The following is a 56,119-nucleotide window of genomic DNA, read 5'->3' on the forward strand; positions in this document are numbered from 1 at the left end:
CGCCTGATCGAGCCACCCCCAGAGCCGTCCAAGGACCCCAACCAAATGCTCCTGCAATGGGCGTGAAATTAAACCGGACAGCCGTGGGTCAAGCCCGGCCATGACGACGACACGGGGGAGCGAAGCGCCTTGCGCTTCGCCCCGGCGCCTCAGCCCGGCGTGAAGGAGATGACGGCCAAACAGATGGCCAGAAGCGCCGAAAGCCAGACGATGGCGACGAAGCGCTCAATCTTCTGCCGCCCTTCCCGGCTCGCCGCCGCAACCCGCGCCGCGGTGATGCGCTGCATGATATGGGCGACCGTCAGAAGCCCGACGAAGCCGAGCTTGGCGTAGAAGAAGGCGCTGACCGTCTCCTCGGCCTGGCCGTACTGGCTCCACAGCAGCGTCAGGCCGGTGATCCACACGAAGACGACGACCATGGTGGAGAAGTCGCCGAGCGTGCGGCGGGCGAGCGCCAGCGCCCTTCCCCCCTCGCCCTCGTGCCCGGCGCTGGCGCGCAGGAGGATGTAATGCGACACGGCCATGCCGGTCAGCATGGCGATCATGATGAGATGCGCCATGCGCAGGATTTCATGCATGTCCGTCTCTCTCCCCCTCCTGGCTCTTCTTTGTCGTCTCCCGCGGCGGCATCGGCGGCGTCTCCTCGTCGTCGAGAAGGATGCGCTGGGCGGCGCCCTCCAGGTCTTCGTACTGGCCGCTCTTCAAGGACCACAGAAAGGCGACAAGGCCGAGCGCTCCGAGAATGAGTGCCACGGGGATGAGATAGAGAAGGACGTTCATGCCGCCGCTTGCCGGAGCGCCGGCGCCGGCTGCGCCGGTCGCCTCGCCGGGCGGGCGCCGAGCGACAGGCGCAGCGCGTTCGCCGTCACCAGGATGGACGAGCTCGACATGGCGATGGCGGCGATCAGCGGCGTGGCGAAGCCGGCCACGGCCACCGGCACGGCGATGGCGTTGTAGCCGAGCGCGATGGCGAAATTCTCCACGATGATGCGCCGCGCCCGCCTTGCGGTCGTCACCGCCTCGGCGACCGGGGCGAGTTCGCCGGAGGAGAGCACGAAATCGGCCGCCACCTGGGTGATGTCGGAGCCGGAGGCCGGCGAGATGGAGACGGCGGCCGCCGCCAGCGCCGGCGCGTCGTTGATGCCGTCGCCGACCATCAGGGCGCTCTGCCCTTGCGCCTTCAGCCGCTCAAGCTCGGCCACCTTGTCGGCCGGGCTCATCCGTCCGCGCCATTCGGCGATGCCGAGTTCGGCGGCGACGGCCTCCACCGCCGCCTCCCGGTCGCCGGAAAGCAGCATGACGGAAAGGCCCATCGTCTTCAGGCGCTTGACGAGCTCGGCCGCGTCCGGGCGCAGCCGGTCGACGAAGCGGAAGACGAGCGGCGCCGCGCCCTCGCGGTGCAGCCAGATTTCCGAATGGGCGCCGCGCGCGGCCTGCCCGCACATTTCGCCTTCGTGCCTCTCGCCTTCATGCCTCTCGCCTTCGCCCGCCCAGCCGGCGCGGCCGAGGCGGATGCGGGCGGCGCCCGCCATGCCTTCCATGCCCGAGCCCGGCTCCTCGCGCACCTCATCAAGCGCTGCCGGGGCGATGCCGCGCGCCGCCGCCTCGCGGGCGAGCGCCCGTGCCAGCGGGTGGCGGCTTTTCTCCGCCAGCGCCGCGGCGAGCGCCCAATCCTCTGCGCGCGCTTTCGGCTCGCCCGCCATCGCCGGCTCGCCGGAGGTCAAGGTGCCGGTCTTATCGAAGACGACCGTGTCGATACCGGCGAGGCGTTCAAGGGCGCCGCCGTTCTTGACGATGACGCCGCGCCGCAAAAGCCGGCCGCTCGCCACCACCTGGGTCGCCGGCACGGCGAGGCCGAGGGCGCAGGGGCAGGTGATGATGAGCACGGCAACGGCGATCATCACCGCCTCGTGCCAGCCGACGCCGATAAAGAGCCAGAAGAGGATCGTGCCGGCGGCAAGGGCGTGCACCGCAGGCGCGTAGAGCCTCGCGGCGCGATCGGCGATGGAAACGAAGCGCCCCTTCCCCGCCTCCGCCCTCTCCATCAGGCGGATAATGTCGGCGAGTAGGCTGTCGGCGGCTTCCTTTTCCACCTTCACGCGCACCGGCCCGGTGAGGTTCAGCGTACCGGCGAAGACGCCAGCGCCGGGCCCGGCTCGCTCCGGCAGCGGCTCGCCCGTCAGCGGCGATTTGTCGACATCGCTCGCCCCGGAGACGACGATGCCGTCGAGAGGAAAGCGCTCGCCGGCTGCCACCTCGACGACGGCGCCGGGCTTCACCGCGCCGGTGCGCACCAGGCGCGTGGTGCCGTCCTCGTCCACAATCCGGGCACTGTCGGCCGACAGCGAAAGCAGCCGCGTGGCGGCGGCGCGAGCCACCCCGCGCATGCGGAAATCTAAAACGCGCCCGATGAGAAGGAAGAAGAGCAGGCCGATAGAGGCGTCGAACCAGGCATGCTCGGCCCCGACGATGGTCTCAAAAAGGCTCATCGTGGCGGCAAGGATGACGGCCAACGAGATTGGCACGTCCATATTGAGGCTTCTCGCCGACAGCGCCCGCCAGGCGGAGCGGAAGAACGGCCGGCCGGCATAGGCGATAGCCGGAAGCGCGATCATCGCCGAGATCCAGTGGAAGAGATCGCGCGTCGCCGCATCCGCCCCCGACCACACCGAGACGGACAGGAGCATGACGTTGCCGGCGGCGAAGCCGGCGACGGCCAGCGCGCGGATGAGCTCCGTTCCGGTCGCCTCATCGGCCATGTTCTTGAAGACGGCCGGATCGACCGGACGAGCCTCGTAGCCGGCCCGGCGCACCGTGGAGACCAGCCGCTCCGGCTCCACCGCGCCCTCGGCAAAGCCGATGATGAGCTTGTGCGCCGTTAAATTGGCGCGCGCCCGTTCCACGCCCTCCACGGCCTTCACCGAGCGCTCCACCTTGGAGATACAGCCGGCGCAATGCATGTCGGGCACGATCAGCGTGAGCTCTGAAAGCCCATCCTTGGCCTCGCGCAGGAAAGAAGGATCGACGCTTTCCTCGGCAGGCGCCCGGGCGCGGGCGATTTCGGCCGCGGCGATGGAGGGGCCTGCGCCGCAGCAGCTCATTATTGCGCCTTGGCGGCGACCATGACCGGCCGCGTCGTGCGAAACACCAGCTCCTCGCCGGAGCGCGCCGTGATCTCGACGATCCACCGGCCCGGGTCGAGGACGCCGGGCGCCTGGTAGATGCCTTCCACGAAGGAGAGCTGCACCCGCCGGTCCTCCTGCGCCGTCGAGGCGCGGGCGATAAGGGCAGAGACGTCGACGCCGGTGATCGGCGAGCCGGAGCGGTCGGCAAGACGCACCTTAACCACGCCGTCCCTGGCATCGAACTTCGCCTGCCAGCCGCGCTCCTCCTGCGCCCGGCTTTCCGCCAGCCAGTCGTTGTACTGCTGACTGGCGACGTAGCTGTTCTTCACAACCAGCCCGGGGAAGGTGCCCACGGCGAAGCCGGCCATAGCGAGATTGACGACGATGATGGTGCCGAAGAAGGCCGTCACGACGGCGAAGGCGTGCCAGCCGGTGAACGGGTTGTCGCTACTCACGCGCAGGAAGCGAAGCGTCTTCTTCATCATTGCTGCGGCCCGTGGAATTGCGCCTCGGCGGTATCTGCCGCGCCGCTCCCTTCATCGGTAAGCACGAAGCGGAAGTTTTCGGTGCCGGTCGCCTCCGGTTTGACCACGAAGACACGCAGTTCGCGCACGCGATCCGGTTGCACGGCCGCCTCGAAGCTTGTTCCGCGCTGCTCTTCGCCGCCCTGGAACCACATCGTGGCTTCCGGCAATCCCTCCAACTCCACGGAGAAGGTCTTCAGCTCCGGCTGCATATTGAGCAGCTTAACCGTGTAGGTGTTGCGGATCGAGCCATCCGACAGCGTGACGAAGAGCGGGTTGCGCTCCAAGAGCACATTGATGTCGAGACGGTCGCGCATGGTCAGCGTCACCAGCATGGCGATACCGATGAAGGACCACAGCGCCGTATAGATGATCGTACGCGGACGCGCGATATGAGAGATGGAGACGCGCCGCTGCTCGTTCTTGGCAGCCTCGCGCCCGTTCTTCGCGGCCGTCGCCGCATGCGCCTCGTAATCGCTCAGCGTCGTGTACGAGATCAGGCCGCGCGGCTTGTCCACCTTGTCCATGACGTTGTTGCAGGCATCGATGCACAGCGCGCAGGTAATGCACTCCAGCTGCTGGCCGTCGCGGATATCGATGCCCATCGGGCAGACGGCTACGCAGGCGTTGCAGTCGACGCAATCGCCGACATCGAGCCCTTCCTGCGCGGCCCGTTTCTGGTGCCGCGAGCGCGGTTCGCCCCGCCAGTCGTTATAGGTGACGATGAGGCTGTCTTCATCCAGCATGGCGCCCTGGATGCGCGGCCAGGGGCACATATAGGTGCAGACCTGCTCGCGCATGAAGCCGGCGAAGACATAGGTGGTGAAAGTGAGGATACCGACGGTGACATAGGCGACCGCGGGCGCCTGCCCCGTCACGAAGGCGATGGCGAGGCTCGGTGCGTCGGCGAAGTAGAAGATCCAGGCGCCGCCCGTCGCCACCGCGATCAACAGCCAGATGGCGTGCACGCTGACACGCTTGCGCAGCTTGGAGAAGCTCCATGGCGCCTTCTCCAGCCGCATGCGGGCGTTGCGATCGCCCTCGATCCAGCGCTCCACCGCCATATAGAGGTCGGTCCACACGGTCTGCGGACAGGTATAGCCGCACCAGGCACGCCCAACGACGGAGGTGATGAGGAAGAGGCCGATGCCGGCCATGATGAGCAGGCCGGCGACGTAGTAAAATTCCTGCGGCCAGATCTCGATGGAGAAGAAATAAAAGCGCCGGTTCGCCAGATCCACCAGCACCGCCTGATCCGGTGCGTTCGGCCCCCGGTCCCAGCGGACCCAGGGCGTCAGCCAGTAGATGCCGAGGGTGACAGCCATGATCCACCACTTCAGGCGGCGGAAGGCACCGGTCACCTTCGCGGGAAAGATCTTGACGCGCGCCTCGTAGAGCGAGCGCTCCGTGCTGCTGTTGACCGGATCGGCCTCGATCTGGTCGACAACCCCGCCCCCCGCGTAGGTGTCCTGGTTCATTTTGGCCATGTCGAATCCCACCGCTTCGGTCGCGGCAGTGCCTCGTCCTTAGCTTTGAAAAGGTCTAAATTGTTTGACCCATATCAACAGCAGGATGCAAGCGATCTACCCCCTCCGTCGGTGCGACAAAAGAGCGGAGACTTCCGCGGGGCCGGCCCGCAGCGGATAACGGTCGCGGCGAGCCTTCGCCGCCCGTCTGCTCAGCGCCGAAAACGGCCGATCAGGCTCCAGACAGCCGGCACGAGCGCAGCCGCCAGGCCCGCCTTGACGAGGTCGCCGAAAACGAACGGCGCGACCCCGAGCGCGAAGGCTTTCTCGGCGCCGAAGAGATAGGCGAGCCAAGCCGCGCCCAGCGCCAGGATGAGGACGCTGGCGACCAGCATCACCGCGAACAGCTTGAAGGGATCGCGGCTCCAGCCCCGATCGGCGGCCCAGCCGACGAGACCTGCGGCGGCCACGAAGCCGATAAGATAGCCGCCAGTCGGTCCCACCATGTAGGCAAGCCCGAGGCCGCGCTCCGGCGTGCCCTGAAAGACCGGCAGGCCCGTCGCGCCCTCGGCGAGATAGAGGAGAAGCGTGCCAACGGCGAGCCGGCTGCCATAGGTGGCGCCGATGAGGAGCACGACCATCGTCTGCAAGGAGATATCGACTGGCCACATCGGCACCTTGGTCTTGGCCGAGATGGTCAAGAGCGCCGTGCCGAGAAGAGCCAGCGCGAAGCCCCAGAACAGCCGCGATGCTGGCCGGTCGGAGATAACGCTGCTGGCGAGCGAACGGCTTTCGGCAAGGCTGGTCACGGGTGCACTCCCATTAAGACGAAATCTATTGGAGGTCGTGAATAAACCTTCCGGCGATGAAAGAGCAAGCGGCACGACAAATGCAAAAGCGCCGCGCCCGATGAAAGGCGCGGCGCTCAGGTCGCTGTGAGCGGCGTGAAAGCACGGCCTAGTTGGCCGAAACCTCCTCTGCGCTCTGGCCACCGCCCAGGCCGTGCACGTAGATGGCAAGCTGCTTGATCGTCACCTCGTCGAGACGCCCTGTCCAGGCCGGCATGACGCCGTGCTTGGGATTGTAGATCTGCGAGGCGATCACCTCCGGCTCGCTGCTGTAGAGCCAGACCGCGTCGTTGAGAGCCGGCGCGCCCAGCATCGGCTGGCCCTCGCCGCTTTCGCCGTGGCACACGGCACAGTTGTCGACATAGAGTTGGCTGCCGGTCTCCGCGACTGCCGCGTCATGCTCCTGACCTGAGAGCGACAGAACGAACTGGGTGATGGCGGCGATCTGGTCGTCGTCCAACAAGCCGTCGCGCCCGAAGGCCGGCATCTCGGAAATCCGGGTGTCGGGATCCTGGTCGTACCGCACGCCATGGCGGATGGTCGCGGCGATCTCCTCCAGCGTGCCGCCCCAGATCCAGTCGTCGTCGTTGAGATTGGCATAGCCGAACCCGCCCTCGGCGCCGGAGCCGTGGCACTGCACGCAGTTCACCTTGAAGGCGGACTGGCCGCCGCGAAAGGCAATCTGGGAAAGCTCGCGATCGGCGCGGATATCCTCCAGCGGCAGGGAGCGGATTTGCTCCATCACGGCCTGCCGCCCGGCCTCCACCTCCGATAATTCGCGGGCGATGGCAGCACGCGAGTTCCAACCCAGCAGGCCTGTTGTCCCATCCTTGATGAGAGGGATAGAGGGATAGAGGATCATGTAGACGACGGCGAAGACGACCGAGCCGTAGAAAACCCACAGCCACCAGCGCGGCAGCGGGTTATTGAGCTCGCGGATGCCGTCCCATTCGTGGTCGGTCAGCGCCTGGCCGGTGACCTTGTCGATGTCGGGCCCGGCATGCTGGCCTTTCGCCTCACTGGGCTTGTTGTCTGCGTTCGTGGCCATCACTTGTCTCCACGTCCGTGCCTGTTCTCGTGCCCCCGATCGTCGGCGGCCGGCCGGTCCTCATGCTTGAAGGGAATGTCCGCCTGGTCGCGGTAGACGCGCTTGGAGCCGGGCCGGAAGACCCAGACAAGCACCGTCAGGAACACCAGGAACAGGAAGAGAAGCCCCCAGCTATCGGCGAAATGGCGAAGGGTATCGTAGGTGCTCATCGGCTCACCGCAGGTTTTCTTCTGCGAGCGGCTCGTAGCTGGTGAAGTCGACCAGCGTGCCGAGCATCTGCAGATAGGCCACCAGCGCGTCCATCTCCGTCACCCGGTCCGGATCGCCGTCGAAATGGCGCACCTGAACCTTCGGGTAACGCTCCTCCAGGCCGGAAGTGTCGCCGAAAGGATCGAGCTGAGCGAGAAGATCCGCCTTGGCGTTGTCGATCATCTCCTGGGAATACGGCACCCCGACCAGGGCGTTCGCCCTCAGATGCGAGGCGATGTCGTCCGTCTTCAACTCGTTCTCGTAGAGGAAGGCATAGCTCGGCATGATCGATTCCGGCACCACCGAGCGCGGCTCGATCAGGTGCTCCACATGCCAGCTGTCGGAATAGCGGTTGCCGACACGGGCCAGATCCGGGCCGGTGCGCTTGGAGCCCCACTGGAAGGGATGGTCGTACATCGATTCCGCGGCCAGCGAGTAGTGCCCGTAGCGCTCCACCTCATCGCGCATCGGCCGCACCATCTGCGAATGGCAGACATAGCAGCCCTCGCGCACATAGATGTTGCGCCCGGCCAGCTCCAGCGGCGTGTAGGGCCGCATCCCCTGCACCTTCTCGATGGTGTTTTTCACGTAGAAGAGGGGGACGATCTCCACGATGCCGCCGACGGTCACCACCAGGAAGGAGAGCACCAGGAGAAGGGTGACGTTGCGCTCCACCTTATGGTGGTGGCGCATGATGAACTTGGTTAAAGGATCGAGCACCTTCGTCTCCCTCTCACTCGGCCGGCTCGACCGCAGCGCCCATCGGCTTTTCCTGCCGTATGTCGCCGCGGATCGTCTTGTAGATGTTGAAGGCCATGATCACGGCGCCGGTCAGGTAGAGGACGCCGCCAAGGCCGCGGATGATGTAGTAGGGATGCATGGCGGCGACGGTCTCCACGAAGGAATAGACCAGGAAGCCCTCGGCATTATACTCGCGCCACATCAGGCCCTGCATGATGCCCGACACCCACATGGAGGCGGCGTAGAGGACGATGCCGATGGTGGCGAGCCAGAAGTGCCAGGAAACGAGGCGCAGTGAGTAGAGCCTCTGCCGGTGCCAAAGCCGCGGCACCAGGAAGTAGACGGCGCCGAAGGAGATCATCCCGACCCAGCCAAGGGCGCCGGAATGCACGTGGCCGATCGTCCAGTCGGTGTAGTGCGACAGCGAATTGACCGCCTTGATCGACATCATCGGGCCCTCGAAGGTCGACATGCCGTAGAAGGCGACAGCGATCACCATCATGCGGATGATCGGGTCGGTGCGCAGCTTGTCCCAGGCGCCCGAGAGCGTCATCAGGCCGTTGATCATGCCGCCCCATGAGGGCATCCACAGCATGATCGAGAAGACCATGCCGAGCGTCTGCGCCCAATCGGGCAGCGCCGTGTAATGCAGATGGTGCGGACCGGCCCAGATATAGAGGAAGATCAGCGACCAGAAATGAATGATGGAGAGGCGGTAGGAATAGACCGGCCGCTCCGCCTGCTTGGGGATGAAATAGTACATCATCCCCAGGAAGCCCGCGGTCAGGAAGAAGCCGACGGCGTTATGGCCGTACCACCATTGGGTCAGCGCGTCCTGCACGCCGGAGAAGATCGGATAAGACTTCGACCCGAGCCAGGAGACCGGCATGGCGAGGTTGTTGACCACGTGCAGCATGGCGATGGTGACGATGAAGGAGAGATAGAACCAGTTCGCCACGTAGATGTGCGGCTCTTTCCTCTTCGCCAGGGTGCCGAGAAAGACGACGAGATAGGCGACCCAGACGACGGTCAGCAGCAGGTCGATGTACCATTCCGGCTCGGCGTATTCCTTCGACTGGGTGACGCCGAGGAGGTAGCCGGTGGCCGCCAGCACGATGAACAGCTGATAGCCCCAGAAAACAAACCAGGGCAGCGCCCCGCCGAACAATCGCGCCCCCGTGGTGCGCTGCACCACGTAGAAGGAGGTGCAGATGAGCGCGTTACCGCCGAAGGCGAAGATGACCGCCGAGGTGTGCAGCGGCCGCATCCGGTTGAAGTTGAACCAGGGCTCCACGTTGAGGTCGGGATAGGCGAGCTGGAAGGCGATGAAGACGCCGACGGTGAGGCCGATCACGGCCCAGAACATGGTGGCGATCGCGCCGGCGCGAATCACGTCGTCCATGTAGCTGGCTTCGCGCTCGCGAAGCGGGATGTCCCTTGCGCGCACATCCATGGTCTTCAGCCGCCAGCCGGCACCGACGAGCGCCAGGACGGCGACGATCGCCATATGCACCGCAAATTGCGTGTCGTGCGCCTTGACCGATCCCATCAGCGCCAGAAGCGCGATCAGGAACAGACCGCCCCCTTGTGCCATCGCCATGGCCTCTTCTCCTCAACATTACGCCAACCGGCGCGTGGCCGCGCACTGGAAGGCTTCTAAGCAAGCTATGGCGGCAAGCCCGACCACAACCCTTGACCCAGATCAAGTTCCAAAAGGCGCAGTTCCGGCAACATCACCAACTGAAGAGAGGGCACAGCTCGGGAAGGATTTCCCCTCATGCCGCCGCAGAAACAGCAACTGGAAGCGCTCATCGCATGCGCGGCCAAGGCGCCGGCTGCGGAGGCTATCCGATTGGACCCATTCCAACTTATCGCTTTTGAGCACGCTCTGCAGGAGCGGCTGTGCGATTTGTTGGAGGCCATAGCCGACGCGCTGCCCAATCAGGTTTTGCTCGACGCGGCCGACGCGGCTGCGACAACATTGCGCACGTATTTCCCCGCTCATTTGAAGCTGGAGAACGACATTCTCTTCCCGGCGCTGACGGCGCCGTGCCGAGCTGATCGTTCGGTGCGCGAGGCGATCGCGCTGGCGCGCTCCGAGCACGATGCCGACGAGGCGAGCGCGCTGGAGCTGGCGGAGGCGCTGGCCAATCGCGACGAGGAGGGCCGCTACCGCGAGGCGGAGGCGCTCGGCTATCTCTTGCGCTCCTTTTTCGAGCAGCAGCGCCGTCATATCGCCTGGGAGGAGACGGTGGTCTTCCCGATGGCTCGCTCCTGCTTCAGCGCGGCCTCCAAGGCCGACCTTGCCGCCGCGCTTCTGCGCCATCGCATGCGCTGCGAATGCCTGCCGCTGGTCTCGCTGCTGGCGCCGCAGAAAAAGCCGTGCAACGGCAATTGCGCCGATTGCGAGGAAAAACCGGCAAGCGCCATCGCCTGAAGGGCGAATTCTGGCCCCCCGGCGGTCGGCGATCAGCCACGAGGACGACCCATTCATCGCCAACGGATGTGAGCGCCGAGCACGGAGGCGCCCTGCCTCACGCCCTGAAAGCGTCGTGGCTCATTCGCTTTGAAAGCAGATCGGGGCCCTGCCATGGCGTCAGGGAAGGGGCGTCAGGGAAGGGGCGCAGGTTCTCAGAAGAACGCGGCGACCCCGCCTTCTATCCAAAAAGGCTTCCGGCTCTGCCGCAGACCGCTGCGCCTTTGCCCGGCTCCGCTGCGAACCAGCGCGCCCCCGCCTCAATCGCCGGTTTCGGCCGCCAGGAGCTCCATATCCGGCACGCGGATACGCCGGTTCTGCTCCACGCGGATGACGCCGGAGCTCTTCAGCTTGGTGAGCTGGCGCGACACCGTCTCGATGGTGAGGCCGAGGAAATCGGCGATCTCCGCGCGCGTCAGCGGCAAATCGAAGCCCGCCTCGCTTTCCGCCTCGCCCTCCAGTTCCTCGCCTTTCGGCGTATGGCGAGCGATCATGAGAAGGAAGGTGGCGACCCGCTCGCGCGCCGTCTTGCGCCCCAGCGTCAACAGAAGGTCGCGCGCATCGTCGAGCTCTGCGAGCGCCTGCAGATAGAGCCGGTGCTCCAGGCCGGAGGATTGCTCGATCATCCGCTCCAGGAGGTTGCGCGGGAAGGTGCACAGAACGGTGGCGGTCACCGCTTCCGCCTTCAGCGAACTCTCCGGCGAGAAGGGCCGGCCGACGAAATCGGGGGCGAATTGCAGGCCGACGATCTGCTGGCGCCCATCGGGGAGCATCTTGGAGAGCTTCACCACCCCGGCAAGAATGTTGGAGTAGGAGGTCGTCGGCTCCTCCGCATCCAGGAGGGTTTTGCCCGCTTCCACCACCTGCTTGTGCGAGCGGCGGGAGAGCTCGGCGAGTTGGTCAGCATCCAGAGCGCCGCAGATTCCGCGATGCCGAGCCTTGCAAGCCCGGCACAGATCAGGCACTGGATCGTTCTCAAGCGGAGCGCGCTTCAAGACCTTCATCATAAGGGAGTCATATCGACGAAGCCGTTGCAATTCCAGAGGTTCCTTGATCCTGATCAACGCGTCAATTCGGCACCGAAAAATAGGCTCGATATCGTGCCGGATTCCATGCCCCCTGTCCCTGCCAGTGACGAAAGGAAAGCGCCGTGAGCAGCCGTTACCCCCTTGGGACGATCATGGTTCACCTGCCTTCGGTGGACACCATCCCGCGCTTGATGAACGTTGCCGCGCCGATCGCCCGTTCGCATTCGGCCCATCTCGTCGGCCTGCACCTCATCCCACGCATCCCGCCCGATGTCGTCGACCCGCTCGGCGGGGAATGGCTGTCCATGCAAATGCAGCGCGACAACCAGATCGCCGAGGAGATCGGCACCGCCTTCGATCGTGCAGCAAGCGCGGAGGACCTCGCCTATTCCTGGCTGCAGCTCGACGCGCGTGACGTCAATGCAACGCAATTGGCCGTGCGCACCTGCCGCAACGCCGATCTCGTCGTCGCCTCACAGGCAAGCGACGACCTTCCCTCCTATTACCGGCCGGAGGATATCGTGCTCGGGGCCGGGCGTCCGGTGCTGGTCGTGCCGACCGCCGGCAATTTCGGCGAGATCGGCAACAACGTGCTGATCGCCTGGAACGGCAGCCGCGAGGCCGCCCGCGCCGCCTTCGACACCCTGCCGCTGATCCAGAAGGGCGCCAAGGTGCAGATCCTGTCCGTCAATGCCGGCCACAAGGAGCCGGGTCACGGCCTGGTGCCGGGCGACGCGCTTGCCCGCACGCTGGCGCGCCACGGTCTCAACGTGGAGGCGATGACCTCGCGTCCGGACCGGACCTCGGTCGGCGGCGAGATATTGAACCGTGCCTCCGATCTGGGTTCCGATCTCATCGTCATGGGCTGCTACGGCCATTCGCGCTTGCGCGAGACGGTGTTCGGCGGCGCCACCCAGTCGATCGTCGACCAGATGACCGTGCCGATCCTGATGTCGCACTGATCGCCTTCAGCGATCGCCCCCGCCGCGGTGGGGATTGTCGGGCGGCCCTTGCGGCCGCCCTTTTCGTTACAGCCGTATCTGCCTGAGCCGTAGCGCGTTGCCGACGACGGAAACGGAGGAGAAGCTCATCGCCGCCGCCGCGATCACCGGCGACAGCAATATGCCGATGAACGGATAGAGCACGCCCGCCGCGATCGGCACGCCCAGCGTGTTATAGCCGAAGGCGAAGACGAGGTTCTGGCGGATGTTGCGCAGCGTCGCGCGGGCCAGATGCCGGGCCTGGGCAACGCCGTTGAGATCGCCGCGCATCAGCGTCATGCCCGCACTCTCCACCGCGACATCCGCGCCCGCGCCCATCGCGATGCCGACATCGGCCGCCGCCAGCGCCGGCGCGTCGTTCACCCCGTCGCCGGCCATGGCGACTTTGGCGCCCTCGCGCTTCAACTCGTTGACGATGGTCTGCTTGTCTTCCGGCAGCACCTCCGCGCGCACCTCGTCGATGCCGAGCTTTTTCGCCACCGCCTCTGCGGTGGCACGGTTGTCGCCGGTCGCCATGACGATGCGCATACCCTGGCGATGCAGTGCCTTGATTGCCTCCGCGCTCGTGGCCTTCACCGGGTCGGTAACGGCGATGAGGCCGAGAAGCATCTTGTCGGCGGCGGCGAACATCACCGTCTCGCCCTCGCCGCGGCGCGCCGCGGCCTTTTCGGCGAGCGCGCCGACATCGACGCCCAGCCCGCGCATCAGCGCCTCGTTGCCGAGCGCGACGGCGCGACCATCGACGCGGCCGGTAACGCCCTTGCCGGTTATGGCCTCAAAATCCTCCGCGCGGATGGGGCGGGCGTCCTGTTCCTCCGCCCCCTTGACGATCGCCTCCGCCAGCGGATGCTCGCTCGCAGCTTCCAGCGAGGCGGCCAGCTGCAGCAACTCTTCCTGCGAGCCGCCGGTAACCGTCTCCACCGCGACGAGCCGCGGCTTGCCCTCCGTCAGGGTGCCGGTCTTGTCGACGACGAGCGTGTCGACATGCGCCATCCGCTCCAGGGCCTCGGCGTTCTTGATGAGAATGCCGGCCTGGGCGCCGCGTCCGGTCGCCACCATGACCGATATCGGCGTCGCCAGGCCGAGCGCGCAGGGACAGGCGATGATAAGCACGCTGACCGCCGCCACCAGCGCATAGGCAAGCTGCGGCGCCGGCCCGATGAAGAGCCAGGCCAGGAAGGCGACGACGGCGACCGCAACGACGGAGGGGACGAAATAGCCGGCAACGCGGTCGGCAAGGCCCTGGATGGGCGCGCGCGAGCGCTGCGCCTCCGCCACCATGGCGACGACCTGCGACAGCGTCGTCTCCGCGCCGGTGCGGTCGACCTGCATGTCGAAGCTGCCGCGGCTGTTGGCCGTGCCGCCGGTCACCCGGTCGCCCTCGGCCTTCTCCACCGGCACCGATTCGCCGGTCAGCATGGATTCGTCGACCGAGCTGCGGCCGGAAACCACCAAGCCGTCGATCGGCACCGTATCGCCGGGGCGCACGCGCAGGATGTCGCCCTTCTTCACCTCGGCGAGCGGCACTTCCTGCGTGCCGCCGTCCTCCTTCACCCTCATCGCCTGCTTCGGCGAAAGGTCCATCAGCGCCCGAATCGCGCCGCCGGTGCGCTCGCGCGCCCGAAGCTCCAGGATCTGGCCGAGAAGCACGAGAACGATGATCACCGCCGCCGCCTCGAAATAGACCGGCACAACGCCGTGTTCCAGCATCGCTCGCGGGAAGACGCCTGGCACCAGCACGGCGACAAGCGAGTAGAGAAAAGCCGCGCCGGTGCCGATGGCGATCAGCGTGAACATGTTGAGGCGGCGCGTCACGATGGAGCGCCAGCCGCGCTCGAAGAAGGGCAGGCCGGAATAGAGCACCACCGGCAGGGCGAGGACCAGCTGCAGCCATTGCTCGGCCCGCGGCTCCAGAAAGGGCAACACGTCGATATTGAGGACATGTCCGCCCATCTCCACCACCAGGAGGATGAGAGCGAGCGGCGCGCCGATCCAGAAGCGGCGCGTGAAATCGATGAGTTCCGGGTTAGGTCCGTCGACCGGCACGCCCATCGGCTCCAGTGCCATACCGCAGATCGGGCAGGTTCCTGGGCCCTCCTGCACGATCTCCGGGTCCATCGGACAGGTATAGAGCGTGCCTGGGGGCGCCTCCTCCGCTTCCGCGCCGACGCCGGAGAGATATTTCTGCGGATCGGCGAGGAATTTCTCGCGGCACCCTTCGCGGCAGAAATGGTAGACGCGGCCCTCATGCTCGGCCCACGGTTTGCCGGCATTGGGGTCGACCTTCATGCCGCAAACGGGATCGACAAGGAGAGCCGGGCTCACCTCGGCCGCCTCGTCATGATGATGGCCGCCGCAACACGCACCCGGCTCGGTCTTGCCGCTGTGGCAAGAATGCGTCTCCTGCTGCTTGCGATCTTTGCTGTCCGCGCGCTCGGTCATCGGGATTGACTATCCTTCCTGTCGTGCGGACAAGCAGATGGGCCTTCCAGACAATGGAAGGTCAAGAGGGGCCTCCCCCGCGCCCCCGGCCGGTCCGGCCGGGGCAAGCTCGCTTCAGGGCAGCACGACCGGATCCTCGCGCGCTTCCTCCGCCTCCTCGTCCTCGGTCGGCTGGTGCGTGAAGCCCTTCAGCGAGCCGAGCTCGTTGCGGTCGCGCTGGATCTCCAGCGGGCTGGTCACATAGGCCGTGACGAGTTCGGCGAGCGAGCGCAGCGCGTGCATGTGGATGCGCTCATAGCCGTGGCTGGCATCGATGCCGAAAGTGATCAGGGCGGCGCGCACATCGGCGCCCGATTCCAGCGCCGAGGCGGAATCGGAACGATAGTGGCGGAAGATGTCCTTCTGGTAGCGGATCTCGTTGTCGGCGCACAACCGCGCCAGTTTGCGCGTCAGATGGTAGTCGAAGGGCCCGGTCTGATCGGCCATGGCGATGGTGACACCGAATTCGGAGGAATTCTGCCCCGGCGCCGTCGTGCCGTTGTCGAGCGTCACCATGGAGGCGACGTCGTGCGAGAGGATGGCCGAAGCGCCCACCCCCACCTCCTCGGCGATGGTGAGCAAAAAATGGATGTCGACCGGCGTCACCGCATGCTCGCGCACCATTGCTTCGATGGCGGCCAGCATCACCGCCACCCCCGCCTTGTTGTCGAGGTGCCGGGAGACGATGAAGCCGTTCTCCACGAATTCCGGCTGCGGATCGATGGCGACCATATCGCCGACTTCCACCCCGAGCTTTTCCAGCGAGGCGCGGTCGGTCGCCGGTCCGTCGATACGAAGCTCCACATATTCCCAGCCGACGGGCAGCGTATCGACCTCGTCGGCGAACGTGTGGCCGGAAGCCTTCACCGGCAGGATGGTGCCGCGATAGGAGCCGTGATCGGTGAAGATCGTCGCCCGCGCGCCTTCCGCAAAGCGCGCCGACCAGTGCCCGACCGGCACCAGTTCCAGCCGGCCGTTATCCTTCAGAAACTTCACCTGCGCGCCGAGCGTGTCGAGATGGGCGACGATGGCGCGGGCGGCCTTGCGGCGCGAGCCCTGGTAGATGGCGCGGATGGCGCCGCGGCGGGTGAGCTCGTAGCCCACGCCGAGCCGCTCCAGCTCCTCGCAGCAATCGCGCACGATCGTGTCGGTGTAGCCGGTCGGGCTCGGAATGGCGAGAAGATGCGCCAGGCGGTCGGCGAGATAATCGGTGTCGATCGCAAGGCGCGGCATGGCTTTCTCTCCTCGTTCGCTCAGGCCTCGACCCTCCTTTCCTGGGCAAGGCGTGCCGAAGCCGGCATGGAGAGCGGGAAAAGGAGGTCCACGAAGCGCTGTGCCGTCGGTTGCGGCTCGTGATTGGCAAGACCAGGCCGCTCGTTGGCTTCGATGAAGACATAATCCGGCTCGTGCGGCGCCGTCACCATCAGATCGATGCCGACCACAGGAATGTCGATGCTGCGCGCCGCGTTGATCGCCGCCTCGACCAGCGTTGGATGCACCTGGGCGGTAACGTCATGGATGGTGCCGCCGGTATGCAGATTGGCCGATTTGCGCACCTGCAAGCGCTCCCCCTTCGGCAACACCGAGCTCATCTCGTAGCCGCCGCGCTTCACGCAGCGCTCCGTCTCCGCGTCGACCGGGATGTTCGATTCGCCCCCCGTCGCCGCCGCCCGCCGACGGCTCTGCCGCACGATCAGCTTCTCCACCGTGCTGGTGCCGTCGCCCAGAACCTCCGCCGGACGGCGCACCGCCGCGGCGACGAGGCGGAAGTTGATGACGATGAGCCTCAGATCCTCGCCCTTGAAATAGGATTCCAGGATCACCCGGTCGGAGGATTTCTTCGCCTCCGCGATCGCCGCCTTGACGTCCGTGAAGTCGTCGAGATCGACGGCGACCCCCCTACCCTGTTCGCCGCGCGCCGGCTTCACGACGACGCTGCCATGCTCTTTCAAGAAGCCCTTGATCGCTTCCTCGCCGGCCGCCTCCATCTGCGCCGGCACCTTCACCCCGGCCTTTTCCACCAGCCGCCGGGTCGCCGCCTTGTCGTCGCAGAGCGACATCGCGACCGCGCTGGTCAGCTCCGACAGGCTTTCGCGGCAGCGCACCGACCGCCCGCCGGAGGAGAGGCGGAAGAAGCCTGCCGCATCGTCGATGATCTCAACGCCGATGCCGCGCCTGCGTGCCTCGTCGACGATGATCTTGGCGTAGGGGTTGAGATTGGCCGACGGATCGGGGCCGGAATACAGCCGCTCGTTGATCGGGTTCTTGCGCTTCACCGCGAAGACCGGGATGCGGCGGAAGCCGAGCTTCTCGTAGAGCGCGATCGCCCGCTCGTTATCGTGCAGGACGGAAAGGTCCATATAGGTGGCGCCACGCGCCAGGTAGTGCTCGGCGAGCCGGCGCACCATCGCCTCGCCGATACCCGGATGGCGGGCCTGCCCATCCACGGCCAGGCACCAGAGCGAGGAGCCTCGCTCGGGATCCTTGAAGGCCCGCGCATGGTCGATGCCGGTTACCGTGGCGAGCACCTCGCCGGTCTCGTCGTCCTCAGCGACGAAATAGGTCAGCGCCCGGCTGTCGCGCTTGGACCAGAAGAATTCCGGGTTCATCTGCACCATGTTGTGGCTGCCGTAGATGCGGTTCACCGCCTCCGCATCGGCGAGCGAGGTCAGCCGGCGCACGAAAAAGCCCGGCAGCTTGCGCCATTTCGGCCGATAGGTGGTCAGGTCGAGCCGATAGGTGTGCGAGGGATCGAGGAACAATTCGTTGGGCGCCGCCGCCAGCAGCACATGCGGATCGCGCACATAGAAGGCGATATCGCGCTGCTCCAGCCCTTCGGCGCGCAGCCTGTCGATAATCGCCTCGTTGCTTTGGAAGGTTTGGGTGAACAGGACCCGGCCCCAGCCGCATTCCACGACCGCATCTTGCACGATATCGCTGTCGTCCATGTCCTCATGCACGGGCCGCGCGCCTTGCTCGCGCAGCCGCACCAGCCGCTGCCCCAGTGCTCCAGCACGCTTGCTCGGCCGATTGCGTTCTGCGCGACGCGCCATTTCCGCCCCCTAAAGCTCGTGGTTCTGCAGCCAAAGCTCCAGGAGCCCTACCTGCCAGAGCTCTGAGCCCCTGAGCGGCGTGATATGCGCCGACGGCTCCTCAAACAGCGCCTGCAGGTAATCCTCCCGAAAGAGACCGCGTTCACGCGCCGGCTGGCTGGTCAGGGCGTCGCGCACCATGTCGAGCGTGTCGCCGGAGATGTATTTCAGGGCCGGCACCGGAAAATAGCCTTTCTCGCGGTCCACCACCTCGCGCGGCACCACCTCGCGCGCCACCGCCTTCAATACGCCCTTGCCGCCATCGGCGAGCTTGTGCTCCGGCGGGATGCGCGCGGCAAGTTCGGCAAGCTCGTGGTCGAGGAAAGGCACACGCGCCTCCAGCCCCCAGGCCATGGTCATGTTGTCGACCCGCTTCACCGGATCGTCGACCAGCATGATGGTGGAATCAAGCCTCAAGGCCTTGTCCACCGGATCCTCCGCCCCGGCGCGGTTGAACTGCGCCTCCACGAAGGCCCGCGCCTCGTCGCGCGCCAGCATCCATTCCGGCGAAAGATGGCGTGCCAGCTTGTCGTGGTCGCGGTCGAAGAAGACCTTGGCGTAGTCGCCGGCCGGATCGTTGGAGGCGGCCAGCGGCGGATACCAATGGTATCCGCCGAAGACCTCGTCGGCGCCCTGGCCGGACTGCACCACCTTGATATGCTTCGCCACCTCTCGGGAGAGCAGGTAGAAGCCGATATTGTCGTAGGAGACCATCGGCTCCGACATGGCGGCAATCGCGCCCGGCAGCTCCTTCAGAAGGTCGGATGAGGGCACGAAGAGCTTGCGATGGTCGGTCTGAAACCGCTCCGCGATGATGTCCGAATAAACGAATTCGTCGCCCTTCTCGCCATGCGCCGCCTCAAACCCGATGGAGAAGGTCATCAGGCCCTTCTGGCCGGCTTCCGCGAGAAGGCCGACGATGAGTGAGGAATCGACGCCGCCGGACAGGAGCACGCCGACCGGCACGTCGGCCACCATGCGCCGCTCGACGGCCTTCTTCAGCGCATCGAGCACCATGTCGCGCCATTCCTCGAAAGGCCGCGTGATTTCCTCCGAGCTGCGCTCGAAGGCGGGATCCCAATAGACCTTCTCGCGGCTCGTCCCGTCCGCCTCGATCACCTTGACGGTGGCGGGCGGCAGCTTCCTGACACCCTTGAGCATGGTGTAGGGCGCCGGCACCACCGCGTGGAAACTCATGTAGAATTGCAGCGCCACCGGATCGATCGCCGTGTCGACGCCGCCCGCCGCCACCAGCGCCGGCAGCGAGGAGGCGAAGCGCAGCCACTTGCCGTTCTCGGCGAGATAGAGCGGTTTGATGCCGAAGCGGTCGCGCGCCAACACCACGCGGCCGCTCTCGCGCTCGTGGATGGCGAAGGCGAACATGCCGTGGAAGCGGTTGACGCAATCCTCGCCGAAAGCGTGATAGGCTTTCAGGATCACTTCCGTGTCGCCGGAGGAAAAGAAGCGGTAGCCCTTGCCTTCCAGCTCCGCGCGCAGCTCCTTGTAGTTGTAGACGCAGCCGTTGAAGACGATGGTCAGGCCGAGATCGGGGTCGCTCAGCGGCTGCTCGGAGCGCGCCGACAGGTCGATGATCTTCAGTCGCCGATGACCGAACGCCACCGCACCGCGCATGATCGCGCCGGAAGCGTCGGGGCCGCGCGCTGCAAGCACGTCGAGCATGCGTCCGATGGAAGAAGGGTCGGCCGGTGAGCCATCGAAGCTCACTTCGCCGCAAATGCCGCACATGGGGAAATGTCTCTGCTGGTTGGCTGTCGTGGTGACGGGCTTGCCCGTCTTTTTAGTGATTGAGACCGAAAGGTCAAAAAACCCCGCCGCCGCAAGCGCGGCTCGCGCGCCCGACGAAGCCCGTCAGCCCTGGCCAGAACCGGCCGCTATGCCCTAGAAACCTATGGGCAAACTTGCCTTTTCCGTGCCTCCGAAGGAACCCTGCGTGCAGATCACCGACATTCGCGAGACGGTCGTGCCGATCGCCTCGCCCATCAAGAACGCCTATATCGATTTCTCCAAGATGACGGCGAGCGTCGTCGCGCTCGTCACCGATGTGGTGCGCGACGGCGAGCCGGTGATCGGCTACGGCTTCAACTCCAACGGTCGTTACGGCGCCAGCGGACTTCTGCGCGAGCGCTTCATCCCGCGCCTCAAAGAGGCCGATCCGGCGCGGCTCCTCAACGACGCCGGCGACAATCTCTCACCGGAGCGCATCTTCGACACGCTCATGGCCAACGAGAAGCCCGGCGGCCATGGCGAGCGCTCCGTCGCCGTCGGCGTCATCGACATGGCGGTCTGGGATGCGGTCGCCAAGATCGCCGGCAAACCGCTCTACCGGCATCTCGCCGATGCCTATGGAGACGGCACGGTCGATGCGGACGCGTTCGTTTATGCGGCCGGCGGCTATTACTATCCCGGCAAGGGCCTCGCCGCGCTTCAGGACGAGATGCGCCGCTACCGCGACCTGGGCTACGAGGTCGTCAAGATGAAGATCGGCGGCGCCCCACTGGCAGAGGACATCGCCCGTATCGAGGCGGTCTTGGAGGTGGTGGGCGAGGGCCGCTATCTCGCCGTCGACGCCAATGGCCGTTTCGACCTTGAAACGGCGATCGCCTATGCCGAGGCGATGCGGCCCTACGATCTGTTCTGGTACGAGGAGGCGGGCGACCCTCTCGACTACGCGCTCCAGGCCGAACTCGCCCGCCATTACGACGGACCGATGGCGACGGGCGAGAACCTCTTCTCCCACCAGGATGCCCGCAACCTCCTGCGCTATGGCGGCATGCGGCCGGATCGCGACGTGCTGCAATTCGACTGCGCCCTCTCCTATGGGCTCGTCGAATACATGCGCACGCTTCAGCTTCTGCCCGAATATGGCTTCACCGGCCGCAACGTCGTCCCGCATGGCGGCCATCAGCTCTCGCTCAACATCGCCGCCGGCCTGAAGCTCGGCGGCAACGAATCCTACCCGGAGGTCTTCGCGCCATTCGGCGGCTTCGCCGATGCGCTGAGCGTCGCGAACGGCCGGGTCGGGCTGCCGGACGCGCCGGGGATCGGCTTTGAGGCGAAGGCGAAACTGATCGACACGCTGCGCCGGGCGACCGGCACCGGCTGATCGCCTCTTCAACACATCCCCTCTTCAACACAACGTTATCGGCTTATCGGTGCCCTGCCGGAACCCGCGGGGGCGCTGCCCCTTGGCGTTCACAAGGGCGACACGCCGCGGCCTGCCTCAAGGAGGACAGCGATCGGGGCCAAGAAGGAGACGAATGCGCATGCCAAAGACATTGCTTGCCACAGCCGGCCTTGCTTCCGTGCTGATGGCCGGGCCGGCGCTGGCTGAAGAGACCTACGCCACCGAGGGGCCGTCGATCGCCGTTGAGACCGTTGCCAGCGGGCTTTCCCACCCCTGGGGCCTCGCCTTCCTGCCGGACGGCTCCATGCTGGTGACGGAGCGGCCGGGCAATCTCCTTCACGTCACGCCCGAAGGCGCGGTATCGGAGCCGCTCTCCGGCCTCCCGGAAGTCGATAACCGTCGTCAGGGCGGCCTTCTCGACGTGGCGCTCGATCCCGATTTCGCCGACAACCGCCTCATCTATTGGAGCTATGCCGAGCCCGGCGAGGACGGCACGACGAGCACCGCCGTCGCCCGTGGACGGCTCAACGACGCGGTGAGGGAAGTGGAGGATGTGAACGTCATCTTCTCGCAAGAGCCGAAGGTGGCGAGCACCATGCATTACGGCTCGCGTCTCGTCTTCGACGGCAACGGGCATCTCTTCATCACGCTCGGTGAGCGCTCGGCGCGCCAATTCCGCGACCAGGCTCAGGATTTGGATTCCCATCTCGGCAAGGTGGTGCGCCTTCATCACGACGGCTCGGTGCCTGAGGACAATCCCTATGTCGGCGAGGCCGGCGCGCTTGCCGAAATCTGGTCCTACGGCCACCGCAACATCCAGGCCGCGGCGATGCATCCTGAAACCGGCGAGCTATGGGAGATCGAGCACGGCCCGCGCGGCGGCGACGAGCTTAACATCGCCCGTCCCGCAGAGAATTACGGCTGGCCGGTCATCTCCTACGGCGTCAATTACGACGGTAGCCCGGTGGGTACCGGCAAGGCCGAGGCCGAAGGCATGGTCGACCCGATCTATCAATGGACGCCGGTCATCGCCCCCTCCGGCATGACCTTCTACGAAGGCGAGATGTTCCCCGACTGGGGCGGCGACCTCTTTGTCGGCGGCCTTGCCTCACGCGCTCTGGTACGTCTGGAGATTGAGGGCGAGGATGTCACGCATGAGGAGCGGCTCCTGACGGAGCTCGGCATGCGCATCCGCGATGTCGTGGAAGGCCCGGAGGGCGCCATCTATCTGCTGACCGACGAAGCCGACGGCAAGGTGCTTCGCGTCAGCGCCGCGCAATAGGGCCACGGAGCGGTAGGTTGGGCAGCAGGCTCAGCAGAGCAGCTTTTCAAGCTCGCGCACCAGATGCCGGCCCATGACCGGCTTGGCGAGGACTGGCGCGCCGGGAAAGCGCGGCGTCAACTCCTCGCGCCTGCCATGGCCGGTGCAGAAAAGAAACGGTATGCCGTTCTCCGCGAGCAACTCCGCGGCCGGATAGACCTCTTCGCCCCGAAGGTTGATATCCAGGACGGCGGCCGAATGATGCGGTTCGATCTCCGCGATGGCGAGCGCCTCCGCCAGTGTCGTCGCGAAGGTCACCGCCGCGCCGGCCTTTTCGAGCTCGTAGGCGAGGTCGATGGCGACAAGCGCCTCGTCCTCAACGAGCAGAATATTCTGGTCTCGAAGAGGTGTCGTACCCTCTCCTCCCTGCGATCCAAGCATTCCGGGAAATTTTCTCCTGTGGGGCCGTCTACTCAAAAACGCTGCGGCGGGCGCAGCTTAGCTGGGTTTCAACGCCGCCGAGCTTGGTCGGTTCCCCCAGACTGGAGATTTTTTCACTGCGTCGCGACTGCGGCGTCTTCGCTTGCCTGCGCCGGTCGAGCCGGCTGGCCCGACCTGTCTGCATCGTCCGCCTCGGCTGCGCCGAGGCTCGCTTCCAGACGGAAGGTCAAGCCCTCCTCGCCGTAGACGACGTGGGTCTTGGCCTGCAGCTGCACCTTCAGGACCTCGGCGAGGAGGCGCGAGCCGAAGCCTTGCCGCTCCGGCGGCGCGGCCGGCGGGCCGCCCCGTTCCTGCCATTCCAGAAGGAGTGTCGGAGCCCTCACCTCGTCTGCCGGCGCCTGCAAGTGCCAGCGTACCGTCACGCGTCCTTCCGGCTTCGACAGCGCGCCGTGCTTGGCGGCGTTCGTCGCCAGCTCGTGCATGGCCATGCCGATCGGCACTGCCTGGGTCGCGCTCAGCTCGATATCCGGTCCCTCCAGCACATAGTCGCCTGCATAGGGCTCAAGCTGTTCCCGCAGCAGGTCCTTCAAGGGCGCTTTTTCCCAAGACCATTCCGTCAGAAGGGTGTGCGTCGCCGCCAAGGAGGCCAGGCGACCGGAGAAAGCTTCGTTGAAAGCCGCCACGTCCTCCACCGAGCGTGCCGTCAGCCCGGCGATCGCCTGGACGATGGCGAGCGTGTTCTTCACCCGGTGATGCAACTCGCGGATGAGAAGCTCCTGGCGCTTCTGAGTGGCCTTGCGTGCGGCGATTTCCGCCTGCGCCGCGGTAAAAAGATGCGCGTTGTCGATGGCAATGGCCGCCTGCGCGGCAAGCCCGAGGATGAGGCGTTCCGAACGCGCCGAGAAGACCGCCGTCCGGCTATGCAGGAAGATCAGGCGGCCGAGATTTTTTCCCGAGCGCGAGGCGACGGGAACGGCCAGAAGTGAGTGAATTCTTGGCCCCGCCGATGCCGCCTTGCCCCCCGGATCCCCGTCCTCCTCGTGAAGGTTCGCGCTGCGCCTGATGCCCTGCATGGCCAGGAGCTGCGCCTGGCGCTCCTGCAAGAAGCGCCGAAACGCCTCTGCGCTGGCGCCCGGCCTTACATAGAAGGCCTGCAAGGCCGCGGCGGCTGCGCCCTCCGCCTCTCCTGCGGCATCGGCGCCGAGGAAGGCAGCGCATTCGGCCCCGGTCAGCACCACGCCGGCATCGACCACCGCCCGGACGGCACGGTCGGGATCGAGTTCGGCGGAAAGGATGCGCGAAGCTCCGTTCAGCGCCTCAAGGGCCTGCGTCTCCTCTTCCAGCGCCGCGGTGCGTCGCGCCACCTCCTGCTGCAGGAAATCGCGGCTCGCCGCGTCGCGCCGCGCCTCGTGGCGCGCATAGGCGGTCAGCCCGAGCAGCGACAAAATCGCCGCCAGTGCGAAGACACCATAGGGCCAGGCATTGCCGAGCCAGAGGGAAACGAGCGCGTGAGTCGGCACCGAAACGCGCACATAGACCGGCAGCGCGCCGACCTGATGATAGGCGCCGAAGCGGGTCTCGCCATTCTGGGCGAGCTGGGTGAAGCGGCCCTCCCCCGGCCCGGCGGCGAGCAAGGCTTCCAGCTCTTCGCTGAAGCCCGGCAGGTCGGTGAGCGCGGCGTGCGGATGGCGCGCGAGCACGGCCTGGTCGCTGCGCCGAAACAGCGTCACCAAGGCCTGGGGCGGCAAGGGAATGCGTTCCCAGAACGAGTGGAAATAGGCAAGGTCGAGCGTGGCGAAGGCGACGCCCCGGAAGCTGCCATCGGCTTCCTCCAGACGACGACTGACGAGGAAGGTGGCGCGCTCCGTCACGCGGCCGACGATCGGCATGCCGACATAAAGCGCGCCGCCGGGCTGAAGATGCGCCCTGAAGGCGTCGCGGTCGCTGGCCTGCGAGGCCGGGGCGGGAAAGGCGAAGGTCGTCAGGCGCAGCTTCCCATCGGTATCGTTCAGCCACAGATCATCGACATAGGGCAGGTCGGCACGCACCGCCGCCAGCTCGTCGTAAAGGCCGCGCGATGTCTCGACCTCCTCCCAGCTCATGCTCTGGCTCGCCACGGCCGCCTTCTCCAGCGCCAGATCAGAGACCTCGAAGAGCCGCGCGGCATGGTCGGCCAGGAAGAAGGCGGCGCTGCGCGTGGCGTCTTCGGTCTTTTGCGACAGCTCGCGCCATTGCTCGAAAGCCAGCAGCGACACGGCGGCCAGAACCGTCAGCGCGCCGACAAGGCCGACAAGCGCCGCCAGGCGCGCCACGGAGGGCGCCAGCACCGATTTCAATCGTCTCACCTGGCGCATCGCCGCAACCGCCCGCTCATGCGGCCGGGCCGGGCCGCGGCGTCTCAAACAAGTTCAGACACACAGAAACGCTCGCTCTCGCCATCAGCGCCGAGCCGCCGGGTTGGACATGGCTCTCATCTAGGTTGGGAACTTATCAAGGTCCATGCGATGATTGTGAAAGCCTGGCAAGGGCGGCGCCACCTTCCTCTCTCGGCTGAAGCGGTTTAACGGATGCGGCGCAAGAGCTGAAGCCGACGGGGGCGAAATGAGCGATGGTCGCACGCGATGGAAGCTGCCTCATCCGCAAGATCTCTCACTATCTTGATCTCACCGAGGACGAGAAGCGCCTGCTCGCCAGGCTGGAGGAGACGAGCCGCAAGCTGCGCCGCGACGAGATCCTGATCGAGGAGGACGGCGAGCTGCGCGAGATGTTCGTCGTCAGCGAGGGCTGGCTCTACACCTACACCCATACCCTCGACGGGCGCCGGCAGGTCTTTGAGGTGCATTTTCCCGGCGATATCGTCGGCGCCAGCCAAGCGCCGTTCGAGCGCATCGGCTATGGCGTCGCCGCCGCGACGGAGGCGATCGTCTGCCCGTTTCCCAAGCGCAGCCTCAATGCGATCTTCTCGCGCTCTCCGGCCCTGACAGCGCTTTTCTACGCTTTTGCCGTGCTCGACCACGCCACCATCCTGGATCGGCTGCGTGCCACCGGGCGCATGGGCGCGGCCGAACGCGTGCTTCTGGTTCTTCTGCAATGCCTCGCCCGGCTGCGCATCACCGACCCCGACAGGCAGGACGGGCTGGACATGCCGCTCCGCCAGGAACTGATTGGCGACATGGTTGGCCTCAGCAATATCTCCGTCAGCCACGCCCTTAAGGAGCTGGCCCAAGCGGGGCTGATTGAGCGCGATGCGCGCCATTTCAGCTTTCCCGATTTGCAGCGCGCCCAGACGCAGATCGATTTTTCCGACCGCTATTACGCCATCGATACGAGCTGGTTCCCGCGCCAATGGGAGATTGCTTAAGCTAGTTTAATGCGCTCGCCGCCGCCGCGCCGCATCGACATAGGCCGTTAACAGCGACCGATCGCGGGCAAATAAAGGCGGCAGAGGTGGAACTGACAAGCGACAAGGAGACGAAGGGATGCGGCGAACGCCCTGCCGCGAAGGCGGCGCCGGGCGATGGTGCTGCCGCCATCCGTTCTGTGGCTCGGACGGCCAAGCTTTGCCGTGCCTATCTCGGCATCGAGCTCGCCCGCATCGGGCTGCATCCTGGACAGGATACGCTGCTATGGGCGCTCCGCGATGGCGCCAACTCGCCGGGGCGGCTTGCGCTCACGCTTCAGGTGCGTCCGCCGACCGTCAGCAAGATGCTCGATCGCCTTGCCGCGCGCGGCTTTGTACGCCGCGATTGCGATCCGGCCGATAGCCGGCGTAACACCGTGCATCTGACCGACAAGGGCGTGACGACGCTCGCGGCCGTCGACGAGGCCTGGGCAAGGCTCGCCGACATTGCCGGGCACGGCCTTTCTCAAAAAGAGATCGTCGACGCGCTGCGGGCGCTTGAGGCCTTCGAGGCCAATCTTTCGCGCGCCCTCAGCCGCATGCGCTGAGCCCCGCTCGAAGCGCCGCGCCGACGCGGGCGGCCACGCCTTGCCTCGCTTGCGAAACCGTGCCGTTGACGCCACGCGGGCCCGCGGCGTATTTCTGCCGTACTGGCATGCCACATCAAGGCCAGCCCCGAGGGATTTGAGGAGCAAGATGCGCCTCACCAAGCAGACGAGCCAAGCCCTGCGCATTCTCCTGCATTGCGCGCGCATCGGCCAGCTCACCAATGCAGGCGAGATCGCCCGCACGACATTGATCACCGAGCACAACGTCGCCAAGCTGGTGGCGCTGCTCGTTCAGGGCGGCTTCCTGCAGACCATGCGCGGCCGCACGGGCGGTGTGCGCCTCGCCCGCCCGCCGCAGGAGATCAATCTCGGCGAGGTGGTGCGCCTGACCGAAGCGACCTCCATGGAAGCGGACTGCTTCGGCGAACCGATCGACTGCTCCATCCGTCCGCTCTCGCCGGTCAACCGCATCTTCAGCCAGGCCGTGAGCGCCTTCACCGAAGTGCTCGACCAGCACACGCTCGCCGATTTGATGGTCCGCCATCCCGGCCAGAAGGCCGACGAGGAAGGCATGGAGACCGCGCTCGGCCTCGCCGCGACCGGCCTTGGCGAGCGACGGCCGACCTGACATCGCCATCCGGGCCGCTGCAACGCCGCCTGCGGCAGGGCTTCAGTTCATCTTCAGCCTGCGATGCCCTTCGGCCGCGAGGGAAGCTCCGCCGCCAGGCGCTTTTCCACCGCGCCCCGCGGTTCGGTGAAACGGGCGAGAAGGTCGTAGAGGACCGGCGTCACCACCAGGGTCAAGACCGAGGCGAGCGCCAGGCCGCCGATGACGACGGTGCCGATGGCTACCCGGCTTTCCGCGCCGGCGCCGGAGGCGAGCACCAGCGGCACGGCGCCTAGGATGGTGGAGATGACCGTCATCACGATCGGCCTGAAGCGCAAGATAGAAGCCTCGATCACCGCCTCGCGCACGGACCGCCCCTCGTCGCGTAGCTGATTGGCGAATTCCACGATCAAAATGCCGTTCTTGGCCATCAGCCCGATCAGGAGAATGATGCCGATCTGGCTGTAGATGTTGAGCGACAGGCCGGCGAGGAAGAGCGCATAGAGCGCGCCGGCGAGCGCCAAGGGCACCGACAGCATGATGACGAAGGGATGCACGAAGCTCTCGAACTGCGCCGCCAGCACCAGGAAGACGATGAGCACGGCGAGCCCGAAGGTCACTGCGACGCCCCCGGATGTCTCCAAATATTGCTGCGACTGGCCGGAGAAGGCGATCTTGGCTTCCGGCGGAAGCGTCTCGGCCGCCGCCTCGCGGATGAAGTCGATGGCCGAGCCGAGATCGTAGCCCTCCGCCAGCGCCGCCTCCAGGGTGATGGAAGGCAGGCGGTCGTAGCGGTTCAGCTCCGGCGCGGCGGCGCGCTCTGAAAGCCGCGTCAGCGCCACCAGCGGCACCAGGGTCTCGCCGTCGCCGGCGCGCACGAACATGTTGCCGATATCGCTGGGGGTCTGCCGGTCATCGGCCTGCGCCTGCAGGATCACCGGGTATTCGCGGCCGCGATCGACGAAGGTCGAGACCTCGCGCGAGGCGAGCATGGTTTGCAGCGTCTGCGCCACCGCCTCCACGGAGATGCCGAGATCGTCCAGCTTCTCGCGATCGAGGGCGATGTCGATTTGCGACTGGTTCTCTTCAAAATCGATCTCCGGATTGCGCAATCCGGGATTTTCCTGCGCCTTCTCCAGCAGCGCGTAGGTCCATTCCTTGACGCTTTCGAAATCGGGCCCGCCGATCACCACCGAAAGCGGCGTGCGGTTGCCCCTGAGTCCGAGCCCTGAGGGCGTCACCGGAAAGCCGCGCGCCCCGATCACCTTTTCCACCGAAGGAATGATCTGACGCTGGATGTCGGTATGGCTCGCCTCGCGCTCCTCCCACGGCGCCAGCCGCACGATGACGAAGGCGCGGTAGGGCCGCCCCCAGGAGCCGACGATGGAATAGACCGTCCTCGCCTCGCCGCTTTCCAGAAGCGGCATCAGCTCATCCTCCAGGATCCGCACTTCCTGATCGGTATAGGTGACGGTGGAGCCCTGCGGCGAGGTCAGCGGGATGAAGATGATGCCGCGGTCTTCCGAAGGCGAGAGCTCGCGCGGCAGTTCCTGATAGAGCGCGATGCCGCCCCCGGCGATGGCAACCGCCACGGTGAGGACGACGAGCGGCATGTTGAGCGCTCGGGTGAGCACCGCCCTGTAGGCCTGACGGAAGCGCGAGGGACGCGGCGGCGTGCCGTCCTCGCCGGTGCCGCGATGGCGTCTCAGCAGGCGCGAGGCCAGCACCGGGCACAGCGACAGCGCCACGAAGGTGGAGATGGCGACCGCGCTCGCCATGACGAAGCCGAACTCGGTGAAGAGCCGGCCCGCCTGCCCCTCCAGGAAGGAGATCGGCACGAAGACGGCAATGAGGGTGAGCGAGGTGGCGATGACGGCGAAGGTGACCTGACGCGCGCCGAGGAAGCTCGCCACCATGGGCGGCTCTCCCTCATCGATGCGCCGCTGGATGTTCTCCAGAACGACGATGGCGTCGTCGACGACCAAGCCAATCGCCAAGAGCAGGGCGAGCAGGGTCAGGACGTTGATGGAAAAGCCCAGCGCCGAGATGAGGATGAAGCAGCCGATGAGCGACACCGGTATCGTCACCGCCGGCACCAGGGTGGCTCTGACCGACATCAGGAAGAGCAGGATGACGAGCACGACGAGCACCAGCGAGATGGCGAGCGCCGTCAGGACTTCGCGGATGGAGGCGCCGATGAAGACCGCATCGTCCGATCCGACGGTGATCTCCATGCCGTCGGGCAAGGTTGGGCGAATGCGCTCAAGCTCTTCCGTCACCGCGCGCGAGATGGCGATGGTGTTGGCCTGCGATTGCCGGGAGATGCCGAGGCCGACCGCTTCCACGCCGTTGGCGCGCACCAGCGTATTCTCGTCCTCCACCCCGAGCGCCACCCGCGCCACGTCCTTGAGGCGCACCGGATAGCCCGCCACCCGATCGACGACGATATTGGAAAAGGCGTCGACATCGGCGAGGCGGCTGTCGATGCGCACCGCCAGCATGCGGCTGCGCGATTCCACGTCGCCGGCCGGCAGCTCGACATTGTTGCGGCGAATGGCGGCTTCCACATCGGCCACCGTCAGGTTGCGCGCCGCCAGCGCCTCGCGGTCGAGCCAGATGCGGATGGCGTAGCGCCGCTCACCGAAAATCTCCACATTGGCCACGCCGTCGAGCGTCGCCAGCCGGTCGACCAGGAAGCGGTCGAGATAGTCGGTGATCTGCGCCGCACTCATGCGCGTGGAGGTGACGGCGAGCCGGATCACCGGATCGGCATCGGCGTCGTTCTTGACCACTTGCGGCTCGTCGACTTCGGCCGGAAGCTGGCCTCTGACCCGCGCCACCGCGCTCCTGACGTCGTTCGCCGCCTCGTCGATGTCGCGCCCGATGATGAATTCCACCGTGGTGCGGCTGCGCCCGCGCCGGCTCTGGGAGCTGATCGACTTGACCCCGGAAATGCCGGCCACCGCCCCCTCGATGGTCTCGGTGATGTCGGTATCGATGATTTCCGGCGCTGCGCCGGCATAGGCCGTGGTGATGGTGACGACCGCCGTGTCGACATCGGGCAATTCGCGCACCGGGATGGAAAGCAGCGCCGCCAGCCCGAAGACCACGATGAGGATGGAGGCGACCGCCGCCAGCACCGGCCGCTTGATGGAGATGTCCGATAAGATCATCCGAAATCGCCGGAGCCGCCCGAAACGGTCGCTGGCTCCGCCTCTTCGCCGAGGATGTTGATCTGGCTGCCCTCGCGCAGCCGTTGCATGCCGCGGATCACCACCCTTTCGCCGTCCTTGACCCCCTCGGCGATCTCAACCATGCCGGCATGGCGCTGGCCGGTGACGACCGCGCGCCGACGCGCCGTCTCGCCCTCCGCAACGAAGACGAACGAGCCGGCTCCTTCCGCCGTCACCGCCTCTTCCGGCACCATGACGACGAGGCGCCGCTCCAACACCACCGCAAGGTTCACGAACATGCCCGCCGGCAGGGCGAGATCCGCATTCGGGATGGAGGCGCGCACCTTGAAGGAGCGCGAGACGGCGTCGACGCGGCTGTCGATCGCCACCACCTCGCCGGCAAAGCTCTTGCCGGCGAAAGCGGCGCTCTCGGCGATCACCGGCAGGCCGATTTGCACCTCGCCGAACACCGTCTCCGGCAGCGCGAACTCTACCTCCACGACCGAAAGATCGTCGAGCGTCGTGATCACCGTGGAATCGTCCACCCGCGCCCCCAGATCGACCCGCTTCAGGCCGGTAACGCCGGCAAAGGGCGCGCGCACGACGCGGTCGGCGAGACGGCGCTCGGCCCGTTCCAGCTCCGCCTCGGCGGTAATTCTGGCGGCGGTGAGCTGATCGACCGTCGCCTCCGTGACGGCTCTCGACTGGCGCAACGATTCGGCACGCTCCAGCGCCAGCTGTGCCTCGCGCAGCTTGGCCTTAGCCTCCTTCACATCGGCGTTCTCGATATCGTCATCGAGGCGTAGGAGCGGCTCTCCCCCGTGCACCTTCTGCCCGGCCGCGAAGCTCTGCTCCACGATCCGGCCGGAGGCGAGCGGCACGATCTCCACCGAGCGCAGCGCCCGCGTCGTGCCGACGGCCTCCAAGGTGCGCTCGATCTCAAGCTCCTTGGCAAGCGCCGTCTCCACCGCGATGGCGGCAGGCCCGCGCGCGGCGTTCGCATCTGGAGCGGAGTTTTCCGGCTGCAGCCACAGTTGCAGGGCTTGATAGCCGCCAAACAGCAAGAGTGCGGCGACCACGATTCCGATCGCCTGCTTCACAAAAGACAAATGTGGTACTCCGTGAGCAACGGGCGCCCGCGCCAAAGGCGGCAAGGCCTTGCGCTAAATCCCGGCGCGCATCTTAGCGGTGGCGGATGAAAGGGCGACTTACTTTTTCGTCAGCTTGCAGACCATCTGCCGCATCCGCCGACGCGGTTCAGCCCGCTTGCATCCCCAGATCGCGCAGCGCCGCATCGAGGCTGTGCCCGTCATAAGGCTTGGCAAGCACGCGGATGCGCGGATCTCCCTGATGCTCGGCGACCAACTCGGAGGTGGAATGCCCGGTGGCGAAGATGATCGGCAGGTCGGGCCGAATGGCGCGCAAACGTCGCACCAGATCCGCCCCGTCCGCATCCGGCAGGCCGATATCGACCATGATCGCGCCGAACCGTTCCGGCGCCTCGCCGAATTTGCGCAAAGCCTCTTCCGCGCTCACCGCCGTCTCGGCGGAGTGGCCGAGCTCCTCCAACAGGTCGGTGGCCAGGATAGAGATCAACACCTCGTCCTCCACGATCAGGACGGAACGCGGTTCGGCCACGTCATCCACCTCCTTGTCGGCCTGATTAAGAAGCGCGCTGACGCGAGCGGCAAGCTCGGCGTTCTCAAATGGCTTGCGCAGGATTTCCGCGTCCGCGGGAAGGCCGCCTTCATCAACGGCGAAGAGGTTATGCGCATAGGCCGTGGTGAACAACACCGATAGGTCGGGACGGAGCGCCACGGCGGCCTCGGCGAGCTCGCGTCCGTTGAGCCCGCCCGGCAGTCCGACATCGGTGAACAGGAGGTCGATCCGTGCGCTTTCGCGCATCACGCCGAGCGCCTCTTCGCCGTCCGCCACGGCGATGACGGAGTAGCCGAGCTCTTCCAGGAGCGAGGCGGAATAGCGGCGCACATCTTCATCGTCCTCCACGACGAGGATGGTTCGGCAGCGCCATTCCTGAGCCAGGGTGGGCGCCTCCGGAACCGTTCTTGCCGGCACCTCCGCCGGCATGTCCTGCGAGCGGCGCAGGAAAAGGCAGACCTCCGTGCCTTCGCCGAGCGTCGAGTCCAGCGTGATCCCGCCGTCCGATTGCTTCAGGAAGCCGTAGACCTGGGACAAGCCGAGACCGGTGCCAGCGCCGATTTCCTTGGTGGTGAAGAAGGGATCGAACGCCTGCTGCAGGGTCTCCTCGCTCATGCCTTCGCCGGTGTCGGTGACGCAGATGCAGACATAATCGCCGGCCCCCATATCCGGGTCGAGGTCGGCGGCACGCGGCTCGCCGACGGAGCGGTTGACCGTCTGAATGGTCAACACGCCGCCCTCTGGCATGGCGTCTCTGGCATTGACGGCCAGATTGAGGATGGCGCTCTCCAGATGGTTCGCATCGGCGATGATCGGCCAGGCGTCCTCGGCCAGATCGGTGCGCAGCTCGATGGTCTCGCCGAGCGTGCGGCGCAACAGATCGACCATCTCCAGGACCAGCCGGTTGGGATCGATCGGCTGCGGCTTCAAAGGCTGCCGGCGGGCAAACGCGAGCAGCCGCTCCGTCAGCGTCGCCGCTCTTTGCGCTCCGCGCATGGCGTTCTTGGCCGCGCTCCTGACCCGCTCCAGGTCGATCTCCTTCTTGTCCAGCCGGCGCAGCAGCGATTCCAGATTGCCCGAAATGACCGTGAGGAGGTTGTTGAAATCGTGCGCCACGCCGCCAGTGAGCTGTCCGATCGCCTCCATCTTCTGCGCCTGCCGCAGCGCTTCCTCGGCCTGCTGGCGATCCGAGATCTCCTCCAAGAGCCGTTCATTGGCGGCTTTCAGCTCGGCGGTTCGCGCATCGACGATCCGCTCCAACTCCTCCTGGCTGCGAGCAAGCGCCTGACGGGCGACGATCTGGTCTTCAATATCCGTGCAGGTGCCGAACCAGCGCACGATCTTCCCGCTCGGCTCGTCATAGACGGGCAGGGCGCGCGCCAGCACCCATCGATAGGCGCCGTCATGGCGGCGAAGACGGTATTCCACCTCGTAGAGCTCGCCCGTGGCGAGCGCGTGCTGCCAACGTGCGCGCACCGCCTCCCGGTCCTGCGGATGACAGATGGAGGGCCAGTCCTGGCTCTCCGCCAACGCCGGCAGGCCGGTGAAATCGTACCAGCGCTGGTTGAAATAGTCGTGCCGCCCGTCCGGCAGACTCGACCAGACGATTTGCGGCATGGATTCGGCGATGGCGCGAAATTGCGCCTCGCTGCGCCGCAGCTCCTCCTCCGCCAACTTGCCATCGGAGATATCGACGTTGATGCCGGTGTAGCCCAGGAAGGTGCCGCCGGAATCGAAACGCGGCGCGCCTTCGCAGCGATACCAGCGCAAGCGCGCGTCTCGATCCTTGACGCGCACCTCCGTCTTGAACACCTGACGGGCGGCGAAGGCCGTCATGAAGGCGGCATAGAAGCTCGGCAGATCCTCTGCGATCAACACCCGTTGCCAGCCATCGCCGAGCATCTCGGTCGCCGGCGCCCCGAAAACGGTCTCGTAATGGCGGTTGGCGAAGATCATGCGGCCTTCCGCGTCACTCACCCAGATGAGCGCCGGGGCACTGTCGGCAATCCGCCTGAAGCGGGACTCGCTCTCTGCAACGACCACTTGCAGCCTTGACCCTTCCATTCTGGCGCGGCAAGCCGCCTCTGCCCGATTTCGGCTTGGCGCCTTGCGTGGCACCTGTCAACCGCCCGGAGGCGGGCAAGCTTTTTGCCGGCAAAACAGGCTAACGCCGCAGCGCGGGCAAAGCTCCATCGAGGTGTCGAACCTTGACGAAGGCGGGCAAAAGGCAAATCTCTGCGGCCGACCCAGCCAACAGACCTCAAGACACCCATGGCCAAGACGTGGACGAATGCGCCCTCGCCCTGCATCGACGTGTGCAAGTACAAGCGCAAGGGCCGTTGCATCGGCTGCTCGATGACGAAGGAAGAGAAGTCGCTCTTCAAACGCCTGGATGCAAAGGCCGACAAGAAGGCCTTCTTCCGTGAGCTGGTAGCGCGGCTGGAGCAACAGGGCGGCCTCGCCTTTTGGGCCACCGCCTACCGCAGGAAATGCGACAAACGCGGCGTCCCTTGTCCGCTCGACAAGCTCACCATGGACGCTTGAGGCCCGGGCGGGCTTTATGGCGGGTGCCGGCGCCGCCGCTTGGCGGGTGTCGCGAAAGGGCCGGCGCATACGCACCGGCCCTTGCCTCAATCCCTAAGAGCCCTCGCAGAAACCGCGGCGGCGCGGTACCAGCTACGCCGATTTGCCGAGATGGGCGCGCAGCATCCAGGCGAACTTGTCATGGGCGGCCACGCGCGCCGTGGCAAGATCGTTGGTTGCCCAGTCGCCATGCTTGTCGGCCACCTCGCACAGCGCCGAAAGCGTCGAGGAGAGAGTTTCCTGGTCCGCCAGAAGCGCCGCAACCATTTCCCGGTCCGAAGCGTGCCCGTCATGCTCCTCGATGGCGCTGCGCTCCAGATACTTGGAGTAGCGTCCCTCCGCATGGGCATCGAGCGCCTTGATGCGTTCGGCAAGCTCGTCCATCGCCTCGAAATGATCCTCGTAGACCTTCTGGAACAGGTCATGCAGCGGCCCGAAGGCCATGCCAGTGACGTTCCAGTGGAAATTCTGAGCCTTGCTCATGGCCACCGCGGTCTCCGCAACCGCCTGCGTCAGGCCTTCGACAAGGTCCTGCTTTGCCCCTGGCTCAATCTTGGCTGCAACTAAACCCATTTCGCCCTCCATTTCCGTCTCGATGCTGACGTATAAATTAGAATATCTCTAAACTATCCTCTTCCCGTGCCGCCTTCAAGGCCATGTCGCGCCAGCGCCAGACCACGCGACAAAAAGCGCAACCAGCGATGTCCTTCCGGCCGCACCCGCCAGGCAATCAACGCACGAGCGCCGTTTTCGTCTCCCTCTCGCCAGGCGCGAAGCAGCCGCGCCAACCAGATCTCGTCCGCCGAATGGACCGCCGTTCCGGGCCGATAGAAGGCGAGCGGCCGGCGAGCCTTGCGCGAAAGGGCGCGGAAGAAGGCAATGGCAAAACGTTCCAGCGACACATCCCGCTCCCCGGCGAGAAGGAAGCAGGCACGCTCGATATCCGCTTGCGAGGAGAGGAGGCTTTTCAGAACCAGCCACCGCAGCGCCTCCATCTCGGCGGCTTCGCGGGGCGACAGCGGCGCCGGTCCCGCCGATAGCGGCGCGAAGCTCTGGCAGGCCGGAAACGGCAGGACGTTTTCCGCCGCTACGCTCGCACTGGCAACCTGGCGCCCGAAAGCACCCATGCTGAAATCCTGATCCTGAAAGCCCATAGGGTTTTTCCGGCGATCCGCCGCGCCGCGCCGGCTACGCCGTCTCGTACTCTGCGCCTTCTCTAAGCTAGAGAGACAGGCGCCGGATTTCAAAGCCCGATGCGCCGCGGCGGAACCACATCGCCAGTGCGACGCGAGGCCCCGGGGTCTGTTGAGAATCATCGCATGCGCTGCGCGGCGAAGAGAATCCGTCAGCTCCAGAAGCGAGGAGGAAGGACATGCCGACGGATATGCGACGAGGCGCGACGCCGAAATGGCGCATCTGCGCGGCCCCCTTCGGGATAGGCACCGACGCAGCAGGATGTGCTGACCCCAAAGACCCTAAAGCGACAGCAACTCTTCGATCTGGGCGGGCGTCATGCGGCCGCGGCAGAACTGCACGCCGGCCCGGTTGCCGCGCCGCCAGGCGACCTCGCAGGTGATCGCGATATGCGCCAACGGCACGGCCAGAACCATCTCGCCTGCCAAGAGGTTTGCCTCTTCGCATTCCAGCTGTGCGCCCGCCGTCGACAGATCGCGGATGATGCAGCGCCGGATCTTGCGATCGCGCGAGACGATCAAGGCATCGATCGCCGCCGCCAATCGCACCGCCCCGCGTCGCTGCGCCGAGGAACGCAGAAGGATCGGGATATCTTCGTTGGCTTTGCGGGGTTTGAAAGCCAGGTGCGAGACGCTTTCCTGGGCGACCTTTCGCAGGGAGGCAGGCGCCGCCTCCGGGCCTGCATCCGATACCAGGCGAAGGCGCGACCTCGGCTCGCGGTCAAGGGCCGACGTCTCGCCGCACGGCTGCGCCTCGCGCCGCGTTTCCCCCTGCGCAAGGATCGAAGAATCGCCTCGAAGCGGCTTCTCGCCGAACATGCCTTCCCTCGTTGCTTGCTTGTGCAAGTCACTTCCGAGAGAGCCTAGCGGGGGAAAATGAGGAGAGTGTTACTGCGATGTCGGAAACGTCGGCATATGTCTTGAATATGCAGCATTTTTTTGCGGTCCGGCCGACACCATGGCACGCGCCCGGCATCTGGCGCAGCCTTGCTTCGCTGCGCGCGGATGTGAATGATGCCGGTCCCCCCGCATCTTTCCCCCAAGAGGCATCATGAAGCCGGAGATCCTCGTCGTCAGTGCGCATATGCCGCACGTCCTTACCGTCCTTCGCGAAGAATTCCTCTTGCACGACCTGCGGGACGCGGAGAACCCGGCGGCACGGCTTCAGGAAATAGGCCCCTCCATCCGCGGCCTTGCCTCCACGGCGTTCGCGGCGGCCGACAAGCCGCTGATCGACGCCCTGCCGAACCTTGAGATCATCTCCCATCTCGGCGTCGGCTACGACACGGTGGACGTCGCCCATGCGCTTTCCCGGGGCATCGCCGTCACCCATACCCCGGACGTGCTCAACGACGAGGTGGCCAATACAGCTATCCTCCTGCTTCTGTCGGCCGCCAGGCGTTTCGTGGAATACGACCGCTATGTGCGCGCCGGTCGCTGGGAGGAGGAGGGCGATCCGCCACTTACCCACGGCATCGCCGGTCGCAAGGTGGGCATTGTCGGTTTCGGCCGCATCGGCAAGACCATCGCCGAGAAGCTGAAGGCCTTCCATGCAGAGATCGTCTATCACGGCCGGCGCGAGCAGAAGGATCAGCCCTACCGCTATTATGCCGACCTTCGGCAGATGGCACGCGACTGCTACGCGCTCGTCGTCATCACGCCGGGCGGCGCGGAGACCCACCATCTCATCTCGGGCGAGGTGATGGAGGCGATCGGGCCGGACGGCATATTGGTCAACGTCGCGCGCGGGCCGGTCGTCGATGAGAGCGCGCTGATCGCCGCTCTTCAGGAAGGCAGGCTCGGCTACGCCGCCCTCGATGTTTTTGAGAAGGAGCCGCATGTGCCCGAAGCGCTGCGCAAGCTCGACAACGTCGTGCTGCAGCCGCACCAGGGCAGCGCCACGGTGGAGACGCGGCGTGCCATGGGCGATCTTGTCGTCGACAATTTCCGGGCCTTTTTCGCCGGCCGCCCGTTGCTCACGCCCGTGCCGGAGATGCAGGCGCGGGAGTGAGCTTCGGCCTTATCGGCGCCGTCCCAGAAGCACGCCGATGATAAGGGCGATGCCGGCCGCCTGCACAACCGGATTGGCAAGCGGCGAGCCGCTCTGGCTCAAGGAGCGCTGCATGCGCCGATAGGTGTTTTCCGCGCTCTGGCTAAGTTCCTTGAAGGGCTGCTCGGCCGCCCGCGATGTCTCCCGTTGCGGCCGGAGCGCCAAGAGGAGGACGATAAGCCCGATAAAGAAAAGCCCCCCGGCTATTGCCAGCGCCGAGACGAGAGGCGTCCATAGCTGCGACAGGAAGATGTGCAGCGCGGCGAGGGCATAGCCGATGGCGAAGAGGAGGATGACGAGACCGATCGCCGCCAGCACCGCCTGCATGACCAGAACGCGGATGCGGCGGCGAAGATTAGCGGCCCCGTAAGCGAGGCTGATGGAGGACAGCAATCGGAACATGGCCGCGTCAGCGCCGCGAAATGGCGCCGATGAGGAAGCCGAGGCCAAGCGCCACGAGCACCGCCGTCAGCGGATTGCGGCTGATGGATTTGGAAAGATCGTCGGAAAGGGCCTGCGCCTCGGCCATGGCGGCATCCGCCTGCCGCTTGCCTTCGCGCCGGTAATGCTCGGCCCGCTCGTGCAGCATGTCCCGCCCCTCGCGCGCACCGGTGCGCAACAGGTCGCTGAGACGCGCCGACAGTTCGGCGACGTCCGCCTTCAGCTCTTCGAATTCGCGGTTGAGATCGCTGCTGAGCGCTTCGGCCTTCTTCTCCGTTTCGCTCTTGCGGCCATTGGAGCCGCCGGCCGTCGAGCCGGTGCCGGTGCGGGTGGTGTCTGCCATGAAAAGCCTCCGTTCCTGGGGGTGTTGGTTCGCTCAGGTAACGTGGCGCGGTAAGCCGAGTTCCAGGCTGAAAAGCCTCTGCCGCGGCCGAGACGCCACGGTTCAGGCGGCGCGGGCTCGCCGATCTTGACCGTCCGAAGCGATCACACCGCCGCCCAGGACGCGTGCATCGGCGCCCGCCCCGTCATAGAAGACGCAGGCCTGTCCGGGAGCAACGCCAAGCTCGCTGTCGGCCAGCACCACGCTCGCCGCGTCTCCCTCCACGTGCAGCTGCGCCTCGACCGGCGGGCGCGTGGAGCGGACCCGGGCGAAAACGGCCAGGCCGCTGTCGGATGCGTGCCCCAGATCCTCGCCCAGCCAGTTAAGATCGCGCAGGTAGAAGCGCCGCGTCTCCAGCGCCTCGCGCGGCCCGACGATGACGCGCGATTGCGCCACATCGAGGCGCACCACGAAGAGCGGCTCGCGCGCCGCGATACCCAGACCGCGTCGTTGGCCCACCGTGTAGTGCAGGATGCCCTTGTGCCGGCCGAGCACACGCCCGTCGACATGCACGATGTCGCCCTCCTGGGCGGCATCCGGCTTCAGCTTCTCCACCACGTCGCTGTAACGGCCCTTGGGCACGAAGCAGATATCCTGGCTGTCCGCCTTGGCGGCGACCGGCAGTCCGATCTCCTCGGCGATGGCGCGCACCTGCGCCTTCGTCAGGTCGCCGAGCGGGAAGCGCAGGAAGTCGAGTTGTTCCTGCGTCGTGGCATAGAGGAAGTAGCTCTGGTCTCGCTCCGCATCCGCGGGACGGAACAGGGCCCGCCTTGCCCCGATGTCGCGCGAGCGCACGTAATGCCCCGTCGCCATCGCCGCGGCGCCGAGCTCGCGCGCCGTTCCCAGAAGATCGGCGAACTTCACGGTCTGATTGCAGGCAATGCAGGGTATTGGCGTCTCGCCGGAGATATAGCTCTGCGCGAAGGGCTCGATCACCGCCTCGCGGAAGCGCTTCTCGTAGTCGAGCACGTAATGGGGGATGCCGAGGTCGGACGCCACCTTCTGCGCGTCGCGGATATCCTGACCGGCGCAGCAGGCGCCAGAGCGGTGGGTCGCCGCGCCATGATCGTAGAGCTGCAGCGTCACGCCGATCGTCTCGTAGCCCGCAGCCTTGACGAGGGCGGCGACGACCGAGGAATCGACGCCCCCCGACATGGCGACGAGGACGCGGTTTGCCCCGCGCGGCCCTGGCAGGTCGAGATTTACATCCAGCATAAGCTCTGGTTGCAGCGCCAATGGCCTCCTGTCAAGCTGCTGTGCTTTCTCAAAAAATCTATCCATTCGCCTTAAGGTTTTCGCAACAGACACTTAGGCGCTTGTTAAGCTGCGCCGCCTATAACGGTCGTTGTTGGTGAGTTAGTTCAAGAGTTTGCCATGGCCGAGCATGTTCGACCGCGCGTGAAATATGTCATCGGACCCGACGGAAGCCCGCTGACCATCGCCGACCTGCCTCCGCCCAACACGAAACGCTGGGTGATACGTCGCAAGGCCGAAGTGGTAGCGGCCGTCAGGGGCGGTCTGCTCAGCCTCGACGAAGCCTGCTCGCGCTATACGCTGACCGTCGAGGAATTCCTTTCCTGGCAGATGTCGATCGAGACTCACGGCCTTGCCGGCCTGCGCACGACGCGCATTCAACAATATCGCCACTGAGCTTTCCTGCCGAGCCAGCCACGCCAAGGCCGGCAGAACCGCCTCGCGCGGCTTGACAGGACGCCCCGCTGCCGCTGAGACGCAGCCATGCCCAAGTCAGCCGAGGCGATCGCTCCATGAGCACCGGCACCCACGACTATCATGAAGATCCACGCAACGCCGATATTCTCATCTCCGTCAACGGTGAATTGAAGAAACGCCAGGAAGCGGTCGTCTCCGTCTTCGATTCCGGCTTCATTCTCGGCGACGGTGTCTGGGAGGGCCTGCGGCTGAGCGAGGGGCGGGTTGCCTTCCTTCATGCGCATCTTGACCGGCTCTACGAGGGCGCCGCCGCGCTCGACCTCGATATCGGCCTGACGCGCGAGGAGCTGACCCAGCGCCTTGCCGAATGCCTGAGCGCCAACGGCATGCGCGATGGGGTGCATATCCGGCTGATGGTGACACGCGGCGTGAAGGCGACGCCCTACCAGGACCCGCGCATGACCATCGGCGGGCCGACCATCGTCATCATCCCCGAATACAAGGCGCCGAAGCCCGAACTCGCCGAGAGCGGCCTTTCGCTCTTCACCGTGCATGTGCGCCGTACCGGCCCCGCCGAGCAGGACCAGAAGATTAACTCGCACTCCAAGCTCAACTGCATCCTCGCCTGTATCCAGGCGGCCAAGGCCGGCGCCGACGAGGCGCTGATGCTGGATCCGGACGGCTTCGTCGCCACCTGCAACTCGACGCATTTCTTCATCATCCGCCGCGGCGAGGTGTGGACATCCACCGGCGATTATTGCCTCGGCGGCGTCACCCGCGGCGAGGTGCTGAAGGCGGCGCGCGAGGCCGGCCTGCCGGTCAGCGAGAAGCGCTTCTCCCTAACCGACGTCTATGGCGCCGAGGAAGCTTTCGTCACCGGCACCTTCGCCGGCCTGGTGCCGGTGCGCCAGGTGGACGGGCGAAGGATCGGGGCGGCCCGCCCGGGCTTCTCCCCGCTCCTGCCGCGGCTTTCCGGCCTCTACAAGGCGCGCGCTGAGGCCCTCGCCACGCCGCTGGTGTGAAACGGGCCTGCCCCGCCCTTGCCTTCCAAGGCCCGCCGGTGCACAGGCGAACCGAGCGCAGCCGCAGAGGCATCAGGTCGATGGTTTCTCCGTCCAGTCGCCAAGAGCCCGGCACGACGATCCGCATCGCCATGTGGTCGGGCCCGCGCAACATATCGACGGCGATGATGCGCGCTTTCGAGAACCGGCCCGATTGCGAGGTTTGGGACGAGCCCTTCTACGCCGCCTGGCTGCAACTGACGGGCGTGGAGCATCCGATGCGCAAGGAGATCTGCGCCGCCCACGAGACCGATTGGCGGCGCGTCGCTGAGCGCGCCTCGGGAGCCGCGCCCGCTGGCAGCCCCCTCTTCTATCAGAAGCACATGACCCACCATATGGTGGAGACGATCGGCCGCGACTGGATGAAGTCCTGTCGCCACGCCTTCCTCATCCGCCATCCCGCGCGCGTCCTGGCCTCCTATGCCAGAAAGCGCGCCGACCCTAGCCTTGCCGATATCGGCTTCATCGAACAGGCCGAGCTCTACGAGATGGCGAGCGAGCTGACGGGCGCCCGTCCCCCGGTTGTCGATGCCGACGACCTTCTCGCCAACCCGGAAGGGCTCTTGAAGGCGCTCTGCGCCGCGCTTGGCATTGTCTTCTTGCCGCAAATGCTCGCCTGGCCGGCCGGAAGGCGCGCCAGCGACGGCGTCTGGGGCGAGCATTGGTACGATGCGGTCTGGCGCTCCACCGGCTTTCAGCCGGCCGCGCCGGCGCCGCGGCTCACCGATCCGCGTCTCAAAAGGGTGGAATCGGAGGCTTTGCCGATCTACGAGCGGCTATCTGAGAAACGTCTGAAAGTCACCTGAGGCGTGGATCGGCTCAGCTCGCCATACGGCCCGCTCTCGGGCCCATCGGCGCCGCGCCGCCGGCCCCGCTTGCGCGGTCGTAGCGGCCTTCCTCGCGCTCCAGCTCGGCCTTTGCGGCTTCAAGGGCCGCCTTGGCCGCGTCGCGCTGGCTTTCCAGATCGCGAACCGAAACGAGCAGGTTATCGCGGCGCTGCCCGGCCGCTCGCGCGAAGGTGGAATAAGCGAAATGCTTCTCGTCCTCGATCCCGGTGCGGCGCTTCTCGGCGGCGATCTCGTGCTCCAGATCGGCTGCCATGCGGCTGAATTCCTCGATCATCGCCTCAATTTGGCCAAGACGACGTTTGCAATCTTCCACGGCGAATTTTTTTTGCCGAATGGCTGCGTCCCGCGACCTCATACTCAATACTCCCCAGCCCCGAGCGCCGCGTGGCGCGGGCACAGCCCGATGCCGCACGGCGGTAACCGTTCGTTTACGACTGCCGTTAATGATAGGCAGCAGGACTTAAGGCAGGGTAAACCAGTGGCGCATCCCCGCCTTTTGCCGACCGGCGCAGCCCAGCGCTCAGTCGCTGCCGCTACGCCGGGATCATACGATCTACCAAAGCGGGCGACGCAGCGGATTCGGAATGGAATCAAGCGGCTATATCATGACATGGGATCATTGGCCTTGTCGGGCTGGCAAAGACTCTGTTAACCATTCCGACGTAATTATGGTCGCGGTTTCGCCTGCTCGACCAGAGCGTCCCGCGCGGTTCGCCGGACGGCGCGACAGGGCCTAAGGGGGATTGGCATGCGTGTTCTTTTGATCGAGGACGACAGCGCCACCGCGCAATCGATCGAGCTGATGTTGAAGTCGGAAAGCTTCAACGTCTATACGACCGATCTCGGGGAAGAGGGTGTCGATCTCGGCAAGCTATACGACTACGACATTATTCTTCTTGATCTCAATTTGCCGGATATGACCGGCTACGATGTCTTGAAGCAACTGCGCGTCGCCAAGGTGAAGACGCCGATCCTCATCCTTTCCGGGCTCGGCGGCATTGAGGACAAGGTGCGCGGGCTCGGCTTCGGCGCCGACGACTACATGACCAAGCCCTTTCACAAGGACGAGCTGGTGGCGCGCATCAACGCCGTCGTCCGCCGCTCCAAGGGGCATGCCGAATCGATCATCCAGACCGGCAACCTGAAGGTCAATCTCGACACCAAGACGGTGGAGGTGAGCGGCCAGCGGGTGCATCTGACCGGCAAGGAATACCAGATGCTGGAGCTCTTATCGTTGCGCAAGGGCACCACGCTGACCAAGGAAATGTTCCTCAACCACCTCTATGGCGGCATGGACGAGCCGGAGTTGAAGATCATCGACGTCTTCATCTGCAAGCTGCGCAAGAAGCTGGCGGCCGCCACCGATGGCGAGAACTACATCGAGACCGTCTGGGGCCGCGGCTACGTGCTGCGCGAGCCCGACCAGGAGGAATTGCGCGAGAGCGCTTAGGGCGCCCCGCAACACCGGAAAAGAAACGGCCCCGCAGCCATCGGCAGCGGGGCCGTTTTCGTTCTTCCCCCGTCGAAATTCTTCCCAGCCGAAGGAGTGGAGGAGCTAGGCGGCGGGCGCCGCCGACAAGACGATCCGCCCCTCCTCCTCCTCCTCCACATCGAAGACAAGCTCCGCCTCGCGGGCGAGAAGCACGGCATAAAGCGGCTGCACCGAATGCGCGTCGAGCGGATCCGGCGCCGTTCTGCCGAGAAGCACGTCACGCACATTCTCCGGCAGCCTTGCCCTGTCGCCTTCGGCCGCCACCTGCATGTCGACGGCCCCGCCCCGCTCGCTCGCTTTCACCGTGAGCACGCCGCCGCGCGCGATCGTATTGGCGGCAAGGAGCAGGAGGTTGAGCAGGATCTTCGCCTCCGTCTTCGGCAGGAGCGAGGCCGCGACCTCCCATTTCAGTTCCACCTTCTCGCGCGCCAGAAGCTCGTTGGCGCAACGCCCGGCCTCGGCCATGTCGATATGCGATCCGGCACCGCCGGAAGCGCCGAAGGCAAGACGCGAGAATTGCAGCTTGACCGAAGCCTGCCGGGCGCTCTTGCGGATGAGGTCCATGGCGAATTCGCGCATGGAAGGGTCGGATTCCTCGTCCAGCACTTCCAATCCGTTGGCGATCGCGCCGACGGGGCTGATCACGTCATGGCAGACGCGGCTGGCGATCAGCGCGGCTAGCTCGACGGGGGCAATGTTCTCGCTGGTCATGAAGAGGGCTCCGAAGACGCGGGCGCCTGGGCGAATCATGGCCAGGCGGCGCCTAACCTAGCCAGCGCCGTGCGGGCCGACCAGCCGCAAGCGGCCAAACGGAGGCCAGTTTACGCAACCTTTACCATTCTGGCGTCACCTTCCGGAAGCAAAGGAAGATCGGCCAGCCGTTTAGGAGTGACGATGCGCCTTGCCAGGATTCTTGCCGCCAGCCTCGTGGCGGTCTCTCTTTCCGCTCTGCCCGCCAGCGGCGCGCCGGCGACCTATGCGCAGCCGGCGCAGCAGCCCGCCACCACCTATTCGGCCGCCGAGATCGTCGGGGCCGGCCATCAGTTCTTCGGCTCCACCTCCGGCGGGCTGGCCACGATGGTGGAGAAGCTCGTCGCGCAATACGGCCTGCCGAACGGCTACGTCATCGGCCAGGAAGGCTCCGGCGCCCTGATCGGCGGCCTGCGCTACGGCGAGGGCACCATCTACACCAAGCTGATGCCGCCACGGCACATTTTCTGGCAGGGCCCTTCCATCGGCTGGGATCTGGGCGGCGATGGCAACCGCACCATGATGCTGGTCTACAATTTGCCCGGAACCGATTCCATCTACCGGCGCTTTGCCGGCGTCAACGGCTCGGCCTATCTGGTCGGCGGGCTCGGCATGACGGTGCTGGCCAATGACGGTGGGCCTGGCCGCACCATCTATGTCGTACCGATCCGCACCGGCGTCGGCGCGCGTCTTGGCATCAATATCGGCTACCTGAAATTCACCCAGCAGCCGACCTGGAATCCTTTCTGAGGCCAAGTCCTCCGCCCTCTGGGCAGCTTTCCCGTCCGTGACATTTTTACGATACTCGTAAGGGCTCGCATGCCGGCAGCATAAGCTCTGTTGCCGTTGGGGCTCGCCAGCTATATTTTCGCGATCCTGCCGCGAACGGAGCCGGTGATGATTCAAGCGGCTATGCTGTTCGCCCTCGGCGCGATCGCGAGCGCACTTGTCTGCCTTGCGTTCTTCACGGTCCTCGCCCGCCGCATTCGGCGCGTGACGGAACAGCGCCTGAAGGCGAGCCTGGCAACGAAGAGGGCCGATTTCGACGCCGAGCGCGACGAGATACGCGCCCGCAATGCCATCGAGATCAACCGCCTGGAGCGCGAGACCGGCGCCCTTCGCGATCGCGTGACCGCGCATCGTCTCGACGCCGACCTGAAGACGCAGGAGATCGCCGCCTTCCGCGCCGATCTCGCCGCGCGCGAGGAAGAGGTCACCGAGCTAGGCGGCCGCATCGAGGAATTGCAAGCAGCTCTGGTGGAAGCCAAGCGCCGCCTCGCCGAGACCGGCACGGCGCTGCGCGCCGGCCATCACGCTCTGGAAACGGAGATGCAGCGTCGTCTCGCCTTGCAGGACGAGATATCCAAGCTTCGCCAGACTGCCGAGGACAGGCGCGTGGAGCTCGTCGGCCGACAGGCCGAGATCGAGTATCTGCGCTCGCTTGTAAGTGAGAACGCGGCCGAGGCTGGGGAGGCGCAAGCCTTGGCCGAAGGCGCGGAGGCGGTGCGCGAGGCCGACGCCAACGCCGACGATACCGCCAGGAAGGCCGCAACAGCCACCCGGAGCAAGCCTCCCGCAACCGAGGCGCCGCGTCAGGTCACCGGCGACGGCGGGAACGAGCAGCCGGGCATGCGGGAGATCGCTCGCATCGCCGACGACATCCGGCGCATGGCGAACGATAAGGAACTGGCCGCCTTCGTGGGCGAGGAGGGCCGCCCTGACAAGGACGAGGCCGGCAAAGCCGGCCGCAAATCTGCCCCGCGCACCAACGGCAAGCAGGCGCAAGCGCGTCAGGCCGAGGGACGGCCAGGCGGGCTGGGCGCGGCGGAGGCTCGCTTCTTCAAGGCACTCAACGAGATTCGCTCGCTGAAGGACGAGACCAAGACCCCCGCCGAATAGCGCCCGACGCCATCGGATGACCGTCTCGGTGCTGCTGGACAAGACCGACACGACACTTTCGGCTTGACCTTGCCCAAGCGGGCATGCGCCATTTCACCTGTCGCCTCTTGAGGTCGCGGAGCTGCAACCTCGGGCAAGGGGAGGAGCATGCGATGAGCGATACGGCAGGCGGCCGCGACTGGCAGAGCCATCCGCCCTATCTGTTTGCCGATTACCGCTCCACCGCCCTGCGCGCCCCCACGCGACCTCTCATTCCCATCAAGCACTGCCTCTCGGAGATGACGGGGCCCGTCTATGGGCACGAAGCGGTGGCACCGCTCGATGCCGATCTGACGAGGAACGCCCGCCGCAACGGCGAGCCGCTCGGCGAGCGCATCATCGTCACCGGCCGCGTTCTCGACGAGGAGGGCCGCCCGGTTCGCGACACGCTGATCGAAGTGTGGCAGGCCAATGCGGCCGGTCGCTACGTGCACCTCACCGACCGGCACGACGCGCCGCTGGACCCGAATTTCCTCGGCGCCGGTCGCTGCGTCACCGACGAAAAGGGCCGTTACCGTTTCTACACCATCAAGCCCGGCGCCTATCCCTGGGCCAATCATGCCAATGCCTGGCGGCCGCTGCACATCCATTTTTCGCTGCTCGGGCCCAGCATCGCCGCGCGGCTCGTGACCCAGATGTATTTTCCCGGCGACCCGCTTCTGGCCTACGACCCGATCTATCTCGGCGCCCCGGAAGGCGCGCGCGAGCGCCTCGTCTCGCGCTTCGACCTTGCCATGACGGAGCCGGATTTCGCCCTCGGCTATGTCTTCGACATGGTTCTGCGCGGGCGCGGCGAGACGCCCTTTGAGAGCCGCGTGTGAGGAGCGCAGGATGCGCGACCTCCTCAAGCAGACGCCCTCGCAGACGGTCGGCCCCTATTTCGCCTATGGCCTGACGGCCCGGCAATATGGCTATCCCAACAGCCAGATCGCCGACGGCACGCTCGCCGACGAAACGGTCTCCGGCACACGTATCCGCATCCTCGGCTGCGTCTTTGACGGCGAGGATGCGCCGATCCCCGACGCCATGGTCGAAATCTGGCAGGCCGACAGCGAAGGCCGCTACGCCCATCCCGCCGACGGGCGCGGCTCCAATACCGGCTTCCGCGGCTTCGGCCGCCAGGGCACGGGCACCGATAGCCGGAACCGCTTCCTTTTCGATACCGTCAAGCCCGGCCCCGTGGGCGGCGAGGCGGCGCCGCACATCAATGTCATCCTCTTCATGCGCGGGCTTTTGAGCCATGCCTATACGCGCATCTATTTCGCCGACGAGAGCGCGCGCAACGCGGCCGATCCCGTGCTTGCGAGCGTGCCGGCGGAGCGCCGCGCCACCCTTCTTGCCCAGCCGGACCCCTCGATGCCTGGCCTTTATCGCTGGGACATTCGCATGCAGGGCGAGCGGGAAACCGTCTTTTTCGATCTGTAATGTAGAGGTGCGGGCAGCCAGCCATCGGCTCGCTGTGCGCCGGCGGAGCCCTTGCCGGCAAACCGTTTACCTGTGTCGAAGAGCCCTCCCCTTGCGTGTTGCGTCAGGCCCCGGCGGGCAATAGGAAGGACGAAAATGTCCGACGAAACGCATATCATCATCGGCACTGGCCATGGGGGAGTCCAGCTTGCCGCTTCTTTGCGGGAGCTTGGCTTTTCCGGGCGTATCGTGCTCATCGGCGAGGAGCCCGATCTTCCCTATCAGCGCCCGCCGCTTTCCAAGGGCTATCTGACCGGCGCCGTCACCGCCGAGGGGCTGCTTCTGCGTGGCGCCAAATTCTACGAGGACCGGGATATCGAGCTCCTTCTTGGCGAGCCGGCGACGCTCATCGACCGCGCGGCCAAGGAGGTCGAGCTGCGATCGGGCCGGCGTCTGCGCTACGACCATCTGACCCTGGCGCTCGGCGTGCGCAACCGGCCCCTTCCGGTGCCCGGCGGCGAGCTCGACGGGGTTTTCAGCGTCCGCTCCATCGACGATTCCAACCGGCTGCGCGAGCATATCGAGGCGGCCGAGAACATCGTCATCATCGGCGGCGGCTTCATCGGCCTTGAGCTCGCCGGCGGCGCGGCCAAGCTTGGCAAGAAGGTCACCGTCGTGGAGCTTGCTCCGCGCGTCATGGCCCGCGCCGTCACGCCCAGCCTTTCGGCCTTCTTCGAGATGGCGCATCGCCGCCGCGGCGTGGAGGTGCTGACGGGCACGGAGGTGGAACGCCTCACCGGCGAGAGCGACCATGTGACGGGGGTGGTGCTGAAGGAAGGACGGCATCTGCCCGCCGATATCGTCCTTTTCGGCATCGGCGTCGTCGTCAACAGCGAGCTCGCCGAGGCTGCCGGCCTCGCGGTCGAGGACGGCATCGTCGTCGACGAGCTGCTTCAGACCTCCGATCCCTTCATCTCCGCCATCGGCGACTGCGCCAACCATCCCAACGTCTATGCCGGCAGCCGGATACGCCTTGAATCGGTGCAGAACGCCGTCGATCAAGCCCGCTGCGTCGCCGCCCGTCTCACCGGCCATCCAACGCCCTATGCCGACGTGCCCTGGTTCTGGAGCGATCAGGCGGATCTGAAGCTGCAAATGGTCGGCCTGCCCGTCGGCGCCGAGCGCAACATCCTGCGCGGCGACAGGGAAGCGGAGAGTTTTTCCATCTTCGTCTTCAAGGCCGGCAGGCTGATCGCGGTGGAATCGGTCAACCGCCCGGCCGACCACATGGCCGTGCGCACCTTGATGAAGCTCGGCATCGAGGTGAGCGAAGAGGAAATCGACGATCCGAGCTTCGATCTGAAAGCCTTCGCCCAGGCCAAGCGCAAGGCCGCCGTCGCATAGCCCTGACCGGTTGCGCCAGGAGGCGAAACCTCATCGCTCCGGCGGCCCCTGCCGATGGATGAAGCGCCACGGGCTCACCTCGTCCTTCAGCTCCACCGGCACCTCGATCAGCCGGCATGCATCGGCCGCGAGCGCCCGCTCCAAAGCCGCCTTCAGCTCTTGCGGGTCTCTCGCTCGCTCGCCTTCTACGCCGAAGGAAGCGGCGAGCTTCACAAAATCCGGATTGGTGAGGGCGGAGGCGATCGCCCGTCCTTCGAAACGCTCCTCCTGGTCGCGCCGGACATTGCCATAGGCGGCGTTGTTGAAGACGATGGCGGTCACGGCGATGCCGTATTGCACCGCCGTCGCCAGTTCCTGGACGGCGAAGAGGAAGCCACCATCGCCGCACAGCGCCACGACCGGCCGCTGCGGATGCGCCAGCTTGGCGCCGAGCGCGGTTGGAAAGCCGGCCCCGAGCGTACCCTGATAGCCGGAGGAGACGAAAGTTCTCGGCCGGTAGACCGGAAAGGCGAACCAGGAGGCAAAGCCGGCCTGGCACATTTCGTCGGTGACGATCCCCTCTTCCGGCAGCACCTGGCGCAGCACCGCCAAGAAGTCGGCATGCGGCTGCACGGCCTTCACCTCGGTGGCGGCCTTGGCCTTGGCGGCGGCGATCGCTTCGTCGCGCTTCGGCGGATCGATGCCGCGCCGTTCCACCTCCGCCAAGAGCGCCGCGACCGCCGGCGCGGCCCGGCCGAGAATGTCGGCATCGCCCGGCGCGCGGCGCAGCTCCGCCGCGTCGATGTCGATGCGGATCGTCTTCAGCTCCGGCGGTCGCCACGACCAGCGCCAGGCGGCAAGCTCCAGCCGCGTGCCGATACCGATGACAAGGTCGGTCTGCGGCCACAATTCGTAGGCCGAGGCGATGTTGAGGCCGAGCGGATGGCTTTCTGAGACGATACCGCGCCCGGAGCGGAAGGCGGTGACCGGCGCGCCGAGCCGCTCCGCCAGCGCCGCCACCTCCTCCGCCGCCTCGATCGCCCCGGAGCCGACGAAGATCATCGGCGCCCTTGCCTTTGCGATCAGCTTGGCCGCCTCCGCCACCCGCTCGCCGTCGACGATCGGGTCGGGCTGGCGCGGCAACGGCTCGCAGAGCTCCGTCGGCGCCGTCGCCGTGAACTGGTCCCACGGACATTCCAGCGCCGCCGGCCCCGGCCGCAGCGAGGTCATTTCCTGAAAGGCGCGGGCGACATGGTAGGGCGCCGCGCCCGGATGCTCGATACGTTCCGCCCATTTCACCAGCGTGCGCATGGTGGCGAGCTGGTCGGGCATTTCGTGCAGATGCCCCCGCCCCTTGCCCAGGAAGGCGCTCGGCACCTGACCTGTCAGGCAAAGGACCGGCTCGTTGCCGCCGAGCGCCGTCACGAGCGCCGCGCCGGTATTGAGCATGCCCGGCCCCGGCACCACGGCGTAGACGCCAGGGCGGCCGGTGGCGCGCGCATATCCGAAAGCCATGTACCCGCAGGCCTGTTCATGCCGCGCCCCGATGGTGCGGATGCGGTTGGAACGCGCGAGCGCATCGAAGAGGCCGTAGATTTGCGCTCCGGGCAGGCCGAAGACCGTATCGACATCGTGCTTTTCCAGTTGCCGAACGATCGCCTCGCCCCCGCTCATCACCGTCATGACGCTCGCATCCTCAATCCCCTGCCCCCGGTGCGACCGGTGGGCTTGCCTCAATGCACGCCGGTCGGCCTGTCCCCAATGTTTATCACTGCGCGGCTTGCTACCCTAAGGTGTTTTGTCGGCGAGGAATTTGCGTCTGCCTCGCGATCGCTCTCGAACATGTGTACAAATTATCGTGAGCGGTACTTTTGTCCGACAAAACCCCGCAAAATCGGTCGACGTAACGCTGCGTTTGTCGCTAACATGATCAGCTAATCATTGCCTGGGGGGGCTTTCCGATAATGACACTACCGCAAACGGAGCGGGCGTTGCCGATCGTTTTGACGCGCGCCCGGGAAGTTTTCATGGTGCATATGCGACCGGTGATCGCCGAGCACGGCTGCACCGAGCAGCAATGGCGCGTGCTGCGCATTCTCCACGAAACGGGGCCGCATGATGCAACGGCGCTTTCGGCCAAAGCCTGTTTGCTCACCCCGAGCACGACGCGCATCCTGAAGGCGCTGGAGGAGCGTTGTCTCATCACGCGCAAGCCGGACGGCAAGGACAACCGGCGTCTGGCCATCAGCATCTCCCCGGCGGGCAAGGAACTCATCGCCAGCGCCACGCCGCCCATCGCGGAGATCTATCAGCGGATCGAAACGGCTTTCGGCCGCGACAGGATGGAGCTGCTGATCGACATGCTGCAGGAGCTCGGCGATCTCGACACCGGATTGGCGGCGCCGAGCGTCAACGCGAGCGCTCAGCCGGCCGTATGATCGAGCCCCGCGGCTGGACGCCGGCGAGCCGGGCCGCTTTGCCGGGTGCCGGAGCTTTCCCGCCAGGCAGCCACTCGGGAAAGCCCGGCACTGTCGGGCGGCGCTTCCTGCCGCTACGGGACGCCGAAGCCACGACGATCCGTGCCTGTTGAGGCGTCGCCGGCCAGGCGTGGCGCATGCTGCATCGACATTTGTAGACATCGCGCCCGTTTCCCCGGCCGGCCATCTCCGCTATCAGGCAGGCCATGCCGCCCGTTCTTTCCCTCGCCCACGTCTCCAAGACCTACGATTCAGGCTTCCAGGCGCTGAAGGATGTCAGCCTTGAGATCGAGCGCGGCGAGATCTTCGCCCTGCTCGGGCCGAACGGCGCCGGCAAGACGACGCTCATCGGCATCATCTGCGGCATCGTCAAGGCGAGTTCCGGCACCGTGACGGTCGACGGCCAAGACGTGGTGGCCGACTACCGCGCCGCCCGCGCCAAGATCGGCCTGGTGCCGCAGGAGCTCGCGACCGACGCCTTCGAGAGCGTCTGGGCGACGGTTTCCTTCTCGCGCGGCCTCTTCGGCAAGCCCAGGAACCCCGCGCATATCGAGAAGGTGCTGCGCGACTTGTCCCTCTACGACAAGCGCGACGCCAAGATCATCACGCTCTCCGGCGGTATGAAGCGTAGGCTCCTCATCGCCAAGGCTCTCGCCCACGAGCCGGAGGTCCTGTTCCTCGACGAGCCCACGGCCGGCGTCGATGTGGAGCTGCGCCGCGATATGTGGCGGCTGGTGCGCGCGCTGCGCGAGACCGGCGTCACCGTCATCCTCACCACCCATTACATCGAGGAGGCGGAGGAGATGGCCGACCGCGTCGGCGTCATCAACAAGGGCGAGATCGTCCTGGTGGAGGAGAAACACGAGCTGATGCGCAAGCTCGGGCGCAAGGAGCTTACCCTCTATCTCCACGATCCCATCGAGGCGATCCCCGAGGCGCTGGCCGGCTACGACCTGGAGCTTTCACAGGATCGCTGCGCCCTCGTCTACACCTTCGACACCCAGCGCGAGCGCACCGGCATCACCGCCCTGTTGCAGGATCTTTCCAACGCCGGCATCCATTTCCGCGATATTGAGACGCGCGAGAGCTCGCTGGAGGAGATTTTCGTCTCCCTGGTGAAGGAGGAGACATGAACCTTCACGCCATCCGGGCCATCTACCGCTTCGAGATGAATCGGACCGGCCGCACGCTCCTGCAAAGCGTTCTGGCCCCGGTCCTGTCGACGACGCTGTATTTCGTCGTTTTCGGCGCCGCCATCGGCTCGCGCATCGATGAGATCGGCGGCGTCTCCTACGGCGCCTTCATCGTGCCGGGGCTCGTCATGCTCTCGCTTCTGACGCAGAGCGTCACCAACGCCGCCTTCGGCATCTATTTCCCGAAATTCACCGGCACCATCTACGAGCTTCTCTCCGCCCCGGTCTCCTTCCTGGAGATCGTCATCGCCTATGTCGGCGCGGCGGCGACCAAGTCGATCCTGCTCGGCGTCATCATCTTGATGACGGCGACGCTGTTTGTGCCGCTGCGCATCGCCCATCCCGGCTGGATGATCGCCTTCCTGGTGCTGACGGCGGTCACCTTCTCGCTTTTCGGCTTCATCATCGGCATCTGGGCCGACGGCTTTGAGAAGCTGCAGATCGTGCCGCTCCTCATCATCACGCCGCTCACCTTTCTCGGCGGCAGCTTCTATTCCATCGATATGCTGCCGCCCTTCTGGCAGAAGGTGACGCTCCTGAACCCGGTGGTCTATTTGATCTCCGGCTTCCGCTGGTCGTTCTACGGGATCGCCGACGTCTCCGTCGCCGTCAGCCTTTCCATGACGGCGCTGTTCATGGTGATCTGCCTCCTTGCCATCTGGTGGATTTTCAGAACCGGCTGGCGGCTGAAGAGCTGATCGGCCCGCCCCGCCGCCTACTGCGCCTCCTCCAGCAGCTTTACGAACAGCACCGTCAGATCGCGCTCGGGCTGATAATCTTGCCCCGTCCATTCGAAGGTGGTCGGGCCGGTCTTCTCAATGCCGTCGCGGCACAAGGAGACGAGCGCGTCCGTGGAGCCCTTGTCGATGGTGAGATGGAAGCGGCCGATGGCGCCGCGCCAGTTATTCGCCGTCGTCAGGATGTATTTCAGGATGGTCGCCTCGAGCGCGCCATTGGCGCTCGCGGCGAGCTTGCGGGCGGCACCGCGCGCGAAGCTCGCGTCGATGCAAGCCTCCTCGCGCAGAGTGCCCGCCTCGATATCGTAATCGGTGAAGAAGGTGACCGTCGGAACCGGCTTATAGGCATGGGCGATCTCCACCGTCTCGCCCGGCGGGAAGGTCTGGCGCCAGTAGAAGGAGACATGCGCCGTCCATAGCGGCATGAAATAGCCGTCATCGTCCTTGGCGATGCCCTCCTGTTCCAGCTTTTCCATGACGCCGGGCGGCAAAAGATCGGGCCGCAGGCGCATCGCATCGAAGCTCTGCATATCCTCCACGAAGGTGGTGAGCGGGATATTGGCGGCCGCCAGCGTCTCGGTGACGTCGCGCCCGGCGACGGTCGCGCGCGCTTCGGTCTCAAACGCATGCGGCTCTCCCGCGACCCACAGGCGGAAGTCGACGAAGTTCACCGGATCCTTGGGGTAGATCGCGTAGCCGACATCCTCGCTGAGATCGATGGGCGGCAGCGGGAAGGCGACCACCGTGGTGATCGGCTTCTCGGAGGTGTTGCGGAAGAGGTAGCGCACGGTGACCTTATCGGCGCTGATGAAAAGGTTCTCCTCCAGGAGCGCGATGTCCTCGTTGGGCACCAGCACCAGCTCGCCGGTGTCGAGGCTGGCGGTGGAATCGTTGGCCAGGGCCGCGTTGCCGGAAAGGGCGATGAAGGCACCGGCGAGGAGAGTGAGAAAGCTCGTCTTCATGGCAGTTCCCCCGCGGGCTGAACGATAGCGAGCGACATGCCATTGCTTGCCCCGGTCGGACAAGGGGCGAAGCGTCACCGCCCCTGGCCCTTGCGACCGCCGCTCGCAATAGCTTCAGTTAACCTCAAACTTTTCCAATCGTTGCTATGGCAGTCGGCCAAGAGGATTGTCTGGCGAGCCTACCGCCGCGCGGCGGAACCCGGCGGAGCGGAGAGCGCCATGCTCGACATCACCGACACGAGATGCCTTGCCGAGGCGCGAGAGGCGCACCAGGCCGAAGCGCGGCCCGTCATCCTCTTGCCCTATCTCGGCGAGCTTTCCGGTTTCGCGCGACTGTCCTTGCGCATGCTAGCGCGCAACGCCGAGATGGCGGAGCTGATCCTTCTCTCCGATCGGCCCTCGCCGGATATCGCCGGTATCCGCCATGTCGATTTCGCATCGGCCTTCGACGCCGGCAATCCGCTCGGCATCTCCTTCCCCGCGCTTGCGGCCAATCCCTACAAGATCTGCGATCTGAAGCCCTTCCTCAATCTCCTCTTCCCCTCTCTCACCGGCACCGATCGGCGCTGGGGCTTCGCCGACATCGATTGCCTATATGCCGACCGCGTGCTCGCCCCGCTCGCCCGAGCCGAAGGCGACAGGCCGCGCATGCATGGCCAGTTTGGGCATCTGATGATCGGCGATGCGGCTGCGTTCAGGCAGGCCCAAGAGGTGCTTTTGGAGGCCGATCGCCGCTTTCCCGCCTACCGCATGTTCGATCCCGGCCGGCATCTGGCGCTCGACGAGTTCCTTTTCCTGCATGTCGTACTCGCCGAGCTCGACGCGCACAAAACAATCGCATGGGAGCCCGGCTTTCCCGGCTCCATCGGCGATGTGGAGCCCTTCCACCGCCTGCCCCTCATCGGCAAGACGCGCTTCCGCTTCTTTTTTGTAAGCCAGGGCCGCCTCTTCGGCGTCACCGTCGCCGGCGATGAGGTCGAGTTCGACTATATCCACTTGCAGAAGCGCCGCGTGATCCTCGATGCGGGGCTCACCGGCAACGAGGATATGCGCCTTTATCCGCTGAAGGACGGGTCCATGCGCCTCGTCCGGGCGGGAACCGCAGACGAAGCGCCGCCGGATGTCGCCTCCAACCTCGCCGATTGGCGCTACGCCCTCGCCGTCAACGGCAAGCGCCTCCGTCACCGGCTGAAGAACCACGGCCTCCGCTCGCGGCCCAGCCTTTCGCGGCACAGCGTGCG

The 56,119-nt window shown here is 65.9% G+C and carries 50 protein-coding genes and 2 pseudogenes (1 of these 52 cut by a window edge); 22 read left to right on the plus strand and 30 right to left on the minus strand.

Annotated elements, in window-relative coordinates:
- Positions 1–149: 149 nt before the first annotated feature.
- From Q331_RS0108715 to ccoN, 10 genes and pseudogenes are all read right to left on the minus strand, one after another.
- The gene (locus Q331_RS0108715; RefSeq protein WP_026380365.1) at positions 150–578 is read right to left on the minus strand and encodes a hypothetical protein; all 429 of its coding nucleotides are present in this window, start codon (positions 576–578) and stop codon (positions 150–152) included.
- A gap of 55 nt (positions 579–633) precedes the next feature.
- A pseudogene (gene ccoS, locus Q331_RS20720) lies at positions 634–780 on the minus strand (cbb3-type cytochrome oxidase assembly protein CcoS); the annotation flags it as partial.
- On the minus strand, positions 777–3,101 hold the full coding sequence (locus tag Q331_RS20725) for a heavy metal translocating P-type ATPase (RefSeq protein ID WP_084174933.1): 2,325 nt from the start codon (positions 3,099–3,101) through the stop codon (positions 777–779). The pseudogene ccoS and the gene Q331_RS20725, both read right to left, overlap by 4 nt.
- Positions 3,101–3,607, minus strand: a complete 507-nt coding sequence (locus Q331_RS0108730) for a FixH family protein (protein ID WP_169738481.1) — start codon at positions 3,605–3,607, stop codon at positions 3,101–3,103. The genes Q331_RS20725 and Q331_RS0108730 overlap by 1 nt, the downstream gene beginning before the upstream one ends.
- A complete protein-coding gene (gene ccoG / locus Q331_RS0108735; RefSeq protein ID WP_026380367.1) occupies positions 3,607–5,127 on the minus strand; it encodes a cytochrome c oxidase accessory protein CcoG in 1,521 nt (506 codons plus the stop codon). The genes Q331_RS0108730 and ccoG overlap by 1 nt, the downstream gene beginning before the upstream one ends.
- A gap of 200 nt (positions 5,128–5,327) precedes the next feature.
- Complete coding sequence (locus Q331_RS0108740) at positions 5,328–5,924, minus strand: biotin transporter BioY (protein WP_026380368.1); 597 nt, start codon at positions 5,922–5,924, stop codon at positions 5,328–5,330.
- A 148-nt stretch (positions 5,925–6,072) separates the two neighbouring features.
- Positions 6,073–7,011: a cytochrome-c oxidase, cbb3-type subunit III gene (gene ccoP / locus Q331_RS0108745; RefSeq protein ID WP_051630879.1), complete on the minus strand. Its 939-nt coding sequence runs from the start codon at positions 7,009–7,011 to the stop codon at positions 6,073–6,075.
- A gap of 59 nt (positions 7,012–7,070) precedes the next feature.
- Positions 7,071–7,220: pseudogene (locus Q331_RS24140) on the minus strand (cbb3-type cytochrome c oxidase subunit 3); the annotation flags it as partial.
- A gap of 4 nt (positions 7,221–7,224) precedes the next feature.
- Positions 7,225–7,953 carry a cytochrome-c oxidase, cbb3-type subunit II gene (gene ccoO / locus Q331_RS0108755; protein WP_034491653.1) on the minus strand — a complete coding sequence of 243 codons (729 nt, stop codon included), beginning with the start codon at positions 7,951–7,953 and terminating at the stop codon, positions 7,225–7,227.
- 40 nt (positions 7,954–7,993) lie between these two features.
- Entirely contained in the window at positions 7,994–9,601 is a 1,608-nt protein-coding gene (gene ccoN, locus Q331_RS0108760) for a cytochrome-c oxidase, cbb3-type subunit I (RefSeq protein WP_407637770.1), read from the minus strand.
- 177 nt (positions 9,602–9,778) lie between these two features.
- On the opposite strand from ccoN, the gene Q331_RS22965 reads away from it, so the two are divergent.
- Complete coding sequence (locus Q331_RS22965; RefSeq protein WP_051630881.1) at positions 9,779–10,438, plus strand: hemerythrin domain-containing protein; 660 nt, start codon at positions 9,779–9,781, stop codon at positions 10,436–10,438.
- 299 nt (positions 10,439–10,737) lie between these two features.
- On the opposite strand, the gene Q331_RS0108770 is transcribed toward Q331_RS22965, so the two are convergent.
- Positions 10,738–11,337, minus strand: coding sequence for a Crp/Fnr family transcriptional regulator (locus tag Q331_RS0108770; protein ID WP_407637771.1), 600 nt, complete (start codon positions 11,335–11,337; stop codon positions 10,738–10,740).
- A gap of 290 nt (positions 11,338–11,627) precedes the next feature.
- Here Q331_RS0108770 and Q331_RS0108775 point away from each other — a divergent pair, with 290 nt between their 5' ends.
- A complete protein-coding gene (locus tag Q331_RS0108775) occupies positions 11,628–12,467 on the plus strand; it encodes a universal stress protein (RefSeq protein WP_026380374.1) in 840 nt (279 codons plus the stop codon).
- A gap of 66 nt (positions 12,468–12,533) precedes the next feature.
- Here the strand turns inward: Q331_RS0108775 and Q331_RS0108780 are convergent, their stop codons facing one another.
- From Q331_RS0108780 to Q331_RS0108795, 4 genes are all read right to left on the minus strand, one after another.
- A complete protein-coding gene (locus tag Q331_RS0108780) occupies positions 12,534–14,948 on the minus strand; it encodes a heavy metal translocating P-type ATPase (protein WP_051630883.1) in 2,415 nt (804 codons plus the stop codon).
- A 114-nt stretch (positions 14,949–15,062) separates the two neighbouring features.
- Positions 15,063–16,220 (minus strand): osmoprotectant NAGGN system M42 family peptidase, encoded by a 1,158-nt coding sequence (locus Q331_RS0108785; RefSeq protein ID WP_026380376.1) that lies wholly within the window; start codon positions 16,218–16,220, stop codon positions 15,063–15,065.
- Positions 16,221–16,240: 20 nt separating this feature from the next.
- A complete protein-coding gene (gene ngg / locus Q331_RS20735; RefSeq protein ID WP_034491625.1) occupies positions 16,241–18,040 on the minus strand; it encodes an N-acetylglutaminylglutamine synthetase in 1,800 nt (599 codons plus the stop codon).
- Positions 18,041–18,049: 9 nt separating this feature from the next.
- Positions 18,050–19,825 (minus strand): N-acetylglutaminylglutamine amidotransferase, encoded by a 1,776-nt coding sequence (locus tag Q331_RS0108795; RefSeq protein ID WP_026380377.1) that lies wholly within the window; start codon positions 19,823–19,825, stop codon positions 18,050–18,052.
- Between the two features lie 205 nt (positions 19,826–20,030).
- Here Q331_RS0108795 and Q331_RS0108800 point away from each other — a divergent pair, with 205 nt between their 5' ends.
- Positions 20,031–21,203, plus strand: coding sequence for a mandelate racemase/muconate lactonizing enzyme family protein (locus Q331_RS0108800; protein ID WP_026380378.1), 1,173 nt, complete (start codon positions 20,031–20,033; stop codon positions 21,201–21,203).
- Between the two features lie 160 nt (positions 21,204–21,363).
- On the plus strand, positions 21,364–22,506 hold the full coding sequence (locus tag Q331_RS0108805) for a PQQ-dependent sugar dehydrogenase (protein ID WP_245615566.1): 1,143 nt from the start codon (positions 21,364–21,366) through the stop codon (positions 22,504–22,506).
- Positions 22,507–22,536: 30 nt separating this feature from the next.
- Here the strand turns inward: Q331_RS0108805 and Q331_RS0108810 are convergent, their stop codons facing one another.
- Positions 22,537–22,926 carry a response regulator gene (locus tag Q331_RS0108810; protein WP_026380380.1) on the minus strand — a complete coding sequence of 130 codons (390 nt, stop codon included), beginning with the start codon at positions 22,924–22,926 and terminating at the stop codon, positions 22,537–22,539.
- Between the two features lie 113 nt (positions 22,927–23,039).
- On the minus strand, positions 23,040–25,271 hold the full coding sequence (locus Q331_RS24145; RefSeq protein ID WP_245615568.1) for a sensor histidine kinase: 2,232 nt from the start codon (positions 25,269–25,271) through the stop codon (positions 23,040–23,042).
- A 263-nt stretch (positions 25,272–25,534) separates the two neighbouring features.
- On the opposite strand from Q331_RS24145, the gene Q331_RS0108820 reads away from it, so the two are divergent.
- The 3 genes from Q331_RS0108820 (at position 25,535) to Q331_RS20745 (ending at position 27,502) form a co-directional block, all read left to right on the plus strand.
- On the plus strand, positions 25,535–26,287 hold the full coding sequence (locus Q331_RS0108820; protein WP_026380381.1) for a Crp/Fnr family transcriptional regulator: 753 nt from the start codon (positions 25,535–25,537) through the stop codon (positions 26,285–26,287).
- A gap of 86 nt (positions 26,288–26,373) precedes the next feature.
- A complete protein-coding gene (locus Q331_RS0108825) occupies positions 26,374–26,874 on the plus strand; it encodes a MarR family winged helix-turn-helix transcriptional regulator (protein WP_051630888.1) in 501 nt (166 codons plus the stop codon).
- Positions 26,875–27,022: 148 nt separating this feature from the next.
- A complete protein-coding gene (locus tag Q331_RS20745; RefSeq protein ID WP_051630890.1) occupies positions 27,023–27,502 on the plus strand; it encodes an RrF2 family transcriptional regulator in 480 nt (159 codons plus the stop codon).
- A 53-nt stretch (positions 27,503–27,555) separates the two neighbouring features.
- Here Q331_RS20745 and Q331_RS0108835 read toward each other — a convergent pair whose 3' ends face one another.
- From Q331_RS0108835 to Q331_RS20755, 3 genes are all read right to left on the minus strand, one after another.
- On the minus strand, positions 27,556–30,654 hold the full coding sequence (locus Q331_RS0108835; protein ID WP_026380383.1) for an efflux RND transporter permease subunit: 3,099 nt from the start codon (positions 30,652–30,654) through the stop codon (positions 27,556–27,558).
- The gene (locus Q331_RS20750; RefSeq protein WP_245615577.1) at positions 30,651–31,754 is read right to left on the minus strand and encodes an efflux RND transporter periplasmic adaptor subunit; all 1,104 of its coding nucleotides are present in this window, start codon (positions 31,752–31,754) and stop codon (positions 30,651–30,653) included. The genes Q331_RS0108835 and Q331_RS20750 overlap by 4 nt, the downstream gene beginning before the upstream one ends.
- A gap of 157 nt (positions 31,755–31,911) precedes the next feature.
- A complete protein-coding gene (locus Q331_RS20755) occupies positions 31,912–34,377 on the minus strand; it encodes a PAS domain S-box protein (protein WP_084174939.1) in 2,466 nt (821 codons plus the stop codon).
- A gap of 207 nt (positions 34,378–34,584) precedes the next feature.
- Between Q331_RS20755 and Q331_RS0108855 the strand changes: the two genes are divergently transcribed.
- Complete coding sequence (locus tag Q331_RS0108855) at positions 34,585–34,857, plus strand: DUF1289 domain-containing protein (RefSeq protein ID WP_026380384.1); 273 nt, start codon at positions 34,585–34,587, stop codon at positions 34,855–34,857.
- Between the two features lie 132 nt (positions 34,858–34,989).
- On the opposite strand, the gene Q331_RS0108860 is transcribed toward Q331_RS0108855, so the two are convergent.
- The 3 genes from Q331_RS0108860 to Q331_RS24295 form a co-directional block, all read right to left on the minus strand.
- Complete coding sequence (locus tag Q331_RS0108860; protein ID WP_026380385.1) at positions 34,990–35,469, minus strand: Dps family protein; 480 nt, start codon at positions 35,467–35,469, stop codon at positions 34,990–34,992.
- 53 nt (positions 35,470–35,522) lie between these two features.
- Complete coding sequence (locus Q331_RS0108865) at positions 35,523–36,212, minus strand: hypothetical protein (RefSeq protein ID WP_156953297.1); 690 nt, start codon at positions 36,210–36,212, stop codon at positions 35,523–35,525.
- A gap of 159 nt (positions 36,213–36,371) precedes the next feature.
- Positions 36,372–36,908 carry a PilZ domain-containing protein gene (locus tag Q331_RS24295; protein WP_034491628.1) on the minus strand — a complete coding sequence of 179 codons (537 nt, stop codon included), beginning with the start codon at positions 36,906–36,908 and terminating at the stop codon, positions 36,372–36,374.
- 232 nt (positions 36,909–37,140) lie between these two features.
- On the opposite strand from Q331_RS24295, the gene Q331_RS0108875 reads away from it, so the two are divergent.
- Entirely contained in the window at positions 37,141–38,100 is a 960-nt protein-coding gene (locus tag Q331_RS0108875; RefSeq protein ID WP_210164930.1) for a 2-hydroxyacid dehydrogenase, read from the plus strand.
- A 9-nt stretch (positions 38,101–38,109) separates the two neighbouring features.
- On the opposite strand, the gene Q331_RS0108880 is transcribed toward Q331_RS0108875, so the two are convergent.
- The 3 genes from Q331_RS0108880 to mnmA all read right to left on the minus strand — a co-directional run bounded on the left by Q331_RS0108880 (position 38,110) and on the right by mnmA (position 40,177).
- Positions 38,110–38,541, minus strand: coding sequence for a phage holin family protein (locus tag Q331_RS0108880; protein ID WP_026380388.1), 432 nt, complete (start codon positions 38,539–38,541; stop codon positions 38,110–38,112).
- 7 nt (positions 38,542–38,548) lie between these two features.
- A complete protein-coding gene (locus Q331_RS20765; protein WP_034491631.1) occupies positions 38,549–38,923 on the minus strand; it encodes a DUF883 family protein in 375 nt (124 codons plus the stop codon).
- A gap of 102 nt (positions 38,924–39,025) precedes the next feature.
- On the minus strand, positions 39,026–40,177 hold the full coding sequence (gene mnmA / locus Q331_RS20770) for a tRNA 2-thiouridine(34) synthase MnmA (RefSeq protein ID WP_034491635.1): 1,152 nt from the start codon (positions 40,175–40,177) through the stop codon (positions 39,026–39,028).
- A 159-nt stretch (positions 40,178–40,336) separates the two neighbouring features.
- On the opposite strand from mnmA, the gene sciP reads away from it, so the two are divergent.
- The 3 genes from sciP (at position 40,337) to Q331_RS0108905 (ending at position 42,500) form a co-directional block, all read left to right on the plus strand.
- A complete protein-coding gene (gene sciP, locus Q331_RS0108895) occupies positions 40,337–40,612 on the plus strand; it encodes a CtrA inhibitor SciP (protein ID WP_026380389.1) in 276 nt (91 codons plus the stop codon).
- 116 nt (positions 40,613–40,728) lie between these two features.
- A complete protein-coding gene (locus Q331_RS0108900) occupies positions 40,729–41,655 on the plus strand; it encodes an aminotransferase class IV (RefSeq protein ID WP_026380390.1) in 927 nt (308 codons plus the stop codon).
- Between the two features lie 80 nt (positions 41,656–41,735).
- Entirely contained in the window at positions 41,736–42,500 is a 765-nt protein-coding gene (locus Q331_RS0108905; protein ID WP_210164931.1) for a sulfotransferase-like domain-containing protein, read from the plus strand.
- 13 nt (positions 42,501–42,513) lie between these two features.
- On the opposite strand, the gene Q331_RS20775 is transcribed toward Q331_RS0108905, so the two are convergent.
- The gene (locus tag Q331_RS20775; protein ID WP_245615570.1) at positions 42,514–42,795 is read right to left on the minus strand and encodes a hypothetical protein; all 282 of its coding nucleotides are present in this window, start codon (positions 42,793–42,795) and stop codon (positions 42,514–42,516) included.
- A 495-nt stretch (positions 42,796–43,290) separates the two neighbouring features.
- Between Q331_RS20775 and ctrA the strand changes: the two genes are divergently transcribed.
- A complete protein-coding gene (ctrA, locus tag Q331_RS0108915; protein ID WP_026380392.1) occupies positions 43,291–43,992 on the plus strand; it encodes a response regulator transcription factor CtrA in 702 nt (233 codons plus the stop codon).
- Between the two features lie 105 nt (positions 43,993–44,097).
- Here the strand turns inward: ctrA and chpT are convergent, their stop codons facing one another.
- A complete protein-coding gene (gene chpT, locus Q331_RS0108920; protein ID WP_026380393.1) occupies positions 44,098–44,745 on the minus strand; it encodes a histidine phosphotransferase ChpT in 648 nt (215 codons plus the stop codon).
- Positions 44,746–44,928: 183 nt separating this feature from the next.
- Here chpT and Q331_RS0108925 point away from each other — a divergent pair, with 183 nt between their 5' ends.
- The 5 genes from Q331_RS0108925 to Q331_RS0108945 all read left to right on the plus strand — a co-directional run bounded on the left by Q331_RS0108925 (position 44,929) and on the right by Q331_RS0108945 (position 49,530).
- Positions 44,929–45,534, plus strand: coding sequence for a DUF1134 domain-containing protein (locus tag Q331_RS0108925; RefSeq protein ID WP_026380394.1), 606 nt, complete (start codon positions 44,929–44,931; stop codon positions 45,532–45,534).
- A gap of 147 nt (positions 45,535–45,681) precedes the next feature.
- Positions 45,682–46,683, plus strand: coding sequence for a hypothetical protein (locus Q331_RS0108930; protein WP_156953298.1), 1,002 nt, complete (start codon positions 45,682–45,684; stop codon positions 46,681–46,683).
- 152 nt (positions 46,684–46,835) lie between these two features.
- A complete protein-coding gene (pcaH, locus tag Q331_RS0108935) occupies positions 46,836–47,543 on the plus strand; it encodes a protocatechuate 3,4-dioxygenase subunit beta (RefSeq protein ID WP_026380396.1) in 708 nt (235 codons plus the stop codon).
- Positions 47,544–47,553: 10 nt separating this feature from the next.
- The gene (pcaG, locus tag Q331_RS0108940) at positions 47,554–48,147 is read left to right on the plus strand and encodes a protocatechuate 3,4-dioxygenase subunit alpha (protein WP_026380397.1); all 594 of its coding nucleotides are present in this window, start codon (positions 47,554–47,556) and stop codon (positions 48,145–48,147) included.
- 135 nt (positions 48,148–48,282) lie between these two features.
- A complete protein-coding gene (locus tag Q331_RS0108945) occupies positions 48,283–49,530 on the plus strand; it encodes an NAD(P)/FAD-dependent oxidoreductase (protein WP_026380398.1) in 1,248 nt (415 codons plus the stop codon).
- Positions 49,531–49,560: 30 nt separating this feature from the next.
- Here the strand turns inward: Q331_RS0108945 and Q331_RS0108950 are convergent, their stop codons facing one another.
- Positions 49,561–51,192: a thiamine pyrophosphate-dependent enzyme gene (locus Q331_RS0108950; RefSeq protein ID WP_026380399.1), complete on the minus strand. Its 1,632-nt coding sequence runs from the start codon at positions 51,190–51,192 to the stop codon at positions 49,561–49,563.
- A gap of 281 nt (positions 51,193–51,473) precedes the next feature.
- On the opposite strand from Q331_RS0108950, the gene hpaR reads away from it, so the two are divergent.
- The 3 genes from hpaR (at position 51,474) to Q331_RS0108965 (ending at position 53,877) form a co-directional block, all read left to right on the plus strand.
- A complete protein-coding gene (hpaR, locus tag Q331_RS20780) occupies positions 51,474–51,947 on the plus strand; it encodes a homoprotocatechuate degradation operon regulator HpaR (RefSeq protein ID WP_084174941.1) in 474 nt (157 codons plus the stop codon).
- 245 nt (positions 51,948–52,192) lie between these two features.
- Complete coding sequence (locus Q331_RS0108960; RefSeq protein WP_026380400.1) at positions 52,193–53,119, plus strand: ABC transporter ATP-binding protein; 927 nt, start codon at positions 52,193–52,195, stop codon at positions 53,117–53,119.
- Positions 53,116–53,877, plus strand: coding sequence for an ABC transporter permease (locus tag Q331_RS0108965; RefSeq protein ID WP_026380401.1), 762 nt, complete (start codon positions 53,116–53,118; stop codon positions 53,875–53,877). Before Q331_RS0108960 ends, Q331_RS0108965 begins: the two co-directional genes overlap by 4 nt.
- 17 nt (positions 53,878–53,894) lie before the next feature.
- Here Q331_RS0108965 and Q331_RS0108970 read toward each other — a convergent pair whose 3' ends face one another.
- The gene (locus tag Q331_RS0108970) at positions 53,895–54,878 is read right to left on the minus strand and encodes a DUF4424 family protein (RefSeq protein ID WP_026380402.1); all 984 of its coding nucleotides are present in this window, start codon (positions 54,876–54,878) and stop codon (positions 53,895–53,897) included.
- 219 nt (positions 54,879–55,097) lie between these two features.
- On the opposite strand from Q331_RS0108970, the gene Q331_RS0108975 reads away from it, so the two are divergent.
- On the plus strand, positions 55,098–56,119 hold the 5' portion of the coding sequence (locus Q331_RS0108975; protein ID WP_034491638.1) for a DUF6625 family protein. Its footprint extends 25 nt past the window's final position; only the first 1,022 of its 1,047 coding nucleotides appear in the window; the start codon lies at positions 55,098–55,100; the stop codon falls past the right edge of the window.

It is taken from the genome of Afifella pfennigii DSM 17143 (assembly GCF_000688515.1).
Taxonomy (GTDB): Bacteria; Pseudomonadota; Alphaproteobacteria; order Rhizobiales; family Afifellaceae; genus Afifella; species Afifella pfennigii.

Coding starts and splice junctions, on each gene's coding strand:
- pcaH (WP_026380396.1), top strand. CDS start 46,836: ATGAGCGATACGGCAGGCGGCCGCGACTGGCAGAGCCATCCGCCCTAT.
- Q331_RS0108950 (WP_026380399.1), bottom strand. CDS start 51,192: ATGACGGTGATGAGCGGGGGCGAGGCGATCGTTCGGCAACTGGAAAAG.
- Q331_RS22965 (WP_051630881.1), top strand. CDS start 9,779: ATGCCGCCGCAGAAACAGCAACTGGAAGCGCTCATCGCATGCGCGGCC.
- ccoN (WP_407637770.1), bottom strand. CDS start 9,601: ATGGCGATGGCACAAGGGGGCGGTCTGTTCCTGATCGCGCTTCTGGCG.
- Q331_RS0108900 (WP_026380390.1), top strand. CDS start 40,729: ATGAGCACCGGCACCCACGACTATCATGAAGATCCACGCAACGCCGAT.
- Q331_RS20775 (WP_245615570.1), bottom strand. CDS start 42,795: ATGGCAGCCGATCTGGAGCACGAGATCGCCGCCGAGAAGCGCCGCACC.
- Q331_RS0108810 (WP_026380380.1), bottom strand. CDS start 22,926: ATGCTTGGATCGCAGGGAGGAGAGGGTACGACACCTCTTCGAGACCAG.
- ccoO (WP_034491653.1), bottom strand. CDS start 7,953: ATGCGCCACCACCATAAGGTGGAGCGCAACGTCACCCTTCTCCTGGTG.
- Q331_RS0108860 (WP_026380385.1), bottom strand. CDS start 35,469: ATGGGTTTAGTTGCAGCCAAGATTGAGCCAGGGGCAAAGCAGGACCTT.
- Q331_RS0108925 (WP_026380394.1), top strand. CDS start 44,929: ATGCGCCTTGCCAGGATTCTTGCCGCCAGCCTCGTGGCGGTCTCTCTT.
- mnmA (WP_034491635.1), bottom strand. CDS start 40,177: ATGCTGGATGTAAATCTCGACCTGCCAGGGCCGCGCGGGGCAAACCGC.
- Q331_RS0108820 (WP_026380381.1), top strand. CDS start 25,535: ATGGTCGCACGCGATGGAAGCTGCCTCATCCGCAAGATCTCTCACTAT.
- Q331_RS20755 (WP_084174939.1), bottom strand. CDS start 34,377: ATGGAAGGGTCAAGGCTGCAAGTGGTCGTTGCAGAGAGCGAGTCCCGC.
- Q331_RS0108905 (WP_210164931.1), top strand. CDS start 41,736: ATGGTTTCTCCGTCCAGTCGCCAAGAGCCCGGCACGACGATCCGCATC.
- Q331_RS0108965 (WP_026380401.1), top strand. CDS start 53,116: ATGAACCTTCACGCCATCCGGGCCATCTACCGCTTCGAGATGAATCGG.
- Q331_RS20725 (WP_084174933.1), bottom strand. CDS start 3,101: ATGAGCTGCTGCGGCGCAGGCCCCTCCATCGCCGCGGCCGAAATCGCC.
- Q331_RS0108875 (WP_210164930.1), top strand. CDS start 37,141: ATGAAGCCGGAGATCCTCGTCGTCAGTGCGCATATGCCGCACGTCCTT.
- Q331_RS0108730 (WP_169738481.1), bottom strand. CDS start 3,607: ATGAAGAAGACGCTTCGCTTCCTGCGCGTGAGTAGCGACAACCCGTTC.
- Q331_RS0108805 (WP_245615566.1), top strand. CDS start 21,364: ATGCCAAAGACATTGCTTGCCACAGCCGGCCTTGCTTCCGTGCTGATG.
- ccoG (WP_026380367.1), bottom strand. CDS start 5,127: ATGAACCAGGACACCTACGCGGGGGGCGGGGTTGTCGACCAGATCGAG.
- Q331_RS0108960 (WP_026380400.1), top strand. CDS start 52,193: ATGCCGCCCGTTCTTTCCCTCGCCCACGTCTCCAAGACCTACGATTCA.
- Q331_RS0108945 (WP_026380398.1), top strand. CDS start 48,283: ATGTCCGACGAAACGCATATCATCATCGGCACTGGCCATGGGGGAGTC.
- ngg (WP_034491625.1), bottom strand. CDS start 18,040: ATGGCGCGTCGCGCAGAACGCAATCGGCCGAGCAAGCGTGCTGGAGCA.
- Q331_RS20765 (WP_034491631.1), bottom strand. CDS start 38,923: ATGGCAGACACCACCCGCACCGGCACCGGCTCGACGGCCGGCGGCTCC.
- Q331_RS0108865 (WP_156953297.1), bottom strand. CDS start 36,212: ATGATTCTCAACAGACCCCGGGGCCTCGCGTCGCACTGGCGATGTGGT.
- chpT (WP_026380393.1), bottom strand. CDS start 44,745: ATGACCAGCGAGAACATTGCCCCCGTCGAGCTAGCCGCGCTGATCGCC.
- Q331_RS0108855 (WP_026380384.1), top strand. CDS start 34,585: ATGGCCAAGACGTGGACGAATGCGCCCTCGCCCTGCATCGACGTGTGC.
- Q331_RS20745 (WP_051630890.1), top strand. CDS start 27,023: ATGCGCCTCACCAAGCAGACGAGCCAAGCCCTGCGCATTCTCCTGCAT.
- Q331_RS24295 (WP_034491628.1), bottom strand. CDS start 36,908: ATGTTCGGCGAGAAGCCGCTTCGAGGCGATTCTTCGATCCTTGCGCAG.
- Q331_RS0108970 (WP_026380402.1), bottom strand. CDS start 54,878: ATGAAGACGAGCTTTCTCACTCTCCTCGCCGGTGCCTTCATCGCCCTT.
- Q331_RS0108785 (WP_026380376.1), bottom strand. CDS start 16,220: ATGCCGCGCCTTGCGATCGACACCGATTATCTCGCCGACCGCCTGGCG.
- Q331_RS0108780 (WP_051630883.1), bottom strand. CDS start 14,948: ATGACCGAGCGCGCGGACAGCAAAGATCGCAAGCAGCAGGAGACGCAT.
- sciP (WP_026380389.1), top strand. CDS start 40,337: ATGGCCGAGCATGTTCGACCGCGCGTGAAATATGTCATCGGACCCGAC.
- ccoP (WP_051630879.1), bottom strand. CDS start 7,011: ATGGCCACGAACGCAGACAACAAGCCCAGTGAGGCGAAAGGCCAGCAT.
- Q331_RS0108715 (WP_026380365.1), bottom strand. CDS start 578: ATGCATGAAATCCTGCGCATGGCGCATCTCATCATGATCGCCATGCTG.
- Q331_RS0108835 (WP_026380383.1), bottom strand. CDS start 30,654: ATGATCTTATCGGACATCTCCATCAAGCGGCCGGTGCTGGCGGCGGTC.
- pcaG (WP_026380397.1), top strand. CDS start 47,554: ATGCGCGACCTCCTCAAGCAGACGCCCTCGCAGACGGTCGGCCCCTAT.
- hpaR (WP_084174941.1), top strand. CDS start 51,474: ATGACACTACCGCAAACGGAGCGGGCGTTGCCGATCGTTTTGACGCGC.
- Q331_RS0108880 (WP_026380388.1), bottom strand. CDS start 38,541: ATGTTCCGATTGCTGTCCTCCATCAGCCTCGCTTACGGGGCCGCTAAT.
- Q331_RS0108795 (WP_026380377.1), bottom strand. CDS start 19,825: ATGTGCGGCATTTGCGGCGAAGTGAGCTTCGATGGCTCACCGGCCGAC.
- Q331_RS0108930 (WP_156953298.1), top strand. CDS start 45,682: ATGATTCAAGCGGCTATGCTGTTCGCCCTCGGCGCGATCGCGAGCGCA.
- ctrA (WP_026380392.1), top strand. CDS start 43,291: ATGCGTGTTCTTTTGATCGAGGACGACAGCGCCACCGCGCAATCGATC.